This window comes from Castellaniella daejeonensis, assembly GCF_039523555.1.
GTDB classification, from domain to species: domain Bacteria; phylum Pseudomonadota; class Gammaproteobacteria; order Burkholderiales; family Burkholderiaceae_B; genus Castellaniella; species Castellaniella daejeonensis.
Genome location: NZ_BAAAFN010000017.1, coordinates 1 through 57,008, shown reverse-complemented (window position 1 = coordinate 57,008; position 57,008 = coordinate 1). Strand labels below are relative to the sequence as shown.

Annotated in this window: 49 protein-coding genes and 1 pseudogene (1 of these 50 running past the window's edge); 31 read left to right on the top strand and 19 right to left on the bottom strand. The window is 66.3% G+C overall.

The genetic code is table 11. The features are described from left to right. The 3 genes in view from mlaD to ABD022_RS13870 are tightly spaced (at most 39 nt apart) and all read right to left on the bottom strand, a layout consistent with a single transcriptional unit that may run on beyond the window. Positions 1–326, bottom strand: partial view of an outer membrane lipid asymmetry maintenance protein MlaD gene (gene mlaD, locus ABD022_RS13880; protein ID WP_325125348.1) — the 5' portion only. The gene continues 187 nt to the left of window position 1, outside the view; only the first 326 of its 513 coding nucleotides appear in the window; the start codon lies at positions 324–326; its stop codon lies off the left edge, out of view. A gap of 39 nt (positions 327–365) precedes the next feature. Next, on the bottom strand, positions 366–1,154 hold the full coding sequence (gene mlaE, locus ABD022_RS13875) for a lipid asymmetry maintenance ABC transporter permease subunit MlaE (protein WP_325125350.1): 789 nt from the start codon (positions 1,152–1,154) through the stop codon (positions 366–368). Continuing rightward, positions 1,151–1,969, bottom strand: coding sequence for an ABC transporter ATP-binding protein (locus ABD022_RS13870; protein WP_325125351.1), 819 nt, complete (start codon positions 1,967–1,969; stop codon positions 1,151–1,153). The genes mlaE and ABD022_RS13870 overlap by 4 nt, the downstream gene beginning before the upstream one ends. Before the next feature lie 153 nt (positions 1,970–2,122). On the opposite strand from ABD022_RS13870, the gene ABD022_RS13865 reads away from it, so the two are divergent. From ABD022_RS13865 to ABD022_RS13850, 4 genes are all read left to right on the top strand, one after another. Then, positions 2,123–2,671 carry an RNA polymerase sigma factor gene (locus tag ABD022_RS13865; protein WP_325125353.1) on the top strand — a complete coding sequence of 183 codons (549 nt, stop codon included), beginning with the start codon at positions 2,123–2,125 and terminating at the stop codon, positions 2,669–2,671. Positions 2,672–2,685: 14 nt separating this feature from the next. Further along, positions 2,686–3,141 (top strand): anti-sigma factor family protein, encoded by a 456-nt coding sequence (locus ABD022_RS13860; RefSeq protein WP_325125355.1) that lies wholly within the window; start codon positions 2,686–2,688, stop codon positions 3,139–3,141. Then, positions 3,138–3,608 (top strand): Spy/CpxP family protein refolding chaperone, encoded by a 471-nt coding sequence (locus ABD022_RS13855; RefSeq protein WP_343821939.1) that lies wholly within the window; start codon positions 3,138–3,140, stop codon positions 3,606–3,608. The genes ABD022_RS13860 and ABD022_RS13855 overlap by 4 nt, the downstream gene beginning before the upstream one ends. Before the next feature lie 114 nt (positions 3,609–3,722). Continuing rightward, entirely contained in the window at positions 3,723–4,229 is a 507-nt protein-coding gene (locus ABD022_RS13850) for a hypothetical protein (RefSeq protein ID WP_325125359.1), read from the top strand. Positions 4,230–4,280: 51 nt separating this feature from the next. On the opposite strand, the gene ABD022_RS13845 is transcribed toward ABD022_RS13850, so the two are convergent. The 14 genes from ABD022_RS13845 to ABD022_RS13780 all read right to left on the bottom strand — a co-directional run bounded on the left by ABD022_RS13845 (position 4,281) and on the right by ABD022_RS13780 (position 25,436). After that, complete coding sequence (locus ABD022_RS13845) at positions 4,281–5,744, bottom strand: glutamate synthase subunit beta (protein ID WP_343821936.1); 1,464 nt, start codon at positions 5,742–5,744, stop codon at positions 4,281–4,283. A gap of 14 nt (positions 5,745–5,758) precedes the next feature. Beyond that, the gene (locus ABD022_RS13840) at positions 5,759–10,453 is read right to left on the bottom strand and encodes a glutamate synthase-related protein (RefSeq protein WP_325125363.1); all 4,695 of its coding nucleotides are present in this window, start codon (positions 10,451–10,453) and stop codon (positions 5,759–5,761) included. Positions 10,454–10,737: 284 nt separating this feature from the next. Then, the gene (locus tag ABD022_RS13835) at positions 10,738–11,574 is read right to left on the bottom strand and encodes a 2,3-dihydro-2,3-dihydroxybenzoate dehydrogenase (protein WP_343821933.1); all 837 of its coding nucleotides are present in this window, start codon (positions 11,572–11,574) and stop codon (positions 10,738–10,740) included. After that, a complete protein-coding gene (locus tag ABD022_RS13830) occupies positions 11,571–12,245 on the bottom strand; it encodes an isochorismatase family protein (RefSeq protein WP_325125367.1) in 675 nt (224 codons plus the stop codon). The genes ABD022_RS13835 and ABD022_RS13830 overlap by 4 nt, the downstream gene beginning before the upstream one ends. Positions 12,246–12,306: 61 nt before the next feature. Beyond that, positions 12,307–13,503: an isochorismate synthase gene (locus tag ABD022_RS13825; RefSeq protein WP_325125370.1), complete on the bottom strand. Its 1,197-nt coding sequence runs from the start codon at positions 13,501–13,503 to the stop codon at positions 12,307–12,309. A 2-nt stretch (positions 13,504–13,505) separates the two neighbouring features. Then, complete coding sequence (locus ABD022_RS13820) at positions 13,506–14,633, bottom strand: YncE family protein (RefSeq protein WP_343821929.1); 1,128 nt, start codon at positions 14,631–14,633, stop codon at positions 13,506–13,508. Then, complete coding sequence (locus tag ABD022_RS13815; RefSeq protein ID WP_343821926.1) at positions 14,630–18,673, bottom strand: amino acid adenylation domain-containing protein; 4,044 nt, start codon at positions 18,671–18,673, stop codon at positions 14,630–14,632. Before ABD022_RS13815 ends, ABD022_RS13820 begins: the two co-directional genes overlap by 4 nt. After that, positions 18,670–18,912, bottom strand: coding sequence for a phosphopantetheine-binding protein (locus tag ABD022_RS13810; RefSeq protein ID WP_325125376.1), 243 nt, complete (start codon positions 18,910–18,912; stop codon positions 18,670–18,672). Before ABD022_RS13810 ends, ABD022_RS13815 begins: the two co-directional genes overlap by 4 nt. Before the next feature lie 38 nt (positions 18,913–18,950). Continuing rightward, complete coding sequence (locus ABD022_RS13805; RefSeq protein ID WP_343821922.1) at positions 18,951–20,657, bottom strand: (2,3-dihydroxybenzoyl)adenylate synthase; 1,707 nt, start codon at positions 20,655–20,657, stop codon at positions 18,951–18,953. 88 nt (positions 20,658–20,745) lie between these two features. Next, on the bottom strand, positions 20,746–21,528 hold the full coding sequence (locus tag ABD022_RS13800; protein WP_343821920.1) for a 4'-phosphopantetheinyl transferase family protein: 783 nt from the start codon (positions 21,526–21,528) through the stop codon (positions 20,746–20,748). 28 nt (positions 21,529–21,556) lie between these two features. Next, entirely contained in the window at positions 21,557–22,435 is an 879-nt protein-coding gene (locus ABD022_RS13795; RefSeq protein WP_343821917.1) for an alpha/beta hydrolase, read from the bottom strand. Continuing rightward, on the bottom strand, positions 22,432–23,577 hold the full coding sequence (locus ABD022_RS13790) for an ABC transporter substrate-binding protein (RefSeq protein WP_343821914.1): 1,146 nt from the start codon (positions 23,575–23,577) through the stop codon (positions 22,432–22,434). The genes ABD022_RS13795 and ABD022_RS13790 overlap by 4 nt, the downstream gene beginning before the upstream one ends. A gap of 15 nt (positions 23,578–23,592) precedes the next feature. Further along, positions 23,593–24,378, bottom strand: a complete 786-nt coding sequence (locus ABD022_RS13785) for an ABC transporter ATP-binding protein (protein ID WP_343821911.1) — start codon at positions 24,376–24,378, stop codon at positions 23,593–23,595. A gap of 2 nt (positions 24,379–24,380) precedes the next feature. Next, complete coding sequence (locus ABD022_RS13780; protein WP_325125388.1) at positions 24,381–25,436, bottom strand: FecCD family ABC transporter permease; 1,056 nt, start codon at positions 25,434–25,436, stop codon at positions 24,381–24,383. A gap of 103 nt (positions 25,437–25,539) precedes the next feature. Here ABD022_RS13780 and ABD022_RS13775 point away from each other — a divergent pair, with 103 nt between their 5' ends. From ABD022_RS13775 to ABD022_RS13750, 6 genes are all read left to right on the top strand, one after another. Next, positions 25,540–26,355, top strand: coding sequence for an alpha/beta hydrolase (locus ABD022_RS13775; RefSeq protein WP_343821909.1), 816 nt, complete (start codon positions 25,540–25,542; stop codon positions 26,353–26,355). 125 nt (positions 26,356–26,480) lie between these two features. Continuing rightward, on the top strand, positions 26,481–28,772 hold the full coding sequence (locus ABD022_RS13770; RefSeq protein WP_343821907.1) for a TonB-dependent siderophore receptor: 2,292 nt from the start codon (positions 26,481–26,483) through the stop codon (positions 28,770–28,772). A gap of 170 nt (positions 28,773–28,942) precedes the next feature. Then, complete coding sequence (locus ABD022_RS13765) at positions 28,943–29,167, top strand: antitoxin MazE family protein (protein ID WP_343821904.1); 225 nt, start codon at positions 28,943–28,945, stop codon at positions 29,165–29,167. Beyond that, positions 29,164–29,508 carry a type II toxin-antitoxin system PemK/MazF family toxin gene (locus ABD022_RS13760; protein WP_343821901.1) on the top strand — a complete coding sequence of 115 codons (345 nt, stop codon included), beginning with the start codon at positions 29,164–29,166 and terminating at the stop codon, positions 29,506–29,508. Before ABD022_RS13765 ends, ABD022_RS13760 begins: the two co-directional genes overlap by 4 nt. Before the next feature lie 215 nt (positions 29,509–29,723). After that, positions 29,724–29,978, top strand: coding sequence for an addiction module antitoxin (locus ABD022_RS13755; protein WP_343821898.1), 255 nt, complete (start codon positions 29,724–29,726; stop codon positions 29,976–29,978). Then, positions 29,965–30,291, top strand: coding sequence for a type II toxin-antitoxin system PemK/MazF family toxin (locus ABD022_RS13750; RefSeq protein WP_343821895.1), 327 nt, complete (start codon positions 29,965–29,967; stop codon positions 30,289–30,291). Before ABD022_RS13755 ends, ABD022_RS13750 begins: the two co-directional genes overlap by 14 nt. A gap of 41 nt (positions 30,292–30,332) precedes the next feature. Here ABD022_RS13750 and ABD022_RS13745 read toward each other — a convergent pair whose 3' ends face one another. Further along, complete coding sequence (locus ABD022_RS13745; protein ID WP_343821892.1) at positions 30,333–31,058, bottom strand: hypothetical protein; 726 nt, start codon at positions 31,056–31,058, stop codon at positions 30,333–30,335. Between the two features lie 107 nt (positions 31,059–31,165). On the opposite strand from ABD022_RS13745, the gene ABD022_RS13740 reads away from it, so the two are divergent. The 9 genes from ABD022_RS13740 (at position 31,166) to ABD022_RS13700 (ending at position 41,466) form a co-directional block, all read left to right on the top strand. After that, a complete protein-coding gene (locus tag ABD022_RS13740) occupies positions 31,166–33,589 on the top strand; it encodes a 3-hydroxyacyl-CoA dehydrogenase/enoyl-CoA hydratase family protein (RefSeq protein ID WP_343821889.1) in 2,424 nt (807 codons plus the stop codon). 61 nt (positions 33,590–33,650) lie between these two features. Next, entirely contained in the window at positions 33,651–34,847 is a 1,197-nt protein-coding gene (locus ABD022_RS13735; protein ID WP_325125496.1) for an acetyl-CoA C-acyltransferase, read from the top strand. A gap of 227 nt (positions 34,848–35,074) precedes the next feature. After that, positions 35,075–36,676: a glucose-6-phosphate isomerase gene (gene pgi, locus ABD022_RS13730; RefSeq protein WP_343821886.1), complete on the top strand. Its 1,602-nt coding sequence runs from the start codon at positions 35,075–35,077 to the stop codon at positions 36,674–36,676. A 302-nt stretch (positions 36,677–36,978) separates the two neighbouring features. Beyond that, positions 36,979–38,463 (top strand): nucleobase:cation symporter-2 family protein, encoded by a 1,485-nt coding sequence (locus ABD022_RS13725; RefSeq protein WP_343821884.1) that lies wholly within the window; start codon positions 36,979–36,981, stop codon positions 38,461–38,463. Between the two features lie 240 nt (positions 38,464–38,703). Then, positions 38,704–38,922, top strand: coding sequence for a ribbon-helix-helix domain-containing protein (locus ABD022_RS13720; protein WP_320347699.1), 219 nt, complete (start codon positions 38,704–38,706; stop codon positions 38,920–38,922). Next, the gene (locus ABD022_RS13715; protein WP_343821880.1) at positions 38,916–39,275 is read left to right on the top strand and encodes a type II toxin-antitoxin system VapC family toxin; all 360 of its coding nucleotides are present in this window, start codon (positions 38,916–38,918) and stop codon (positions 39,273–39,275) included. Before ABD022_RS13720 ends, ABD022_RS13715 begins: the two co-directional genes overlap by 7 nt. A 2-nt stretch (positions 39,276–39,277) precedes the next feature. Further along, complete coding sequence (gene nusG, locus ABD022_RS13710) at positions 39,278–39,805, top strand: transcription termination/antitermination protein NusG (protein ID WP_343821878.1); 528 nt, start codon at positions 39,278–39,280, stop codon at positions 39,803–39,805. A gap of 91 nt (positions 39,806–39,896) precedes the next feature. Continuing rightward, a complete protein-coding gene (locus ABD022_RS13705) occupies positions 39,897–40,190 on the top strand; it encodes a helix-turn-helix domain-containing protein (protein WP_343821875.1) in 294 nt (97 codons plus the stop codon). Continuing rightward, the gene (locus ABD022_RS13700) at positions 40,162–41,466 is read left to right on the top strand and encodes a type II toxin-antitoxin system HipA family toxin (RefSeq protein ID WP_343821873.1); all 1,305 of its coding nucleotides are present in this window, start codon (positions 40,162–40,164) and stop codon (positions 41,464–41,466) included. Before ABD022_RS13705 ends, ABD022_RS13700 begins: the two co-directional genes overlap by 29 nt. Here ABD022_RS13700 and ABD022_RS13695 read toward each other — a convergent pair. Then, positions 41,463–42,788, bottom strand: a complete 1,326-nt coding sequence (locus ABD022_RS13695; protein WP_343821871.1) for an O-antigen ligase family protein — start codon at positions 42,786–42,788, stop codon at positions 41,463–41,465. The two genes, ABD022_RS13700 and ABD022_RS13695, sit on opposite strands and share 4 nt — an antisense overlap. A gap of 161 nt (positions 42,789–42,949) precedes the next feature. Between ABD022_RS13695 and galE the strand changes: the two genes are divergently transcribed. The 12 genes and pseudogenes from galE to ABD022_RS13635 all read left to right on the top strand — a co-directional run. Then, complete coding sequence (gene galE, locus ABD022_RS13690) at positions 42,950–43,957, top strand: UDP-glucose 4-epimerase GalE (RefSeq protein WP_343821868.1); 1,008 nt, start codon at positions 42,950–42,952, stop codon at positions 43,955–43,957. Between the two features lie 35 nt (positions 43,958–43,992). Continuing rightward, entirely contained in the window at positions 43,993–46,404 is a 2,412-nt protein-coding gene (locus ABD022_RS13685; protein ID WP_343821865.1) for a sulfatase-like hydrolase/transferase, read from the top strand. Positions 46,405–46,507: 103 nt separating this feature from the next. Beyond that, a complete protein-coding gene (locus tag ABD022_RS13680; RefSeq protein ID WP_343821863.1) occupies positions 46,508–48,616 on the top strand; it encodes an autotransporter outer membrane beta-barrel domain-containing protein in 2,109 nt (702 codons plus the stop codon). 61 nt (positions 48,617–48,677) lie between these two features. Then, positions 48,678–49,094, top strand: coding sequence for a MarR family EPS-associated transcriptional regulator (locus ABD022_RS13675; RefSeq protein ID WP_343821861.1), 417 nt, complete (start codon positions 48,678–48,680; stop codon positions 49,092–49,094). Continuing rightward, positions 49,091–50,878: an ABC transporter ATP-binding protein gene (locus tag ABD022_RS13670; RefSeq protein ID WP_343821858.1), complete on the top strand. Its 1,788-nt coding sequence runs from the start codon at positions 49,091–49,093 to the stop codon at positions 50,876–50,878. Before ABD022_RS13675 ends, ABD022_RS13670 begins: the two co-directional genes overlap by 4 nt. A gap of 18 nt (positions 50,879–50,896) precedes the next feature. After that, positions 50,897–51,895: a UDP-N-acetylglucosamine 4,6-dehydratase (inverting) gene (pseB, locus tag ABD022_RS13665; protein ID WP_343821856.1), complete on the top strand. Its 999-nt coding sequence runs from the start codon at positions 50,897–50,899 to the stop codon at positions 51,893–51,895. 2 nt (positions 51,896–51,897) lie between these two features. Then, positions 51,898–53,058: a UDP-4-amino-4,6-dideoxy-N-acetyl-beta-L-altrosamine transaminase gene (gene pseC, locus ABD022_RS13660; RefSeq protein WP_343821853.1), complete on the top strand. Its 1,161-nt coding sequence runs from the start codon at positions 51,898–51,900 to the stop codon at positions 53,056–53,058. Beyond that, entirely contained in the window at positions 53,055–53,753 is a 699-nt protein-coding gene (pseF, locus tag ABD022_RS13655; protein WP_343821850.1) for a pseudaminic acid cytidylyltransferase, read from the top strand. The genes pseC and pseF overlap by 4 nt, the downstream gene beginning before the upstream one ends. Then, positions 53,750–54,865, top strand: coding sequence for a UDP-2,4-diacetamido-2,4,6-trideoxy-beta-L-altropyranose hydrolase (gene pseG, locus ABD022_RS13650; protein ID WP_343821848.1), 1,116 nt, complete (start codon positions 53,750–53,752; stop codon positions 54,863–54,865). Before pseF ends, pseG begins: the two co-directional genes overlap by 4 nt. A gap of 3 nt (positions 54,866–54,868) precedes the next feature. Then, positions 54,869–55,399, top strand: a complete 531-nt coding sequence (gene pseH, locus ABD022_RS13645; RefSeq protein WP_343821845.1) for a UDP-4-amino-4,6-dideoxy-N-acetyl-beta-L-altrosamine N-acetyltransferase — start codon at positions 54,869–54,871, stop codon at positions 55,397–55,399. Beyond that, positions 55,366–56,454, top strand: coding sequence for a pseudaminic acid synthase (gene pseI / locus ABD022_RS13640; protein ID WP_343821842.1), 1,089 nt, complete (start codon positions 55,366–55,368; stop codon positions 56,452–56,454). The genes pseH and pseI overlap by 34 nt, the downstream gene beginning before the upstream one ends. 58 nt (positions 56,455–56,512) lie before the next feature. Next, a pseudogene (locus ABD022_RS13635) lies at positions 56,513–56,929 on the top strand (transposase); the annotation flags it as partial. Between the last annotated feature and the right edge of the window lie 79 nt (positions 56,930–57,008).

Below are 57,008 nucleotides of genomic sequence, written 5' to 3'. Positions count from 1 at the left end.
TGCTCGCCCAGCAGCCCCGAGGTCAGGATCGAGGCCGAGGAGTCTTTCGGGAAGGCATAGGCCTGTTCCAGGGACAGCGTGACCTTGGCCTGGAACCGCTGATTGTCGAAGCCGATCTCGGCGACCCGGCCGACCACCACGCCGCTGCTTTTCACCGGCGCGCGGACCTTCAATCCGCCGACGTTGTCGAAATAGGCGTGCACCTGGTAGGTGGGTGCAAAGGAAAACGAGCTCATGTTGCCGGCGCGCAGCGCCAGGAACGCCAGGGCGATCAGACCCAGCAGGATGAACAGGCCTACCCAGAAATCGGTTCTTTCGCGTGTCATGGATTTGTTCCGCAGAATTCGGTTGGCGAAAAGTCGGGGTCAGTGGGCGAACATCAGCGCCGTCAGCAGGAAGTCCAGCCCCAGCACCGCCAGGGCGCCGCTGACCACGGTGCGCGTGGTGGCGCGGGATACGCCTTCGGGGGTGGGGCGCGCCGTCCAGCCCTGGTAGAGAGCGATCAGGGTGACGACGATGCCGAAGACCAGGCTCTTGATGACGCCGTTGAGCACGTCGTCGATCACGTCCACCCCGCCCTGCATCTGCGACCAGAAGGCGCCGGGGTCGATGCCGATCAGGATCACGCCGACGAACCAGCCGCCCAGGATGCCGACCATGGAAAAGACCGCCGCCAGGATCGGCATGGCGATCACGCCGCCCCAGAAGCGCGGCGCCAGGACGCGGCGCAGGGGATCCACGGCCATGACTTCCATGGCGGCGATCTGCTCGCCGGCCTTCATCAGGCCGATCTCGGCCGTCAGCGAGGTGCCGGCCCGGCCGGCGAAAAGCAGCGCGGTGACCACCGGCCCGAGTTCCCGGGTGAGCGACAGGGCCACCAGCAGGCCCAGGGCCTCTTCCGACCCGTAGCGGTTCAGCGTGTAGTAGCCCTGCAGGCCCAGCACGAAGCCCACGAACAGGCCCGAGACCCCGATGATCAGCAGGGAATGGTTGCCGATGAAGTGGACCTGCTGGGATACCAGGCCCGGGCGGCGCAGCACGACGCTGCTGCGCGCCAGGATGGCGGAGAACAGGCGGGCGAATGCGCCCAGCCCGGTGATCCAGGATGCGAAGCCGTGACCCAGTGCCGCGATGCGATTTGCGAGCCTGCTCATGCTGCCCTCCGGGAGGCCAGCCAGCGCTCGAAGGCCGGCGTCAGGGGGTAGTGGAAGCCGATCGGGCCATCGGGCCGCCCCTGGAGGAATTGCTGCAGGTAGTCGTCCTGCGAGGCAGAGAGCTCGGCTGGCGTGCCCTGGGCGATCAGCCGGCCCTGGCCGATCAGGTAGACCCGGTCCACGATCGCGAAGGATTCCGCGACGTCGTGCGTGATCAGGATCGAGGCGCAACCCAGCTGGTCCGTCAGCGTGCGGATCAGCTGGGCCGTGATCCCCAGGGAAATCGGGTCCAGGCCCGCGAAAGGCTCGTCGTAGAGGATGAGTTCGGGTTCGAGCACGATGGCGCGCGCCAGTGCCACGCGGCGCGCCATGCCGCCGGAGATTTCCGATATCCGCAGGTGGGCTGCGTGCCGCAGGCCCACGGCCTGGAGCTTGTCCAGCACGCGTTCCAGGATCTGCTGTTCGGAGATATGGGTGTGCTCGCGCAGCGGGAAGGCTACGTTCTCGAAGACGTTCAGGTCGGTGAACAGGGCGCCGCTCTGGAACAGCACGCCCATGCGCTGGCGCACGGCGCGCAGCGGCTCGCCGTCCAGCTTGGCCATGTCCTGGCCGAACACGTGGATCTTCCCGGCCTGCGCCCGCAGCTGGCCGGTCATGGCGCGCAGCAGTGTCGTCTTGCCCGAGCCCGAGCCGCCCATCATGGCCACCACCTGGCCCGGCATGGCCCGCAGGTCGATGCCGCTCAGCACGGTGAAATCACCGTAGCCGAGTGAAACGCCATCGAAAGTGACAAGAGGGGCGGGAGAAGAATTCATTCGGATCGGATCGCCGCGTCGGACTAACATCGATTGTACCTGTACCCGCCGGATCGGCTGGCACGGCCTCGTTCCGGGGTCTGTCCGCCGCCGGGCGGCGGGCTTTTCCGCCCCGGCAGGGAACTTTTTGCGCCTTCTTTCGTTGGAACGGGTGTGGATGCCGAAGCCGAACTCGAAGACGACCGCCAGGCGGTGCGCGCCAGCGCCGGGGATGCGCGCGCCTATGCCTGGCTGGTGGCCCGCCACCAGGGCGCGGTCTACCGCTATCTCGTGCGGCTGACCCAGGCGCCGGAAATCGCCCGCGAGCTGACCCAGGATACTTTTCTGCGCGCCTACCAGGCCATCCGGACCTGGCGGCCGGAGGCCAGGTTCAGGACCTGGCTGTTTCGCATCGCGCACAACCTGGCGCTGGATCATCTGCGCCGCGCGGGACGGGTTCGCATGGAACCCCTGGAATCGGGCATGGACGTGCCCGATCCGGCGCCCGGCCCCGACGGACGGCTTGAAACCGCACAGAAGGTGCGCCAGCTGGAGCAGGCCCTGGCCGCCATCGCGCCGGCGCATCGCGAGATCCTGCTGCTGCGCGAGATCGAGGACATGTCCTACGAGGACATCGCCCGTACCCTGAACCTGAACCTGGGCACCGTGCGTTCGCGCATTGCCCGCGCCCGGGCGGCCCTGTTGGCCGTGCTGCGGGCCTGACCAAGGAGAAGCCGATGCCTTGCCCCCGAACCGTACTGCTCTGCGCCAGCCTGGATCCGGAATGGACGGGGCGCAGGCGCGAGCTGATCCAGGCACACGTCGCAGCCTGTCCGGTCTGCGCCGCCGAACTGCGGGCGATCCGTGCCATGACCGCCGGCCTGAAGGCCTTGCCGGACCCGGGCGGGTCGCCGGATGTGTCCCGTGCCTGGCATCCTGCGCCCGCCGGGCGGCGCAAAGCGCCCGCGTCCTTCGGGGATGCCGTGCGGTCCTGGCTGGGCTGGCTGCCGGCCGCAATGGCCGTCACCGCTTCCCTGGCGGCCGGCATCGGGCTGGCGGACTGGTCCTGGCCAGGGGGCCCCCCCGTGCGGCCCGAAGCCCCGATGGCGCGGCTGGATGCCTTCGGTCCGGTGCCGCCGGGCGGGCTGTGCGCTGCGGCCGGACTGTGCGGAACCCCCAAGGAGAACACATGAATCCACGCTCCCGGAATATCCTGCTGGCGGTCTCGCTGGCCCTGAATGTCGGCTTCGTCGCCACCGCCATCCAGCGGCATTGGGCGGGTGGCGGCGAGCCGGCCGCGGAACCCCTGGCGCAGCGTCTCGGGTTGTCGGACAGCCAGCAGGCCGCCTGGACCCGGCTGGAAGGCCCGTTCCTGGCGGACCTGGCGCGCAACTGGGAAGACATCCGCGCGCAACGCCAGGCCCTGCTCGACGAACTTTTCGCCGCGCAGCCGGACACGGCCCGGCTGGCCGGGATCCAGGCCGGGATCGCCGCCTTGCAGGACCAGCAGCAGAAGCGCGTGATCCGTCAGCTGCTGGCGGAACGGGACGTGCTCGACGACCGTCAGCGGGCCTTGCTCAAGGATCTGCTGATGCAGGAATTCGCCGTGCAGGCGACGCAGGCCGAGCAACTGCACCGGCAGGTGCCCGCCGTCCGCTGAATGCGCGTGGCGGTCGATCCGTGCGCGGTGGCCGATCCGTGGGGGAACATTTCCATGCGTGGCGCGTTAGAGGAGATGTCGGAATGACATTGACACTCTTTCAGGAGCCGCATCATGAAAACCCACACTCCCCGCTTCTTGTTCGCCCTGGGGCTTGCCCTGCCGCTGGCATTGGCGACAGGCCCTTTGCAGGCTGCGGAAACGCACGGACATGGACACGAGCACGAACCGCCGGCGGCGCTGACGCTGAACCATGGCCAGAAATGGGCCACCGATGAGCCGTTGCGCCAGGCCATGGGGGATCTGCGCCAGGCCGTGGCGCAGGCATTGCCCGAGGCGCATGCCGGCTCGCTGCCCGAAGCGGGCTACGACGCGCTGGGCAAGCAGGCCAATCGCGAATTGGCCCATATCGTGGAAAACTGCAAGCTCGAACCGCAGGCCGATGCCGCACTGCATGTGATCCTGGCCGACGTGGTCGCCGGCGCGGACATTGCGGGCGGCCGGGAGGCCGGGCAGCCCAGGGCCGCGGGGGTCGTGCGCCTGGCCGAGGCGCTGAACCGCTACGGCGCCTATTTCGACCATCCGGGCTGGCAGGACATCCCGGTTCCCCACGAGTCCTGATCGGTGGAGGGCGCCCCCGCCGGTGTGGCGGGGGGGCCGCAGGCCGGCGCTTCAGCGCGGCAGGACCGACGAACCCATCAGGTATTCGTCCACCGACCGGGCGCACTGCCGTCCTTCGCGGATCGCCCACACCACCAGCGATTGCCCGCGCCGCATGTCTCCCGCGGCGAAGACCTTCGTCCGGGAACTGCAGTAGTCGTCCGTGTTCGCCCGCGCGTTGCCGCGTCCGTCCACTTCGACGCCGAATGCATCCAGCACCGCGCGCACCGGCGACACGAAGCCCATCGCCAGCAGCACCAGGTCGGCCTGGATCTCGAAGCGCGAATCCTTCACCTCGCGCATCTTCATCTGGCCCGTGGCCTTGTCCTTCAGCCACTCCAGCCGCGTCGCGACCAGCTTTTCGACCTTGCCGCCCTTGCCTTCGAAAGCCTGGGTGCCCACTGCCCAGTCGCGCTGGCAGCCTTCTTCGTGCGAAGACGATGTGCGCAGCCGGATCGGCCAGTAGGGCCACGTCAGCAGCTTGTCTTCTTCTTCCGGCGGGCGGAACATCAGCTCGAACTGCGTCACCGACGCCGCACCCTGGCGGTTGCTCGTCCCCACGCAGTCCGACCCCGTATCGCCGCCGCCGATCACCACCACGTGCTTGCCTTTTGCGTTGATCGGCTTGGCGATGCGGTCGCCGTGGTTGATCTTGTTCTGCTGGCGCAGGAAATCCATGGCGAAATGCACGCCGCGCAGTTCACGGCCGGGCACCGGCAGGTCGCGCGGCTGCTCGGAACCGCCCGCCAGCACCACGGCGTCGTGCTGCGCCAGCAGCTCTTCGGGCGTGATCACCGTCAGGCCGTCTTCCGCGTTTTCCGTGCGGCCCACGTAGGTCGAGGGAAAGAATTCGACCCCTTCGGCTTCCATCTGGGCCAGGCGCCGGTCGATGTGCGATTTTTCCAGCTTGAAGTCCGGGATCCCGTAGCGCAGCAGGCCGCCGATGCGGTTGCTCTTTTCATAGACCGACACGCTGTGGCCGACGCGCGCCAGTTGCTGCGCACAGGCCAGGCCGGCCGGCCCCGAACCCACGATGGCGACCCGCTTGCCCGTCTTGCGCGCGGGCGGCTGGGGCACGACCCAGCCTTCCTTCCAGCCGCGCTCGATGATCGTGTGCTCGATCGACTTGATGCCGACCGCCTCGTCATTCAGGTTCAGCGTGCAGGCGGCCTCGCAGGGTGCGGGGCAGATGCGGCCGGTGAACTCGGGGAAATTGTTGGTCGACAGCAGCACGTCGAGTGCGCGCTTCCAGTCCTGCTTGTAGACCAGGTCGTTCCAGTCGGGGATGATGTTGTTGACCGGGCAGCCGTGCGTACAGAACGGCACGCCGCAGTCCATGCAGCGCGCACCCTGGATGCGGGCCTGCTCGTCGGTCAGCGGCGAGACGAATTCCTTCCAGTGGCGCAGGCGGGATTCCGGCGCCTCGTAGGCCGGCTTGACCCGCGCGAATTCCATGAAGCCAGTGATTTTTCCCATGATGCGATGTTCCTTCAGGCGGCCTGGGCCTGGGTCTGGGTTGCCTGCCACAGTTCACCCAGGGCGCGGCGGTATTCGAGCGGAGTGACCTTGATGAAGGCGCGGCGCGCCTGGTTCCAGTCCTCCAGGATTTCACGAGCGCGGAAGCTGCCGGTATAGCGGAAATGGTTTTCCACCAGGCGGCGCACGATCGCCTCGTCGGTCTCGCGCACGCCGTTGCGTGCCAGGCTGTGCCAGAACTGCTGCTCGCCGGCCTGGCGCTGGACCTCGTCGGTCTCCATCGGGTCCAGGCGCACCATGCTGGTGTTGCACCGGCGCGCGAAGGCCTGCTCGGGATCCCACACGTAGGCGATGCCGCCGGACATGCCGGCCGCGAAATTGCGGCCCGTCTCGCCCAGCACCACCACGGTGCCGCCCGTCATGTATTCGCAGCCGTGATCGCCCGTGCCTTCCACCACGGCCGAGGCGCCCGAGTTGCGCACCGCGAAGCGTTCGCCGGCCACGCCGTTGAAATAGGCCTCGCCGTCGGTGGCGCCGTACAGCACCGTATTGCCGGCGATGATGTGGTCGGGGCCGAAGCCGCGGAAATCGTTGGGCGAGCGCAGGATCAGGCGGCCGCCCGACAGGCCCTTGCCGACGTAGTCGTTGGCCTCGCCCACCAGGTCCAGGGTCACGCCATGGGCCAGGAATGCGCCGAAGCTCTGGCCCGCCGCGCCGTTGCACTGGATGTGGATGGTGTCGTCGGGCAGTCCTTCGTGGCCGTAGCGCCGGGCCACCTCGCCGGACAGCATGGCGCCGATGGTGCGGTTGCGGTTGCGCACCGGCGTGATGAAGGACACCTTTTCGCCGCGTTCCAGCGCGGCCTTGCTGCGCTCGATCAGCTGGTGGTCCAGCGCATGCGACAGGCCGTGATCCTGGGACCGGGCATGGCGCACCGGCTCATCGGTGGCCACCTGATGGAAGATGCGGCTGAAGTCCAGCCCGCGCGCCTTCCAGTGCTCGATGCCCTTGCGCATGTCGAGCAGGTCGACGCGGCCGATCAGCTCGTCGAATGTGCGGATGCCCAGCTGCGCCATGATCTCGCGCACTTCCTCGGCCACGAAGAAGAAGTAATTGACGACGTATTCGGGCTTGCCGTTGAATTTCTTGCGCAGTTCCGGATCCTGGGTGGCGACCCCGGTGGGGCAGGTGTTCAGGTGGCACTTGCGCATCATGACGCAGCCTTCGACGATCAGCGGCGCCGTGGCGAAACCGACCTCGTCGGCCCCCAGCATGGCGGCGATGGCCACGTCGCGGCCGGTCTTCATCTGGCCGTCGGCCTGCACGCGGATGCGGCTGCGCAGGCGATTCAGCACCAGGGTCTGCTGCGTTTCGGCCAGGCCCAGTTCCCAGGGGATGCCGGCATGCTTGATCGAGGACACGGGCGAAGCGCCGGTGCCGCCGTCGTGGCCCGCGATGACCACGTGGTCGGCCTTGGCCTTGGCCACGCCGGTGGCCACGGTGCCCACGCCGACTTCCGCCACCAGCTTCACCGAGATCGAGGCGCGCTCGTTGACGTTCTTCAGGTCGTGGATCAGCTGCGCCAGGTCCTCGATCGAGTAGATGTCGTGGTGCGGCGGGGGCGAGATCAGGCCCACGCCCGGCACCGAATAACGCAGCTGGGCGATGTAGTCGGTCACCTTGTGGCCCGGCAGCTGCCCGCCTTCGCCGGGCTTGGCGCCCTGGGCCATCTTGATCTGGATCTGGTCGGCGCTGCACAGGTATTCGGCGGTGACGCCGAAGCGGCCCGAGGCCACCTGCTTGATGCGCGAGCGCAGCGAATCGCCGGCAGCCAGCGGCACGTCGGCGGCGATGCGGTCGGCCCCCAGGACGGATGCCAGGGTGTCGCCCTTGCGAACCGTCGGCTTGCCCGTACGCATTTCGGCGCGGTAGCGCAGCGCGTCCTCGCCGCCCTCGCCGGTGTTCGATTTGCCGCCGATCCGGTTCATGGCCACGGCCAGGGTCGCGTGCGCTTCGGTGGAGATCGAACCCAGCGACATGGCGCCGGTGGCGAAACGCTTGACGATTTCCTTGGCCGGTTCCACTTCCGACAGGGGGATGGCCTTGGCCGGATCGACGCGAAACTCGAACAGGCCGCGCAGCGTCATGTGGCGGCGCGACTGGTCGTTGATGAGCTGGGCGTATTCCTTGAAGGTCGAATAATTGTTGGCGCGCGTGGCGTGCTGCAGCTTGGCGATCGAATCCGGCGTCCACAGGTGCTGTTCGCCGCGGATGCGGAAGGCGTATTCGCCGCCTTCGTCCAGCGCGCCGGCCAGCACCGGGTCGGCGCTGAAGGCTGCCTGGTGGGTGCGCAGGGCTTCCTCGGCCACCTGGAAGATGTCGATGCCCTCGATGTTGCTGGGCGTACCGGTGAAGTATTTCTTCACCAGGCTGCTGTGCAGCCCCACCGCTTCGAAGATCTGCGCGCCGGTGTAGGACATGTAGGTGGAAATGCCCATCTTGGACATGACCTTCTTCAGCCCCTTGCCGATCGCCTTGATGTAGTTTTCGGTGGCCTTGGCGGGATCGGGCAGCTGGGCCAGCGATTCCAGCGCCAGCCACGGATGCACGGCCTCGGCGCCGTAGCCGCCCAGCAGCGCGAAATGGTGCGTTTCGCGCGCCGAGCCGGTTTCCACGATCAGGCCGGTGCGGGTGCGCAGGCCGGTGCGGATCAGGTGCTGGTGGATGGCCGACGTCGCCAGCAGCGCGGGGATCGCGACGTGCTCGGCGTCCACGCGGCGGTCGCTCAGCAGCAGGATGTTGTCGCCGCTCAGCACGGCGTCGGCCGCGGTCGCGCACAGCGAGGCCAGGCAGGCCTCGATGCCCTCGGGGCCCCAGGCCACCGGGTAGACGATGTCCAGTTCGCAGCAGCGGAATTTGTCGCCGGTCTGGCGGCTGATGTGACGCAGCTGGGCCATGGCGGCCTGGTCCAGCACCGGCTGGCTGATTTCCAGGCGCAGCGGCGGGTTGACGTTGTTGATGTCCAGCAGGTTGGGCTTGGGCCCGATGAAGGACACCAGCGACATGACCATCTGTTCGCGGATCGGGTCGATCGGCGGGTTGGTCACCTGGGCGAACATCTGGCGGAAGTAGTTGTAGAAAGGCTTGGGCCGGTCCGACAACACGGTCAGCGGCGCATCGTTGCCCATGGAGCCGATGGCTTCCTCGCCGTTGCGGGCCATCGGTTCCAGGATGAACTTGAAGTCCTCCTGCGTCCAGCCGAAGGCCTGCTGGCGGTCCAGCAGGCTCGCGGACGGCTCGGGCAGGTCTTCGGCCTTCAGGGATGGCAGGTCGTCCAGCTTCAGGCGCAGGCGCTCGATCCACTGCGGGTAGGGATGTGCGTTGGCCAGCTGGGACTTGATCTCTTCGTCCTCGATGATGCGACCCTGCTGCAGGTCGATCAGCAGCATGCGGCCGGGCTGCAGGCGCCATTTCTTGACGATGCGGTGTTCGGGGATCTGCAGCGTGCCGGCCTCGGACGCCAGGATCACCATATTGTCGTCGGTGATCACGTAGCGCGCCGGGCGCAGGCCATTGCGGTCCAGCGTGGCGCCGATCTGGCGCCCGTCGGTGAAGGCGACCGCGGCCGGGCCGTCCCATGGCTCCATCAGGGCGGCGTGGTATTCGTAGAAGGCGCGCCGCGACTCGTCCATGTCGGTGTGCTGCTCCCACGCCTCGGGGATCATGATCATCATGGCGTGGGCCAGGGAATAGCCGGACATGACCAGCAGTTCCAGGCAGTTGTCGAAGGTGGCGGTGTCGGACTGGCCTTCGTAGACGATGGGGTAGAGCTTGCTCAGGTCCTCGCCCAGCACGGCCGAGCTCATCGCCCCTTCGCGGGCGCGCAGCCAGTTGAAGTTGCCCTTCACGGTGTTGATCTCGCCATTGTGCGCGATCATGCGGTAGGGGTGCGCCAGCGGCCAGGCCGGGAAGGTGTTGGTGGAGAAGCGCTGGTGCACCAGCGCCAGGGCCGATGCGGCGCGGGTGTCGGCCAGGTCGCGGTAGTACAGGCCCACCTGGTTGGCCAGCAGCAGGCCCTTGTAGACCACGGTGCGCACCGAGATCGACGGCACGAAGTATTCCTGGCCGTGCGCGAGCTGCATGCGCTGGATGGCGTGGCTCGCGGTCTTGCGGATGACGTAGAGCTTGCGCTCCAGGGCATCGGGCACCATGATGTCGTGGCCGCGGCCGATGAAGAGCTGGCGGATCACGGGTTCGCAGGCCCGCACGGCGGGCGACATCTTCATGTCGTGATCCACGGGCACGTCGCGCCAGCCGAGCACGACCTGTCCCTCGTCGCGCACGGCGCGCTCGAGTTCGCGCTCGCAGGCCAGCCGCGAGGCGGTTTCCTTGGGCAGGAAGACCATGGCGACGCCGTAGTCGTCGGGCGGCGGCAGGGTCACGCCCTGGGCTGCCATTTCCTCGCGGTAGAGCTGGTCGGGGATCTGGATCAGGATGCCCGCACCGTCGCCCATCAGCTCGTCGGCGCCGACGGCGCCCCGGTGGTCCAGGTTTTCCAGGATCTTCAGGGCCTGCTGGATGATGGAATGGCTCTTGTGGCCCTTGATGTGGGCGACGAAGCCGACGCCGCAGGCGTCGTGCTCCAGTTCGGGGTGGTATAGACCCTGGGCGGCCGGCAGGCCGGTGGGACAGGAAACGGGGTGGGTCATGGCTGGACTCGCGTGGCGGAATACAAGTGCCGTTCTGGGCGGCAGAAGGGGGAAGTTACAGCCCCAAGTCCTTGGTGACAATAGGATTTCCGCCTGATGTGTCCCCATTTATGAAGCGCATGGATTCTATGCTTTATATATAGGGACGCATCAAAGCAGATGAAATGAAAGACCATGCACTGGCGGCTGGCATTCAGGATATCAGGGAAAGCCCCGATGGAAGGATAGCGGATTTTTTTGATCGGCCGTGGGCGGCGCCGGACGCCGGCGGGCGTGCCGGCGCGCTACTGGTCCAGCGTGGCGCCGCCGTCCACGCGCAGGTCATGCAGGGTGATGTGGCTGGCCTGGTCGGAAAGCAGGAACAGGACCGCCTGGGCGATTTCGTCGGGGGCGGCGATCTTGGCCAGGGGGATGCCCAGGCGCCAGCGGGCCGGGTCCCCGGCGATGACACCTTCGCGCGAGCTGCCCAGCGCCCACATGGCCTGCTGCATGGCCGTGTCGGTGGAGCCGGGCGAGACGATGTTGACACGGATGCCGTGCGCCGAAAGCTCCAGGCCCAGGCAGCGGGCGAACTGGGTGGCAGCGGCCTTGGACGCGGCATAGGCGGCCATGCCGGCGCGCGGGGTGGCTGCGGCGTTGGAACTGACCACGACGATGGAACCGGCGCGGCGTTCCCGCAGGCGGCGGGCGGCGGCGCGGCATACGTGGAAGACGCCGGTGGCATTCACATCGAAGCAATGCGCCCACCGGGCGTCGTCCAGATCGGTGACTTCGCCCATTTCGAGCACGCCGGCGACGCTGGCCAGGCCGTGCAGCGGCCCCAGGGCGGCTTCGGCTTGCGCAACCGTGTCTTCCACCTGGGCGCTGTCGCGCACGTCCAGGGGGGCGGTCCACAGGCGGGCGGACGGTCCGGCATCGCCGGCGGCGTCCGCCGCATGCGTGCGCAGGCGCTGCAGGCCGGCTTCGTCCAGGTCGACGGCCGATACGCGGGCGCCCAGGGCGAGCAGCTGGCGGGCGACGGCGGCACCGATGCCGCTGGCGGCGCCGGTCACGAAGATGTGGCGGTTCGGGAAATCGGCCTGGCGGTGCGCGGCCGGGCGGGTGTCGGGCAGGGCGTTCATGCGGGGATCTCGCGGGCGGTAGGGGCGGCGGCGCCCTGCGCCAGGGCGTCGAGGATCTGGTCCGAAGTCAGGCTCGCGCCGCAGCGGCGCGCCACGTGGCGGACGGCCATGCGGTGTTCTTCCAGGCTGAAATCCGCGCAGGCATCGATGGCCAGGAAGGGCTGGATGTCCAGCATGAAGGCTTCCAGCGCGGTGGTCATGCAGCCGATGTGGGCATAGACGCCGGTGATGATGAGCTGATCGCGGCCCAGGGCGCGCAGCCGTTCCCGCAGATCGGACCGCTGAAAGGCACTATAGCGCCATTTGGTCAGCACGGTATCTTCCGGGTGCGGGCTCAGGGCCGGGACGATGCGCGCGCCTGCCCGGTGCTCCGGCGCGGTCAGGCCCGGCCCCCAGAAGTCATTCAGCAGGGCCCGGTCGGCCTCGGGCTGCACGGGCGGCTGCGCCGTGTAGAACACGGGGATTCCCCGCGCGCGGCACTGGTCGCGCAGCCGGGCGATGGCGGCGATCAGGTCGGGAATCGGCTCCTGCCCCACGTCGTACTTGCCCAGGAAATAGTCCTGCATATCGTGGATCAGCAGGGCGGCACGGCCCGCTTCCGGACGCCAGTCCACGCGGTTGGGCACCGGGTCGCGGGGCATGGGGTAGGACGGCAGGGATGGGATGCTCATGAAACGAAACTCCGAAAAGGGCGGGCCGGAAACCGCGGCCGCATGCGGCCCGGCGTGCTGTTCACAGGAGCCCCAGCGCGTCCAGGACGGTGCGCAGCTTGTTGCCGGTTTCCTGGTACTCGAGCTCGGGAACCGAGCCGGGAACGATGCCGGCGCCGGCCGACAGCGTGACCCGGCGGCCGCAGGCGTGGGCGCAGCGGATGGAGACCGCCCAGGCGCCGTCGCCGGCGGTGTCGCACCAGCCGACGGCTCCGGCGAAGTAGCCGCGCTCGAAAGGTTCCAGTCCGGCGATGGCGCGCCGCGCGTCCGCCGTGGGCAGGCCGCAGACGGCCGGGGTGGGATGCAGGGCGATGGCCAGGTCCAGGGCGCTGATGGCCGGGTCGGCCAGTTCCCCTTCGATCAGGGAGCCCAGGTGCCAGAGCCGGGCGGTCGAAGTCAGGCCCGGCCGCGTGGGCACGTCCAGCGTGCGGCACAGCGGCCGCAGCGCGGCCTCGATCGCCTCGACCACGACGGCATGTTCCAGCCGGTCCTTGGGCGAATCCAGCAGCGCGCGGGCGATGCGGGCGTCCTCGGCGGCGTCGGGGTGGCGGGCGGCCGTACCGGCCAGGGGATGCACGCGCACCCGGCGGCCTTCCCTGCGCACCAGCAATTCCGGGCTGGCACCCAGGAAATAATCCTGTCCGGTGTCGGATACGGGCAGGGCGTAGGTGTGGCCCTGCGGGCTGGCCCGCCACAGGCGTGCCAGGACTTCGGGCAGATCCAGGGGACGGTCCAGCTCCAGTTCCAGCGTGCGGGACAGCACCAGCTTGCGCAAGCCGCCGTCCCGGTTCATCTGCGCCAGCGCCGCGCGCACGCCCTGCTCGTATCCGGACCGGTCGGGGTGCTCCCGGCGGCCCAGGATGGCGCCGCCCCGGGCGGGGGGCAGGCCGCCGGGCGCGGCGATGCGCCTCAGTGTCCGGGGAACGCGCAACAGGGCCGGTGCCGGGCCGGCCGCATCGTAGGGCAGCAGGCCCAGCAGCAGGAGAGGCGCACCGCCTTCATCCGCCGGGCCTGCTGCGTCCGGCCCGGCCCGCAGTTCGGCCGCCTGGGCCAGCAGGCGGGCGGCGCAGGCGCCGACGTCTTCGCGGGGGGCGGCCTGCAGCAGGCAGCCCCGGCCATGGAGTCCCAGGCCCTGGGTGGTGAACAGACTGTCGCCCGGCTGGAATCCGGCCAGGTCGCCGGTGCACGGATCCGGGGGCGTGCGGGCAAGCATGTCCATGATCAGCGGTGGGCCTCGATGCGCACCAGGCGGTCGCCACGCGGATCGTTCTTGCTCTTCTTCACCAGCACCCAGGCATTGCCCTGCGGGTCCAGCGTGATGTGGTTCGGCGCGGAGCCAGTGTCCACCTGGGCCTGGATCGCGCCGTGTTCGTCCACGACGGTCACGGTGCCCGCGCCGCGGTTGGCGACGTAGGCCAGGCGATGGACCGGATCGAAGGCGACGTTCAGGGCGCCGGCGCCGGTGGGCAGTTGCTGCAGGACGCGGCCGTCCCGGGCGTCCAGCACCGTCAGGTTGCCGGATTTCTGGGCAGTCACGTAGATCCGCTGCGCCTGGACGTCCACGGCAATCCCGGAAGCGCCCTGCGCCCCGGGGACGGTATGGCGGGCGATCTGGCGGCCGGTGGCCGTGTCGATGACGAAGACCTCGGCCGTGTTCAGGCTGACGGCATACAGACGCTGGTGGCCGGCGTCCAGCGCCAGGCTCATCGGCTTGGGCGCTTCACCGGCGCCGGTCAGCGTGATGCCGGGCAGCGGCTGCAGCGTGGCGCTGTCGAACACGTGGATGACGTTGGACGCGGGCGAAGAGACGTAGGCGCGGTCGTGTCCGGCATCGACCAGCACGTCGCGCGCGTGCGGCGTCACGTCGTCGGGGAATTGCTTGACCAGGGACAAGTCCGATTGCCGGTAGACGGCGACCGAGCCGCTGCGGGTGTTCGTGGTCCAGATCTGGCTGCGGGCATCGTCCACCGTCAGGCCGTAGACGGCCTGTACCTGGCCGTCCGTGCGGCTGGCCTGCGGGGCGGGGACGATGGAGCCGACCACGCGCGGACCGGCCGGATCGATGGCGAGCAGGCGCGATTCCTTCACTGGCGGGCGTCCGGTGGCCGATGCCACGTACAGGCGCTGGGAACGGGCGCTGTAGGCGCCTTGGTAGACGCCCGCAGGCAGGTCCACGGCTTGCGCCGTGACGGACCAGGCCGGTGCGGCCGCGGCCGCGGCCGCGGGTGCGGGTTGCCGCGTGGCCGGCCCCGTGGCCGCGCAGCCGGCGGCCAGGGCCAGGGCGGTGCAGGCCAGCAGCGTGCGGGCGCCGCGCCGGAGCGCCAGATGGTGGTTGATGTGCGTGTTCATGCGGGTTCCTCGTGCGAACGATGGGGCTGAAGGAGGGATCGGGCGCAAGCGCCTGCCGCGCTGTCGGCCGCCAGCAGGCTGGCGTCCAGCACGGGGGCGATGCGCGCAGTGGCGGCGGCGCCCGGCAGGCCGGCGTGGGTGCTGTCCACCGCGTGGCAGGCCAGCGTGCCGACATGCGGCTGCCACATGCGCGGGTCCAGCCCTGAATCGGCATGATCCAGGGCTGCCTGGAAGTGCAGCGCGGCGCCTTCGTAGCGCGCGTGCCGGTGGCCACGCACCAGGCGGTTGGTGTGGCCGACGGTCTGGAAGACCGCGTCCAGCCGCGCGTCGGACAGCTCGCCCAGCGGATGGCCCTGGGCGCGCAGGAATTCGATGACGCCGTGCCGGTTCAGGCGCTCCGGCGGCAGGGCGTCCGGATCGGCGCCGGCGATGTGCAGCAGTGCCTTGTGCAGGTCCTGGGGCGCGGGCTCGGGGCGGTCGCGCCACGCCTCGCTGGGGTAGGCGTCCAGCAGGGCCACGATGCCCACGGTCCGGCCGCGTGCCTGGAGCACGGCGGCCACGGCCTGCGCCAGGATGCCGCCCACGGACCATCCGGCCAGGTGGTACGGGCCGCCGGCCTGCAGCGCCAGCACCTGGTCGGCGTAGGCCTGTGCCAGGGCATCCAGGCTGGCGGCAGGCGCCCGACCTTCCAGTGCCAGGGCGGGCGCCTGCAGGCCGTGCACCGTGCGCGGCGTGGGCAGGGCGCGGGCCAGCGTGCCGTAGCACCAGGACAGGCCGCCGGCGGGATGGATGCAGAACAGCGCCGGGCGCCCGGCAGCTTCGCGCAGGGTCACCACCGGGCCGAAACCGGCCTGGGCGCCGTCCGCGACGCGTCCGCCCCCGCCTTCCAGGTGGGCGGCCAGGCGCGCCACCGTGGGGTATTGGAAGATCGCGCCCAGCGACAGCTCGCGGCCGCCGCGCAGCGCCAGGGCCAGGCGCGCCGCCAGCAGCGAATGCCCGCCCAGGGCGAAGAAATCGTCGTCCGCGCCCGGCAGGCCGCTCAATCCCAGCACGGCGCGGAAAGCCTCGGCCACCCGGCGCTCGGCGGCACCGCGCAGGGGCCGCGCCGCATCATGGCCCGCCAGGTCGGGCGCAGGCAGGGCCTTGCGGTCGAGCTTGCCGTTGGCCGTCACAGGCAGCGCCGCCATCGGCACCCAGGCGGCAGGCACCATGTAGTCCGGCAGGCGGCCGGCCATGTGGGTCGCCAGCGCGTCGCGGTCGAACGCGCGGCCGGGTTCGGGCACCACATAGGCGGCCAGCAGCGCCTGTCCGGGCCGGTCTTCGCGGGCCAGGACAGCCGCCTGGGCAACGTCCGGATGAGCGGCCAGCACGGCTTCGATCTCGCCCAGCTCGATGCGCTGGCCGCGCAGCTTGACCTGGTGGTCCAGGCGGCCCAGGTAGACCACGGCGCCATCCTCGCGCCGCGTGGCCAGGTCGCCGGTGGCATACAGGCGTTCGTCGGGCAGGCCGGCCGGAGCCGGGATGAAGCGTTCGGCCGTCAGGTCGGGGCGGCCCAGGTAGCCGCATGCCAGCTGGCGCCCGCCCAGGTACAGCTGGCCGGGCGTTCCGGGCGGCACGGGGCGCAGGCGTTCGTCGAGCACGTGCAGGCGGGTGTTCCAGACCGGCCAGCCGATGGGGACGGGCTGGCTGTCGTCACGGGCATCGGCCGGCCAGTAGGACACGTCCACGGCGGCCTCGGTGGGGCCGTACAGATTGTGCAGTTCCGCCCGGATCGTGCGGTGGAAGCGATCGCGCAGGGCGGCGGGCAGGGCCTCGCCGCTGCAGAACACCAGGCGGGCCGCCAGGCCGCGGGCGGCCGGCTCGTCCAGCACGGCGGCCAGCATGGACGGCACGAAATGCATCACGGTGATGTGCCGTTCGCGCACCAGGCGGCACAGCCAGGCGGGGTCGCGGTGCGCATCGGGCGGGGCCACCACCAGGCAGGCGCCGCTCAGGAAAGGCAGGAACAATTCCCAGACGGACACATCGAAGGTTGCCGGTGTCTTCTGCAGGATGCGGTCCCGCGGCCCGATGGCGTAGTGCGCGCGCATCCATTCCAGCCGGTTGACGATGGCCGCGTGGGGCACGATCACGCCCTTGGGCGCGCCGGTGGAGCCCGATGTGTAGATCACGTAGGCCGGGTCCTCGGGGCCGGCATCGGCTGCCGCTGCGGGTGCGGTTTCGGCGAGGTGGGGTGGGGCATGCGTTTCATCCGGCTCGCCCAACGTGCCGGCCGCCAGCGGCCGGGTGTCCACGCCGTCGCACAGTGCGGCCGGGCCGATCAGGATGCGGGCGCGGGCATCGGCCAGGATGCCGCGCAGGCGCGCGGCCGGCTGGCGCGGGTCCAGGGGCAGGTAGGCCGCGCCGCTGCGCAGGATCGCCAGCATGCACAGCACGCGCCGGGCCGAGCGCGGCAGGGCCACGGCCACCAGGGCGCCGGGGCCCGCGCCCCGGGCGCGCAGGCGCCGCGCCGCGCATGCCGTCCAGGCATCGATGTCGGCGTAGGTCCAGGTGCCGTCATCGTCTTCCAGGCCGACGCGCCCGGGCTCGGCGCGCAGGCGGTCGCGGATGCGCGTCCAGAGCGTGCCGGCGGGCACCGGATGGCTTGTGCGGTTGGGCGCCAGCGCCCAGCGTTCGTGCTCGTCCGCCGTCAGGGTGGGTACATCGGCCAGGCGCGGGGCGGCCAGGGCGGCGCCCAGGAAGGCCGTCAGGCGTTGCAGGTGGGCCCGGACCCGGTCCGGGGCGTACAGGGCGGGGTTGGCTTCCAGCTCGATGCGCAGGCCGCCGGCGTCGGGCGCCGCCCGGAAGCTGATGGTCAGGTCCTCGACCGGGCCGGTGCACAGCACGGTCTGCGACGCGTCCAGCCCCGCTGCTGCGTAGGGGGCGTCGAAGGGCAGGACGTTCAGGATCGGGCCGTGCAGCCGCGGCAGGCCGCCCGGCAGGGCCAGATCGCGGCGCAGGTGTTCGGCGCGATAGCGGCCATGGCGCCGCAGGCCGCGCAGCGACCGTGCGGCATCCAGCAGCGTTTCGGCCAGCGGGGCGTCCTCGTCCGGGCGCCAGGCCCAGGGCAGCACGTTCATCACGGTCGCCACGGCCCGGGCGCTCTTGCTGCCCAGGCGGCCCATGGCGGGCACGCCCGTCACGCATTCGGATGGCCCCAGGTGGCGCGCCACATAGGCGGCGCCCAGGGCGGTGAGCATGTCGGGCCAGCCGATCTCGGTGGCTGCCTCCAGGGCGCGCAGCGAGGCCACCAGTCCGGCGGGCGCCTCGTGCTCCATGCGCAGGCAGTCGTGGGCGCTGAGCGCCGATCCGGCGGCCAGGCTGGCGGCGGGGACGTGGCCCGCGCAGCGCGCCATCCAGAATTCCCGCGCCTGCGTCCGCCTGGGGTCCGCGCGCCAGGCGCGGTCTTCGTCCCAGACCGGGGCCAGCGGCGCCAGTGCCGGTTCGCCGCGGGCGTTGCCTTCGCCCAGCGCCCGGTAGAGGCGGATGGCGCGGCTTTCGATCAGGGCCATGCCGTAACCGTCGGCAGCCAGGTGATGCACGCGCTGGTACCACAGCGCCAGGGTCGGGCCGCACAGGAACAGGACCTGGCGCGACAAGGGATCGCGGACTGGATCCACGGGGCGCCGCAGGTCGCCACGAATCCAGTCGTCGGCCTGCGCCCGTGCCTGGGGCAGGTGGCGCAGGTCGCGGATTTCCAGGCGCGGCGCGCGCGCCGGGTCGATGCACTGCACCGGGCCGTCGGGGCGGTCCTCGAAACGCAGCGCCAGGGCCTCGGCTTCGGCCAGCGCCTGGTTCACGGCCCGCTCGAAGCGCGGCACGTCCAGTGGGCTGCGCAGCGTAGTGCAGTGCGCCGGGTTGAAGATCGGATTGGACGGGTCCAGGCGCTGGGCGTACCACAGGCCTTCCTGGGCCTCGGTCAGCGGCGTCCAGGCCGGGCCGGCGGCGCAGGCCGCCTGCTCCATGCCGCCGGGCGTCATCCGATCGGACGGCTGGCTCATGCCTCGCGTGCCTGGCCGCGCGCCACGATCGACCACCAGTGCGCCAGGGTGGCGTCGGTGGCCAGGTCGGCGAATTCCAGCCGTGCGCCGGCCTCGCGCCATTGCGAGGCGAGCTTCATCAGGCGCATGGAATCCAGGCCCAGGTCCATCAGGTTGTCGTCGTCCCGGATGTCGTCGGGCGATTCGTGCAGCATGCGCGCGATGTCGGCGCGCATCGATTCGAGGCTGAGGGCGGTCATGTCGGTGTTGCGTGTCGATGAATGATGGGGCGGCGCGCTCACTGCGCGGCGCGGTCCCGTTGTTCCTGTTCCAGCAGTTGCGCGCGCAGCTGGGCGCGCAGGGCCTTGCGGCTGATCTTCAGGGCGGCGGTGGACGCGAACCGTTCCACGAACACGACCTGGTCCGGCACCTTGAAGTCGGCGATGCCGCGCGCGCGGATCCAGCGCTTCAGGTCTGCCGGGCGCGGGCGTTCGCCCTTGGGGATGACAAAGGCGCAGCTGCGCTCGCCCAGGTATTCGTCCGGCACGGACACGACCGCGGCGTCGAAGACCTGCGGGTGCGACAGCAGGTGATCCTCGATTTCCTCGGCGGAGATCTTTTCGCCCGCGCGGTTGATGTGATCGCCCGCGCGGCCCTGGACTTCCAGGTAGCCCTCGGGCGTCATGCGCACCACGTCGCCGGTGCGGTAGTAGCCGTCCTCGGTGAAGGATCGCGCATTGGCCGACGGATTGTCGTGATAGGCGCGGATCGTGTAGGGGCCGCGCGTCAGCAGATGGCCCGCCTGGCCCGGTTCCACGGGGCGGCCCTCGTCGTCAAGGATCAGGATCTCGTCGTCCGGGCTGATGGGGCGGCCCTGGGTGTGGATGATGAGCGCGTCCGGGTCGTCCAGGCGGGTGTAGTTCACCAGGCCTTCGGCCATGCCGAAGACCTGCTGCAGCGTGGCGCCCAGGACCGGGCGCACCCGGCGGGCGATTTCGGCCGACAGCTTGGCGCCGCCCACCTGGATGACGCGCAGGCTGCCCAGGTCGCGGCCCGAGGCGGGCGCGCGGTCCAGCCATTGCAGCAGCAGCGGCGGCACCAGGCTGGTGACCGTGACACGCTCGCGTTCGACCAGCTCGAACGCCGATTCGGGATCGGGCGAAGGGCAGAGCACCACGCGGCCGCCTGCGTACAGCGTGCCCAGGAAGCCGGGCGAGCTCATGGGGAAGTTGTGCGCGATCGGCAGCGCCCCCAGGAAAACGGCGTGCTCGTCCAGCCCGCAGATGCGGGCCGATTCGCGCAGGGTGTAGATGTAGTCGTCGTGCGTGCGCGGGATCAGCTTGGACAGCCCCGTGCTGCCGCCGGAAATCTGCAGAAAGGCGACGTCCCGGCCTTGCGAGACGCTGGCGGGCACATCGGCGCTTGCAGTGGCGTAGAGATCGTCCAGGCACGGGAACGGGCCGGCCGGACTTTGGACGGTTGCGTCGCGTGCGGCGATCCAGACGTGCGCCACACGCGGCAGGCGGCCCTGCAGTTCCAGGGCCAGCGCGGCGTAGTCGAAACCGGCGTGCGTGGCGGCTGCGATGTAGGCGCGTGCGCCCGAGCCGCGCGCGAAGTGCTCGATCTCGGTGATGCGGTGCGCGGGCAGGGCATAGACCGGAATCAGCCCGGCGCGGAACAGCCCCATCACCACGGCGATGAAATCGGGAATGTTGGGCAAGTGCACCAGCACGCGGTCGCCCTGGCGAAGACCGGCGCCCAGGAATCCCGCTGCCAGGGCGCTGGCGCGCCGGTCCAGCTCGGCGTAGGTCCAGCGTTGGCTGCCGCCGACCACGGCCAGGCGGTCCGGGTGGGCCGTGGCGCGTTCGCGCAGCCAGGCGCCGAAGGTCTCGTTACGCCAATATCCGGCCGCCCGGTAGCGGGCGGCGAATGCGTCGGGCCAGACCTGGACGGGGCGGGGTGGTTCGGCGGAGGCGGGAGCGGTGGAAGTGGGTGCCGTCGTCATGGTTCAGGCGTCAACAATCTGAGCATGATAATGAGAATGATTATAGTCTATGAAAATGTGAGGTCCAGCCCGTCGATTCAGCTTGCGGTCAGCTTTCCAGGACGGTTTCCCGGTCCGATCCGCCGATCCAGTCGGACAGCGCCAGCGTCTTCAGCGGCCAGTCTTCCGGGCGCGGCGCCGTTTCCGGCAGGCACAGGGCGGCGCAGTGCGCCGGGGACGCCCACAGCAGGCGCACCCACAGGCCTTCGACCTCGGGTCTGCCCGAAACCGGCGTCCAGCCCTCGTCTCCGGCGCCCGTCAGCCGCAGCGTCCCGGGCTCGGCCGCCAGTCCCAGGCCGCAGGCCTTGAGGACGGCCTCGCGGCGGACCCACTGGGCGCAGAATGCCCTGGGATCGGGCGCGGCTTCGGACCCGCCCGGGGCCGGGGCAGGAAGCGGCAGGCCGGTGACTTGCCGCCACAGGTCCGCATCCACCCGCTCCGGGCAATGTTCCACGTCCACGCCCAGCGGCCCGGGACCGACGCCGACCAGGACGAGGTCGCCGCTGTGCGCGATGTTGAAGTGCCAGGCGCGCGCGCCGGCGTCCGGGCCGGCCGGCTCGCCCGGACGGCCGCCGGCCAGCATCGGCTTGCCGCGCGGTCCCGCGCTCAGGGACACGTCTTCGGGCGCCAGGTCCAGGCGCCGGCCCAGCAGCCGGCGGGCCAGGGCGCGGCCGACCAGGCTGCGCAGGCGGTCGTCGGGTCGCCGCAGGCGGGCGATCCAGCGCCATTCGGCCTCGGGCAGGTCCCGGCGCAGGCGCGCGGCCCCGTCGTCGTCCGGCAGCCCCCGGGACAGGATCAGCCGGTACGGGGTGGCGGCGTTCGGGGCGGACATGGCGTGGGCGAGGCCGGTTGGCGGGCCTTCAGGCGGCGGCGAGCGCCACCGCGCGCCGCGCGCCGGCCCGCAGCGCGTCGCCGTGCTGGATGCCGTCCAGGCATTCCAGTTCGCAGTCCAGCCAGGGAATGTCCGACAGCCGGCGGCGCAGCGCCTCCAGCCGGGGCAGGGTCGGGATGCCGTCGGCCGGGCGGCGCGGGTTCGCTGGGTTGGGGGGCTCTGGATACCAGCGCTCGTCCGTGCCGGCCATGAGCGTCAGCCGGACCCGGGATGCCGGCGCGGACGCGTGGAGCGCGGGGGCGCCCGGACCGGACGGCAGCGCGCGCGGCAGCCCGTCGAGCAGTGTTCCGATCCTGCCGTCGCGCCACCAGAGCGAGGGGCTGGCGCAGATCGTGCGGGCGAATCGTCCGGGGTGGCGGACCAGTGCGTAGAGCGCGCACAGGCCGCCGTAGGAATGGCCATACAGGTTCAGGCGGGCCGGGTCCAGGGGCGCCTGGGCGGACGCCCAGGCCAGCATGGGGCCCAGCAGCGCGTCCAGGAACGCGTCCGCGCCGCCGCACTGCCATTCGGGACGGCGCGGATCGGGCCAGTGGCCGCCGTCCGGCGCCGGCGGCGTGAAGTCCAGCGCGCGCCGCGCCAGGGCCTGGGTCCGGGGGCCGGACGGCGCCGATACGCCCTGCCCGGCGAACCGGGGCAGGACGGGTCCGCGCATGCCGCCGTGGCCCGGGATCAGCACGGCGCTGGACGCGCCGCCTTCGGGCGGCGGGTCCAGGGGCCAGACCCAGTCTCCGTCCAGCAGGACCAGCAGCGGCCAGCCGTCCCGGGGCGGCGCGCCGTCCGGGACGTGCAGGCGCAGGCGGCGCGCATCGGGCGTGCCGACCGCCAGCGTGGTTTCCCGCAGGCTCATCGGGCGGGTCCGGCCCCGGGTTTCAGGTTCACCAGATAGGTGCCTTCCAGGGGGACGGCCATGAACCGCTCGTTGATCTCGCGCAGCGTCGCGGCAGGGTCCACGTCGGCGAACCGGTCCGGGTGGATCCAGTGGGCCAGGGCCTCGATGAACACCACGTGCAGCGGCGAATCGTTGAAGGCATGCCAGATGCCGTGGCTGTTGCCCGAGCGCACCGCCGGCAGCGCGCCCAGGCGGTTGGACTCGATCAGGCGTTCCAGGCTGGCGCGGGCGTCGGCTTCGCTCACGCCGGCGCCGATCGCCAGGCCCGTGCCCTTCTGCGAACCGGTGCCCGTGGCGACATAGGCCTGGGGCGCGCGCGCGTTGATGTATTCGAAGTTCAGCTTGCCCGTGGCGCTTTTCAGCACGTCGGCGCCGATGTTGTGGCCGCCCGCGTACGAGATCATTTCGTTGAAGGTGCCCGTGCCCGGCGAGCTGCAGCAATCCATGGCGCCCGCGTGCGCGTGGACGAAGACCGGCGGCCGCCGGTCGGCGGGCAGGTCCGCCAGCCGCTCGGCGACGGCGCGCATGTGGCGCTGGTAGAAATCGATGAAGGCCTCGGTCCGCTCCGGCTGGCCGATGGCCAGGCCCAGGGCGCGCAGGCTGGGCACGGTGTTTTCCATCGGCCGCAGGAAGAAGTCGATCACGATCACCGGCACGCCGGCGGCTTCCAGGCGGCCGATCAGCGGCGATTCGCCGGCCTTCTGGCCGGGCGCCAGGCCGGCGAAGGACGCGGTCATGACCACCAGGTCCGGACGCAGGGCCAGCGTGCGTTCCACCGAGAACGAATCCGGCGTGTGGCGGCCCACGACCGGCACTTGCGCCAGGCTGGGGAAGCGCTTCAGGGCGACCTGGTAGTCCGGCGCGAACGAGGTCCGCAGTTCGTCGGACCAGCCCGCCAGCAGGGCGGCCGGGTCCGGCGTCAGCAGGGACAGCACCTGGAAATGCCGCGCCTGCGCCAGCACGATGCGGTGCGCGGGTTCGGGCAAGGTCACCTGGCGGCCCAGGACGTCGGTGACCTGGATGGGGGCGGCTCCCGCCGCGCCGGCCAGGCAGGCCAGGCCCAGCAGCAGCGAACGCAGGGTATTCAGCAGATCAGGCATGGTTGCTCGTCTCAGTCAGGAAGCCGGGGTGCACAGCCCGTCGATCAGCACGTGGGGCAACCCGCGCGAGCAGGTTTCGACCCGGGCGTCCACGTGGTAGACCTCGGCCAGGGACTCGGCCGTCACGACCTGGTCCGGCCGGCCGTGGCCGACGAGCTCGCCCGCGCGGATCAGCAGGGCCTCGTCGCTGCGCTGCAGGGCGATGTTCAGGTCGTGCAGCACGATCAGCGTGGTCAGGCCATGCTCGCGGGTTTCCTGGGCCAGCAGGTCCATCACATGGCACTGGTAGTTCAGGTCCAGGGCCGACAAGGGCTCGTCCAGCAGCAGCAGGCGCGGCGTGCGGATCAGCGCCTGGGCCAGCCCCACCAGCTGCTTCTGGCCGCCGGACAACTGGTCCAGGTAATGCATGGCCAGGTGCTCTATCCCCAGGCGCCCGAGCACGTCCAGGATGCGTTGCGGGCTGGCGTCCTGGGCGTGCGGGTCCAGGTCCGAGGCGCGCGCGGCCACCATCACGGACTCGAAGACCCGCAGGTGCACGGCCGCCGGCAGGGATTGCGGCAGGTAGACCACGCGCTGCGCGCGTCGTTCGAACGACAGCTTGGTCAGGTCCTGCCCATCGAGCATCACCTGGCCGTGCGCGACCTTGAGCAATCCGGCCAGCGCCTTGAGCAGCGTGGATTTGCCGCTGCCGTTGGGGCCCAGCAGGGACACCACCCGCCCGGGCAGCAGGGGGCCCGCGGACAGGTCGTGGATGATGGGGCGGCGGCCGTAGGCGACCGACAGGTTCTGGATCTGCAGCATGGCTATTTCATTTGGCGGCGCAGCACGACCGCCAGGAAGAACGGCACCCCGACCAGCGAGGTGACGATGCCTACCGGCACGATGATGCCCGGCACGATGTTCTTGGAGGCGATCGAGGCCAGCGACAGGATCGTCCCCCCCACCAGGGCGCTGCCCGGCAGGTAGAAGCGGTGGTCTTCGCCGAACAGGCGGCGCGCGATGTGCGGGGCGATCAGCCCCACGAAGCCGATGGTGCCGACGAAGGACACGGCCAGCGCGGCCAGCACGCTGATGCGCACCAGCGCCGTCAGCCGCAGGCGCGGCACGTCGATGCCGAAGCTCGCGGCGCGGTCCTCGCCCAGGCGCAGCGCGGTCAGCTTCCAGGTGTCGCGCAGCGACAGCGGCAGCAGCACGGCGAAGACCAGCAGCAGGATGCCGACTTTCGGCCATGAAGAACGTGCCAGGCTGCCCATCGTCCAGAACACCAGGCCCTGCAGGGCTTCGGCGCTGGCCACGAACTGCACCAGGGACACCGCCGCATTGAAAGAAAACACCAGCGCGATGCCGAACAGCACCAGTCCGGACGTGCTCATCGAGCCCCAGCGCGCCACCGCATCCAGCAGCAGCGCCGAAACCAGCGCGAACACGAAAGCATTGGCGGCGATCGTCCAGGACTGGGGTACGCCCGGCAGCGACAGGCCCAGCACAATGGCCAGCGACGCCCCGAATGCGGCCGCCGAAGAAATTCCCAGCGTGAAGGGGCTGGCCAGCGGGTTGTTCAGGATGGTCTGCATTTCGCCGCCCGCCAGGCCCAGGGCCAGCCCCACCGCCACCGCCATCAGGGCATAGGGCAGGCGGATGTCCCAGACGATCACGCGGGTGGTCGGATCGGCCAGGTCCGGGTGGAACAGCGCATGGCTCAGGTCGGCCCAGCCCAGGCCCGACGGCCCCAGCATGAAGTCCGCCAGGATCGACGCCATGATGACGACCGACAGCAGCGCGACCAGCAGCCAGCGGCGGCGCAGCATGCGCCGGTAGTCCATCAGAACCGGGGCGGGGGTCGTCTGCGATGCGTCCATGCGTGAGAGTCGGCGGTTCGCCGCGCGTGGCGGCGGGCGTGGGCCCGGAGTGGGCAAATGTATAGAATGAGAACCGTTTACGGCCCCGCCAGTATAGTGGAACATGACCCTGCCTGCCTTTGATCTGCCTCTAGATGACGGCCGCGCCTGCATCGTGCGCGTTGCCGTGCCCCCCGGCCTGATGCCGGCGGACGGCTGGCCGGTGGCCTACGTGCTGGACATCGGGCAGTTCGAGTCGATGCGCGCCGATCCGGCAGGCCTGCCCGGCCTGCTGGTGGGCCTGGGACCGGGCGTGCCCGAAGATCGCCGCCGGGATTATGTGCCGGCGGGTTGGGGCGCGCGGGGCACGGCCGACGGCAGTGCGGCTGCCACGGAAACGCAGCCCGGCATGCGATCGGGCGCCGCCCGCTGGCTGCGTGTCCTGGATTGCGTGCGCGCGCGGGTCGCTGGCGACTGGCGCCTGGACCCGCGCCGCCAGGTCCTGTGCGGCCATTCGCTGGGCGCCCTGTTCGCCCTGTACGTCCTGGCCCACCGGCCGCGCGCCTTCGACGGCTACGTGCTGTCCAGCCCTTCCGTCTGGTGGGGCGGCCGCTACGCCGCCCGCCTGTTGCGCCGCCGCCGTGCATGGCTGTGCGCCGCAGGCCTGCCGCGGCTCGGTGTCCGGCTGACCGTGGGAGAGCACGAGCAGGGCCTGGCGCCCGAAGAGCGCGGCGCCGGTCTTCCTGCGGAAGAGCAGGCCCGGCGCCTGGCCATGCGTCGGGCGCGCGCCATGGTGGACGGCATGCGGACCCTGGCCGAAGCACTGGACCTGTGCCCCGGCCTGCGTCTGGATGCCGCCGTGTTGCCGGGCCATACCCACCGGACCGCGCCGCAGGATGCGCTGATGCCAGGCTGGCGCTGGCTGCTGGCGGCAGCGTAAGCGCCGCCACAGCGGTCATGGGGTGTCTTGCTGATGTGGATCAATCAATTCGTATGTGAATAGAAACGATTATCGTTTATATTTACGTCAGTTTTTTGACACACTGCAGCAAGCGAAGGAATCACATGTCTGCTACCAAGGTCCAGGGCCGCGCCCTGCCGCCGATCGGCCTGTTCATTGCCCTGGGGCTGGCCGCCGCGCCCGCGGGCGCGCAATCGTCCGACGGCGTTTCACAGCTCGACCGCGTCATCGTCAAGGCCGAACAGGAACTGAAACAGACCCCGGGCGCATCCACCATCACGTCCGAAGACATCCAGAAATCGCCCCCGGCCACCGACGTATCGGAAATCATCCGCACCATGCCGGGCGTGAACCTGACCGGCAATTCCTCCAGCGGCCAGCGCGGCAACAACCGCCAGATCGACATCCGCGGCATGGGGCCGGAAAACACGCTGATCCTGATCGATGGCAAGCCCGTGTCTTCGCGCGGGTCGGTGCGCTTCGGCTGGCGCGGCGAGCGCGACACGCGCGGCGATACCAACTGGGTGCCGCCCGAGCAGATCGAGCGCATCGAAGTCCTGCGGGGCCCGTCGGCCGCGCGCTATGGCAACGGCGCAGCCGGCGGCGTGGTGAACATCATCACCAAGCCCGCATCGGACACGCTGAGCGGTTCGGTCTCGGTCTATGCAAACGCACCCGAGCACAGCGACGAGGGCTCGACCACCCGCACCACCTTCAGCCTGGCCGGTCCGATCTCCGACCGCCTGGATTTCCGCCTGACCGGCAGCGCGGCGAATTTCCAGGGGGACGCGTGGGATATCAATGAAGGGCATCAGTCGGCGCGCGGAGGGCAGCACAAGGACACCTTCCCCGCCGGGCGCGAAGGCTTCAAGAACCGCGATGTGAATGGCGTGCTGAGCTGGAAACCCGCTGCCGGCCACAAGATCGATTTCGAGGCCGGCTACGGGCGCCAGGGCAACATCTACGTGGGCGACACGCAGAACACGAACACCAACGACATGGTGAAGCGCGAGCTGGGCGGCGAGACCAACCGCATCTACCGGCAGGCCTATTCCATCACCCACAACGGGGATTGGAATGCCGGCACCCACACCCTCAGCTACCTGCAGTACGAACAGACGCGCAATACACGTCTGCTGGAAGGTCTGGCGGGGGGCACCGAGGGCGCATTCAATGATCCCGCCAATCCCAAGGTCAATGACGGCGGCTATGGCGACATCAACCTGCGCACGCTGACGGCCCACACCGAACTGAGCCGCCGCCTGAACTGGGGCGGCGTCGATCAGATGGGCACGTTCGGCCTGGAATGGGTGCGCCAGGATCTGGAGGACTATTCGTCCGATCTGAAGAAGCGCAACCCTCAGGCGCAGGTTCCCACGCCCCAGGTGGCCTACCAGCCCAGGACGCATGCGAACATCTACTCGGTGTTCGCCGAGGACAACCTGTACATCGGCGATCACTGGACCGTGACGCCGGGCCTGCGCTTCGATCATCACAGCATCCAGGGCAACAACTGGAGCCCCGCGTTGAACCTGTCCTACATGGTCAACGACCAATGGACGGTGAAGGCTGGCATCGCCCGCGCCTACAAGGCGCCCAACCTGTACCAGAGCAATTCCGGCTACGCGCTCTACAGCGCGGGCAACGGCTGCTGGGGCAATCCTGCGGGTGGCGGCAACGGCTGCTTCCTGATGGGCAACCCGGACCTGAAGGCCGAAACCAGCATCAACAAGGAACTGGGGATCGAATTCCGCAGTCCGGACGGTCTGGGCGCCAGCCTGACCTATTTCCACAACGACTACCGCGACAAGATCGAGGCCGGGCGCTCGCCCGTGTCGTCCTTCGTGGCAGGGGGCAAGACCCAGAACGTTTTCCAATGGGAAAACATCCCCCGCGCCGTCGTCCAGGGCATCGAAGGCAACCTGACCTGGCCGTTTGCCCAGGATTGGCTGTGGTCGACCAATTTCACCTACATGATCGAATCGGAGAACAAGGACACTGGCGAACACCTGTCCACCATTCCCGAATACACGATCAACAGCACCTTGGATTGGCAGGTGACGCCGGCCTGGTCGCTGCGCGCCAAGGCCACCGTCTATGGCGAGCAGGAAGGACCGAAGTACGACTACTACGGCCAGCCACTGACGGGCAGCGCCACCGACAAGATCCCGCCCTACGCCCTGTTCGGCCTGAGCACGCAATACAAGGTCAACAAGCACTTCCGCGTGACGGCCGGCGTGGACAATGTATTCGACAAGCGCATCTTCCGCGCGGGCAACGCCATCGGCGTGAACCTCACGGGTCCGCAGGCGGCCAACTACATCTACGGCGCCGGCGCCTACACCTACAACCAGCCCGGCCGCACCTTCTTCATGGAAGTGACCAGCTCGTTCTGATCGATCCGTCGCTGCGACAAACCGGTCCCGCGCCCCCTTTCCCAGGGATCGCGGGACTTTTACCATGGGGTGTCGGGCCTGGCAGGAAAGCTGCGGTGGCCTATTTTGTTGCATGTAACGAGATGGGCTTGTATCATGTTTCATGTAACGCGCATATCAGGAGAATGAAAATGGCGACAACCCATGTGAATGCGCGGGTTCAGAAGCATCGCACCGCGTTGCGGATGGCGGGATTGCGGCCGGTGCAGATCTGGGTGCCGGATACGAGGCGCCCCGGGTTCGAGGAGGAATGCCGCCGGCAGAGCCTGCTGGTGTCCCGGGCGGATCATGCCGATGCGGATCTGCAGGCATTCATGGATGAGGCCCTGGCCGATGTGGATGGCTGGACGGAATGACGTCGCAGCCCAGGGCCAGGCGCGGCGATCTGGTGACGGTGGTTGTGCAGGGCGATTTCGGCAAGCCCAGACCCGCGTTGGTGCTGCAGGCGGATCAGTTCATGGGACACGCCAGTGTCACCGTACTGCCGGTGTCCGGTACGCTGGTGGCGGCTCCCCTGCTGCGCATCACCTTGGATCCCAGCCCGGAAAACGGCCTGCGCAAGCCATCTCAGGTGATGATCGACAAGAGCATGACCATCAAACGCAGCAAGATCGGGCGGATCATCGGCCACGTCGGTGCCGACACCCTGGTGGAAGTCGAACGCTGCCTGGCCGTCTTCCTGGGGATCGCGAAATGAGGCTGAAGACACATCGCGCTTCTTAGCGCCCGGGGCGTGACAAAAACGCCCAGTCACTCTGTCCGTCGTCGGGTCTGGGCATTATCCTGTGTGCGATACGCAAGGTTGTCCTCCAAAAAAAGCAGGGTACCTTTTTTGCCGTCTGATAGACCCATTCCAGGATCTATAGTACGTTATACGTATAACGTATTTAGAGGTGAGTCATGCACAAGCGAATGACCATCACGCTGGATGAGGATGTCTACGACGGCCTGTACCGGACCGTGGGGAAGCGGCATATGAGTCAATTCATCGAAGACCTGCTCAGGCCGCATGTCCTGGGCGATTCGCTGGATGGCGGCTATCAGGCCATGGCGGCGGACGCCGCGCGCGAGCACGAGGCTCAGGCATGGTGCAATGGTCTGGCGAGCGATCTGGCGGATGACCCTTCTCCTCAGCCGGGGAAAAAGGGCGATCATGAAGCGCGGTGAGGTCTGGTGGGTCGAATTCGATCCTGTAGTAGGTAGTGAAATCCGCAAGACCCGACCCGCTGTGGTCGTCAGCAACGATGCCGCCAATCGGCATCTCGTGCGTGTGGTCGTCGTGCCGTTGACCCGCAGTGTGGCTCGTCAGTATCCGGGCGAAGCCCTGGTGACAGTGAATGGGCAAGCCAGCAAGGCCATGGCGGACCAGATCATGGCGGCCGACAAGTCGCGTCTAAAGGAACGGCTGGGCTGCCTGGGCAAACCGGACATGCTGGCACTTGAAGATGCGATCAAGGTGCATCTGGCCCTGCCGCGCTGACATCCGATGAAAGCGGGCATCCGCTCGACGCTGCGCAAGGACTACTCCGCCGCCTTCCTCGGCCGCCCGCGCGGCGCCGGGCTGACGCGCCGGGACGCCAGGCGCCCCAGGTGCGTCAGGAAAATCCTTTCTCCCAGCGCCCATTGGCCGGATAGCGCCGCCTCGATCTGGCGGCCTTGCAGTTCACCCAGCCCGGCGGCCAGCCGGCCGCGCCAGGCGGCCTGGCGGGCAAAGGGCGTGTCGCCTTCGCGCCAGTAATCGGGGTGATCCGTCAGTGCCGGGCGCTTGCCCGGCGTATCGGCCGCGCCGCCCAGCCCGGCGTGGTCCGCCGCCGACGACCAGGGCCATTGCGCAGGCGAGCCCACCTGGCCGGTCGAGACCGGCAGCGATTCCAGCCAGACCATGGCCGGCAGCACCCAGCGGCCCGGCTCCAGCAGGGCGTTGCGGTAGCGGCCCGCGTACACCCGCGTGCGCATCAGCCCCGAGCCCATGCGCCGTCCCAGCGCCTGCATCAGGCGCGACAGCGCGGCCTCGTCGCCCGGCGTGGCCAGCAGGGTGATCCGGTCCGGCAGGATGGTCCAGGCGTGCAGGGCCACGGCGCCGGCCTCGCCCGCCGCCGCGCGGCCGATCTCCTCCGCCAGCCAGCCGCGGATCCGGTCCAGCGCCGCCGCGGGAGCGGGCGCGTCCGCCGGCGCCAGCGGACGCGCGAAGCGCGCCTCGACCAATTGGGGAATGCGAGGAGCGTAGAGACGGGGCAATCGAGCCATGGTGAAAGGGACGTTTTCGAATTCAAACGATCGTTTGAATTTTCGGCACAAATCAGCGACAATCGAAAAATCGGGCAACTCATTAAAACCAGCGAGGACACAATATCATGCAAACCAGCCAGTCCGCCCCCCTGTTCATCCGCCGCGTGGCGGTGTGCGGCGCCGGGGTCATGGGCGCGCAGATCGCCGCCCACTGCGTCAACGCCGGCGTGCCGGTCGTGCTGTTCGATCTGGCCAAGGACGACGGCCAGGGCGGCAAGAACGGCATCGTTCAGCGCGCCATCGCACAACTGAAGAAACTCAATCCCGCGCCGCTGGGCGTCAATGCCCTGGCCGACCTGATCACGCCGGCCAACTACGACGAAGACCTGGCGCTGCTGGCCGATTGCGATGTCGTCATCGAAGCGATCGCCGAGCGCCTGGACTGGAAGCGCGACCTGTACCACAAGCTGGCGCCGGCCCTGAACCCGCACGCCATCGTTGCCAGCAACACCTCGGGCCTGTCCATCACGTCCCTGTCCGAGGCGCTGCCCGAGACGCTGCGCCACCGCTTCTGCGGCGTGCACTTCTTCAATCCGCCGCGCTACATGCAGCTCGTCGAGCTGATCCCCACCGCCGCCACCGAGCCGGCCCTGCTCGACCATCTGGAAACCTTCCTGGTGTCGCAGCTGGGCAAGGGCGTGGTGCGCGCCAAGGACACCCCCAACTTCATCGGCAACCGCATCGGCGTGTTCGGCATCCTGTCGGTCTTCCATCACACCCAGGCCTTCGGCCTGCCCTACGAACTGGTGGACGACCTGACCGGCACCCGCCTGGGCCGCGCCAAGTCGGGCACCTATCGCACCGCCGACGTGGTCGGCCTGGACACGCTGGCGCACGTCATCGACACGATGAAGAACCAGCTGCCCGATGATCCTTTCCGCGCGCATTTCGGCGTGCCGCCCGTGCTGGCCGCCCTGATCGAAAAGGGCGCCCTGGGCCAGAAGACCAAGGCCGGGTTCTTCAAGAAGGAAGGCAAGCAGATCCTGCGCCTGGACCCCGCCGCCGGGCAGTACGTGCCCTCGGGCGAGAAGGCCGACGACGAGGTCAAGGACATCCTGAAGGAACGCGATCCCGCCAAGCGCCTGAAGGCGCTGCACGATTCCTCGCATCCCCAGGCGCAGTTCGTCTGGGCCGTGCTGCGCGATACCTTCCACTACAGCGCCGTGCACCTGGGCGACATCGCCGACAGCGCGCGCGAACTGGACCAGGCCATGAAGTGGGGCTTCGGCCACAGCTTCGGCCCCTTCGAAATCTGGCAGGCCGCCGGCTGGCGCCAGGTGGCCGACTGGATCAATGAAGACATCGCCGCCGGCAAGGCCCTGTCCGACGCGCCGCTGCCCGCCTGGGTCACCAGCGGCCCGGTCTGGGACAAGCAGGCCGTGCACACGCCGGAAGGCTCCTACAGCCCCGCGTCCAATACCTACGTGCCGCGCAGCGCGCTGCCGGTCTACCGGCGCCAGATCGGCGCCCCGCGCCTGGTCGGCGAAGGCCCGTCCCTGGTGCCGCACGTCGTGCACGAAGACGATGCCGTGTTGTGCTGGACGCTGCCGGCCCCGCATCCCCAGGACGTGCTCCTGGTGTCGTTCAAGACCAAGATGCACACCCTCAGCCCGGATGTGGTGCGCGGCGTGGTCCGCGCCGTGGACCTGGCCGAGCGCAACTACAAGGCGCTGGTCGTCGCCCAGCTGGACGACCCGTTCTCCGCGGGCGCCGATCTGAAGGCCATGCTGCCCGCCTTCATGTCCGGCGGCGTCAAGGCCGTCGAGCCGATCCAGAAGGAAATGCAGGACATGGTCATGCGCCTGCGCTACGCCCAGGTGCCCGTGGTTGCGGCCGTGGCCGGCCTGGCCCTGGGCGGCGGCTGCGAGCTGGCCGTGCATTGCGCCCGCCGCGTCGCCCACCTGGAAAGCTACGTCGGGCTGGTGGAAGTCGGCATCGGCCTGGTGCCGGGCGCGGGCGGCATCACCTTCAGCGCCCGCCGCGCGGCGGAAATCCAGGCCCAGTCGGCCCCGGACGCCCCGCTGCTGGCTTACGTGAAGAACTTCGTGCTGGCCGTGGCCACGGCGCGCGTGTCGAAGTCCGCCCTGGAAGCCCGCGAGATCGGCTTCCTGCGCGAATCCGACCCCATCGTCATGAACCGCCACGAACTGCTGTACGTGGCCGTGCGCGAGGCCGCCAACCTGGCCGAACAGGGCTGGCGTCCGCCGCTGGCCGCGCGCTTCCCCGTGGCCGGCCGCGACGCCATCGCCACCCTGAAGGCGCAGCTGGTGAACATGCGCGTGGGCGGCTACATCTCGGACTACGACTTCCACATTGCCGAACAGGTCGCCACGGCCATCTGCGGCGGCGACGTCGACCCGGGCAGCCTGGTCGACGAAGCCTGGATGCTGCGCCTGGAGCGCGAGGCCTTCCTGGGCCTGCTCGCCAATCCCAAGACACAAGAGCGTATTGCCGGTCTCCTGCAAACCGGCAAGCCCGTCCGCAACTGACGCGTCGAGGACGAAGCCCGGGCCGGCCGCCGGCCCGGATACCCGAACAAGGAGACTTTGAATGACAGCCCTTCAACAAGCCTATATCGTCGCCGCGACGCGCACGCCCATCGGCAAGGCCCCGCGCGGCATGTATTCCCACACCCGTCCCGACGATCTGCTGGCCAAGGCCATCCGGGGCGTGCTGGCCCAGGCGCCCAGCCTGGATCCCGCCGCGATCGAAGACGCCATCGTCGGCTGCGCCATTCCCGAAGGCCCGCAGGGCCTGAATGTCGCCCGCATCGGCGCCCTGCTGGCGGGCCTGCCCCAGTCGGTGGGCGGCGTGACGGTGAACCGGTTCTGCGCGTCCGGACTGACCGCCATTGCCATGGCGGCCGATCGCATCCGCGTGGGCGAGGCCGACGTGATGCTGGCCTGCGGCACCGAATCCATGAGCCTGGTCCCCACCATGGGGATCAACACCTCCTTCAGCCCGGATGTCTACCTGAAGGAAGAAAACATCGGCATCGCCTACGGCATGGGTTCCACCGCCGAGCAGGTCGCCCAGCGCTGGAAGGTGTCCCGCGAGGACCAGGATGCCTTCGCCCTGCGCTCGCACCAGCGCGCCCTGGCCGCGCAGCAATCGGGCGAGTTCGCCGACGAAATGCTGCCGGTGGAAATCGTGAGCCGCACGCCCGACCTGGCCACCGGCCAGATCCGCGAAGACCGCCGCACCGTGACCCTGGACGAGGGCCCGCGCGCCGACACCAGCCTGGAAGCCCTGGCCCGACTGCGTCCCGTCTTTGCCGCCAGGGGCAGCGTCACCGCGGGCAACAGTTCGCAGACTTCGGACGGCGCCGGCGCCCTGCTGGTGGTGTCCGAGCGCGCCCTGAAGGAACACAATCTGACGCCGCTGGCGCGCTTCGTGTCCTTCGCCGTGCGCGGCGTGCCGCCCGACATCATGGGCATCGGCCCCAAGGAAGCCATCCCCGCCGCCCTGAAGAAAGCCGGCCTGACGCTGGACCAGATGGGCTGGATCGAGCTGAACGAAGCCTTTGCCGCGCAGTCCCTGGCCGTGATACGCGACCTGGGCCTGAACGAGGACGTGGTCAACCCCATGGGCGGCGCCATCGCCCTGGGCCACCCCCTGGGCGCCACGGGCGCGATCCGTTCCGCCACCACCATCCACGCCCTGCGCCGCCGCAACCTGCAGTACGGCATGGTCACCATGTGCGTGGGGACGGGCATGGGCGCGGCCGGCATCTTCGAACGCTGCTGAATCCGGCGCCCGGGATGAGATTGGACTGTGAATGATCCCTGCGGACCATTCACAGCCTATCGAATCGGAGCGCCTTGCAAGGCGCGACGTGGGAAGGGGGCTCAATTTGAAAATGGCCCCGTCCCCATCACATGGGAGCGCTCCGGTTATTCTTGGCGGGCCGGAGCGTTTTTGTATGACCGCATGACATAATGACCGGCGATTCCGCCGATCCCGATCACGCCGCCATGTCCGATCGTCTCATGACCGCCGATACGCCCGTACCGCTGACCGAACTTTCCGAATGGAAACGTTTCGCGCTGGCGGCGCAGACCTGCGCGCCGCGCCCCGATGCGCTGGACCTGATCGAGGCGCCCGGCCTGGCCCTGGATTCCAGCGGCCAGCGCCATTCGCCCGAGCTCATGGCCGCGGGCGAAGCCCTGCTGCGCGCGCGGGATTTCGAGACGCAGCGCGAGCGCCTGCTGGCGGGCGATCCCGTCAATGTCACCGAAGGCCGCGCGGCCTGGCATACCGCGCTGCGCGCGCCGGAGGCGCCGGCCCAGGTACGGGCGGAACGCGAGCGCATGGACGCCTGGGTGCGGCGCGCCGATGCGGAACGGCGCTGGCGCCACGTCGTGCACGTGGGCATCGGCGGCTCCGACTGGGGCGTGCGCCTGGCGGTCACGGCGTTCGGCTACGCCGGCACCTGGCGCGACGTGCGCTTCGTCGCCAACATCGACGGCCATGCGATCGAAGGCGGGCTCGCGGGGCTGGATCCGCGCGAAACCCTGGTCGTGCTGGTCTCCAAATCCTTCACCACGGCCGAAACCCTGGAAAACGGCGCCCGCGCCCGCGAATGGCTGGCCGGCGCCGGCCTGGACCCGGCCGCCCACCTGGCTGCCGTCACCGCCCGGCCCGATCGCGCCCGCGCCTGGGGCGTGCCGGACAACCAGATCTTCCATATGTGGGATTGGGTCGGCGGGCGGTTTTCCCTGTGGTCGGCAGTCGGCCTGAGTACGGCGCTGGCCGTGGGCATCGATGTGCTGGAAGGCCTGCGCGCGGGCGCTGCCGCCATGGACGCGCATTTCACCCAGGCGCCCCTGGCCGTGAACGCCCCGGTGCGCATGGCGCTGGCGGGCGTGGTCAATCGCAGCGTGCTGGGGCATGGATCCCTGAACATCGCGCCCTATGATTCGCGCCTGGCCAACCTGGTGCCCTATGTCCAGCAGCTGGACATGGAATCGCTGGGCAAGTCCGTGGACGTTGCCGGGCGGCCCGTGGGCGTGCCCACCGGCCCCGCCGTCTGGGGCATGCCCGGCACCGATGCCCAGCATACTTTCTTCCAGTGGATGCACCAGGGTAGCGACGGCGCGCCGGTGGACTTCATCCTGTGCCGCCAGGCCGATCACCATTGGCCGGCGCACCACCGCCAGCTGCTGGCCAACTGCCTGGCCCAGCGCGAGGCGCTGATGCGCGGCAAAAGCCTGGCCCAGGCGCGTGCCGAATGCCTGGCCGAGGGCATGGACGCCGCCCGCGCCGACTGGCTGGCGCCGCACCGCGTCCATCCGGGCGGGCGTCCCAACCACCTGATCGTCCTGCAGCGCCTGTCGCCGTATTCCCTGGGCGCGTTGCTGGCCCTGTACGAGCACCGCGTCTTCACCCAGGGCGTGATCTGGGGCATCGATCCCTTCGACCAGTGGGGCGTCGAATACGGCAAGGTCCTGGCGCGCGGCATCATCGCCGAACTGGATCCGTCCGGCCAGGCGCGCGCGGCCGCTCCCGCCGCCGATGACTCAGCCGTCCGCCACGACGCATCCACCCGGCACTGGATCGACCGCCTGCGGGGGTGATTCGGATACCAGATCGCCGTGCTGGCAGTCGGGCATCGGTCATATGGAAGATCGGGCAATCTCACGCCCCTAGGGACTTTCCCTGCCATCCCGCACCGATCCGTGGATATCTCCTGAAAATCCCAGGGTTTACCCGGGATTATGCGCCGGGCCGAAAAGACCTTATCGTGCTTTGCGCATGGCGGCCTGAAGGCGCCTCCGGTAGAGTTGCCGGAAGACGCTGCAAAGGCGCATTCGGACTTCCGACCTAAGACATCAGGGGCGCCCCGGCACGGGCGCGCCCCGCCCCTTGGAGACAAGACATGAGCAAAACCGTCGCTCCGGTGGACGAGATCCTGCCGTTGGGCCAGTTGTCGGCCCTAGGGCTGCAGCACGTGCTGGTGATGTACGCCGGCGCCGTGGCCGTCCCCCTGATCATCGGCCGTGCGCTGGGCCTGGATTCGCATGAAGTATCCCTGCTGATCGCCGCCGACCTGTTCGCCTGCGGCATCGCCACCATCATCCAGTCCCTGGGCGCCACCCAGTGGTTCGGCATCAAGCTGCCCGTCATCATGGGCGTCAGTTTCGCCCCGGTCGGGCCCATGATCCACATCGCCCAGTCCAACCCGGGGCACGAAGGCGCCCAGCTACTGTTCGGCACCATCATTGCGGCGGGGATCATCACCATCATCATCGCGCCCTGGATCAGCCGGCTGCTGCGCTTCTTTCCCCCGGTCGTGACGGGCACCATCATCGCCATCATCGGCATCACCCTGATGCGCGTGGGCATCAACTGGATCTTCGGCAACCCCTTCGGCCCCACCGCGCCGTCCCTGGTCGATCCCAACTACGTGGAATGGCTCAACAATATCCGGGCCGCGGCGGGCGCGCCGGGTTCGCCCCTGCCGGCCGTGCCCCAGGGCCTGGCCATCATGCCCACGGTGCCCAATCCCAGATACGCCAACCTCACCGGCGTGGGCATCGCCGCCATCGTGCTGGTGTCGATCCTGCTGATCGCCAAGTTCTGCAAGGGCTTCCTGGCCAACATCGCCGTGCTGCTGGGCATCGTGATCGGCGCCATCATCACGGCGTCGATGGGGATCATGACCTTCGAGAAAGTCGGCAAGGCCGAATGGGTCGATATCGTCCTGCCCTTCCATTTCGGCATGCCGAAATTCGATTTCTGGATGATCCTGACCATGGTCCTGGTCATGATCGTGATCCTGATCGAATCCACCGGCATGTTCCTGGCGCTGGCTGACATGACGGGCAAGAAGATCGGCCAGAAAGACCTGGCGCGCGGCCTGCGCACCGACGGCCTGGGCACCCTGATCGGCGGCATCTTCAATACCTTCCCGTATTCCAGCTTCTCGCAGAACGTCGGCCTGGTCGCCGTCACCGGGGTGCGCAGCCGCTTCGTCTGCGTGACCAGCGGCGTGATCCTGCTGGTCCTGGGCCTGCTGCCCAAGCTGGCGGCGCTGGTCGAATCGCTGCCCACCGTCGTGCTGGGCGGCGCGGGCATCGTGATGTTCGGCATGGTCACCGCCACCGGCATCCGTATCCTGGGCGGCGTGGATTTCGTCAAGAACCGCAACAACGCCATGATCGTCGCCATCTCGATCGGCATGGGCATGATCCCCGTGGTCGCCCCGAACTTCCGTCAGTGGATGCCGCACGCCATCCACCCGCTGATCGAATCGGGCATCCTGCTGACGTCGCTGTCGGCCGTGCTGCTGAACCTGTTCTTCAACGGCGCCCCGCACGACACCGACGCCGCCGTCGAGGCCGCCAAACACGCGGAGGCTTGATCTTCGGGCGATCCGGATGGCTGGCTTGGCCATCCGGTTCCGCTGCCGCGCGTCATGCATCGGGCGCCTTCCTTGAAAGAGGAGGCGCCCGAATTGTTGCTGCGAGGTGATCCGGGCAGGCGACAGGCTTGCGTAGAAGTCGCAGGCTGACAGTGCAGGTCCAGGTGGATATGCTGGATTTCCTTTGGTCATGAATCTGGATGATATACAATGATGATATCTTCTGAGGGCTCAAAAAACATGGCCAGAATCCTCATCGATCTCTCGGAAACGCAGTTGCAGGCCCTTGCCGCAAAAGTGCGCACCGAAGGGCGGTCCCGTGCGGCCATCATCCGTGATGCCATCGATGCCTATCTCGCGCACCATGCGCCGGGTGATGCATCGGCCGTGTTCGGTCTCTGGCGGGATCGCTCGATCGACGGGCTCGAATACCAGGAGGCGCAAAGAGCAGAATGGTAAGAGCGCTGATCGATACCAACGTGCTCATCGATTTCCTCAGCGGGCACGAAAAGGCACATACCGAACTCGACCGCTATGCGCGGCCGGCCATCAGCATCATTACCTGGATGGAGGTGCTGGTGGGTGCCGTGCCGCACGAGGAATCCGCGATCCGTCGCTGGCTGGATTCCTTCGAGCGGATCGGAGTGGATGACCAGGTGGCGGGTCGTGCCGTCGTCATCCGCAGGGAACGGCGCATCCGGCTACCCGATGCCATCATCTGGGCTTCCGCCCAGGTCCATGGGATGTTGCTGGTGTCGCGCAATCACCGGGATTTTCCCGTGGATGCCCCGGATGTGCGGGTGCCATATTGAATATGCCTGATCTCCCCGCCGCCTGGTACGTCGCCCACACCAAGCCCCGCCAGGAACGCACTGCCGCCGAACAACTGCGGCGCCAGGATTTCGAGGTCTACCTGCCGCTGTTCAAGGTCTTCCGGGAACCGGGGCGGCGCCGCTGCACATCCGATCCGGCCCCGACCGCGCACGAACCCATGTTCCCCCGCTATCTGTTCCTGCGGCCCACCCGGACCACGCAGTCCCTGTCCGTGGTGCGCTCCACGGTGGGCGTCAGCCGGCTGGTCATGTTCGGCCACCAGCCCGCCACGCTGGCGGACGATGCGGTCCAGGCCATCCGACGTGCGGAGGAATTGCGTGAAACCGCCAGTCCAGCCGACTTGAGCCCCTACCGCCCTGGCATGGCCGTGCGCCTGCGGGATCCCGTGCTGGGCGGCGTCCAGGCGCTGGTCCAGTCGGTCTCGGCCGATCGCGTCACCCTGTTGCTGGAGATCCTGGGCCGCCCGCAGACCGTGCAGGTGGAATTCGGACGGATCGCGCCGCTGTAGCCGGACGCCCTGCCACCGGATGTATTAAATAATTGACTTTTCTATTTTTATACGGCATAAAGTCTATTATTTAATACAAATCTACCGCGTCATGGATATCAAACAGGTCGGTCTCCTGATCCGGCAAAAGCGCCGGGATGTGATGTTGACCCAGCAACAGCTTGCACAGCAGGCTGGTTTGTCCCGTGCCACAGTGGCATCGCTGGAATCAGGGGCGTTATCCGAGATCGGTTTCACAAAATTGCAGCGGCTGCTGGAAGCCGTGGGTCTGGAATTACGGGTTGCCCAGGCGCCGACTGATCGGCCCACCATGGACGAACTGATGGCGATCAACCAGCAGGAATATGAGCAGTCCCATGCTAGAAAACCGCGATTCCGCACCTGAAGACCTGCTGGACGTGTGGGTCGATGACCGTCACGGCTTGCGCAAGGTCGGGACGCTCGAACGATTCCGGGACCCCGGTTTTGTCTGGCAGGCGCACACCGCGTTCTATTACGATAGCGGGCTGGCGGATCGCGACGCGGTGTCGATCACCATGCCTATCCGGCGTGCGCCTTATGTGCCGCAGGCCGCCGGGCTCGTCGGCAACCTGCCGCCCATTTTCGACCAGAGCCTGCCGGAAGGCGTGCTCAGGGATCATTTGATTGCCCGATATGCCAAGCTCATCGAGCATATGGGCGACTTCGATCTGGCCGCCATCACCGGGGCTTCGGCCATCGGTCGGGTGCTGACCGTGCCTTATGGCCAGCGCCCCCATCGGGAGGGCGGCGACCCGGTTTCTCTCGAGCACATCCTCCGGCATCCCGACAGCGCGGCGCTGATGGAAGAAATGATGAGCAAAGTGGCGTCGCGCAGTGGTGTCAGCGGGGCGCATCCCAAAGTGCTGTATCGACCTTCCGAACCCCCGGTCGCCCCTGTGCGGACGACGCTCGCCACCCGGGAATTCATTCTCAAGACCCCGGGCGAAGACTATCCTTGGCTATCGATCAATGAATACCTGTGCATGAGGGTCAGTGCCCGCAGCGGCCTGTCGACGGCGCATGTTCATTTGACTGAAAGCGGGCACATGCTGGTCATAGAGCGGTTCGATGCGGGCCAGGATGGTGCGCGCCTAGGGTTCGAGGATGGCGCCACGCTGTGCGCCAAGACTGCGCGGCAAAAGTACGAGGGCAGCTACGAGACCCTGTTTCGCAATATGCTGCTCATGCTGAATCCGGCGGACCGTTCCCGGGGGCGGATCGATTTGTTCAAGCGTATCGCGCTGTCTTTCGCACTGGGCGACGGGGACGCGCATCTGAAGAATTTCGGCGTGCTTTACGAGGATCCGACCCATCCCGTCAAGCTGGCGCCCGTCTATGACGTATGCAGCACCTTGCCCTATCTATCACAGGATCAGATCGCCCTGAGCCTGGATGGTCGCCGGGCCTTTCCCTCCGCGGCATCGCTGATGCGCTTTGGACGCGTCACCTGCGGGCTGAACCGCCGCCAGGTCCAGACGGTCTTCCAGGAAATACGCGACGCCATCAGTGCGACATTGCCCGACTTGAAAGACTACTGCGACCTCTATCCCGAATTCGCCGAGGCCCAGGGTTTGAAATTGCGTTCGATCTGGCAGGCACTATCCAGGCAGGTGCTGGGCATCCCCCTGGAGCCGACCTAGGTCCGGTGATTGGCCTTGGCCTGCGCCGCATCCCGTTCCGCCTGCCGCATCGCGGCCCACAGCACCGCCAGGGATACCAGGAAGAACATCACCCCGTTGTTGCGGCCCAGGATCACCTGGGTCAGGCCGTAGGCGGCGAAGGCGGCCGGCAGCGCCGCCCCGCAGCAGGCCAGCACCCGCACCGCCGGGTCGGGCGCGCGCAGGCGGCGGCAGAAATACCAGAAACTGGCGATCAGCAGCGCCAGGAACGCGACCAGTCCCAGGCCGCCCTGGTGCAGCCAGATCTCGACGAACTGATTGTGCGTGTTGGCCAGCGTGCCTACAAAGGGCGCCACGCGCCCGGCTTCGATCAGTTCCTGGAGATGCGCGTCGTACTGCTCGTGGCCCCAGCCCAGCAGGGGGCGTTCCGGGATGCTGATCAGCGCGGCCTTCCAGGCCTCGAGGCGGGATCCCACGTTGTTCGTGGCGTCGCCTTGCTGTGTGTACGCGTGCCATTCGTCCAGCGCGGCAGCGTAGCGGCTTTCGGCAATGTGGCCAATGGGCAGGGTGGACAGCGCGATGGCCGCGGCCGCCGCCAGGATGGCGATGCCCGCCAGCAGGGGGCGCAGGTGCGCGCGGCGCAGCAGCGCGATGGCCGCCAGTACCAACAGGATCGGCAGCGCCACCAGGCTGCCGCGTGTGGCCGCTGCCATCATGGCGTACAGGCCGGCCAGGGATCCAGCCAGCAGCAGGGTGGTCCAGCCCCACCGCCGACCGAACGCCGCCAGGGCGGCGCCCATCAGGCACCAGAAGGCCATGGTCAGCGCCATGTCGGCAAACGGAATGGCGCTGGTGACGAAGCCATCCGCACGGGCCAGCCCGATGCCGATTGTCTGCCACGCAGCGACGCCCGCCGTGGCGAACAGCCCGAGCGCCAGGCCGCACGCCAGCCAATCCAGGCGCAGCCGGATGCGCCGCAGCCCCGCCAGGATAGGCACAGCCAGCAGGTAGCGGGTGCCCTGGTCCAGGTACTTGCCCGAGTCCCCGTGCCACAGCACGGCCAGGGCGTTGACGGCGAATATCGCCAGCAGCAGCACGCATAGCGTGCGGTCTTCGGCCGTCCATGGTGCGGGCGCCTGCGCGCCCGGCGTGTGCTCGGCGCCCGGGTGCTGGCACCCCGGCCGGCGGCTGGTCCACCAGACCGCCAACCCGCCCAGCAGCAGCACGCCGCCGCCCACGGAATAGCCCGACGGGACCGAGAGCATCAGCAGGAAGAACAGCGCGGCGCCGGCCGACATCCAGGTCGACAGCCAGGCAGGGGGAGCGGCCGGAGTGGGGGGCATGACGGAGTCAGTAAGAAACAAGGGATGGTGAATTGTAGCGGGTGGCCGCGCGCAGACTTCGGGCAAGGGCGCCGGCAACCCTTGGTCACGACATAGGGCATGGGATGAACGCATAGGCTGTACCATTCCATGAATTCTGCCATCCACTAACCGCATACCCCATGAACATCCTGCTTACCGGCGGCACGGGCTACATCGGCAGCCACACCGCAACCGTCCTGGCGCAACAAGGCCACCGCGTCGTATTGCTCGACAACCTGTCCAACAGCAGCGAGACCGTCGTCGGCCAGCTGGCGCGCATCCTGGGCGCGGCACCGGCCTTTGTGCAGGGCGACGTGCGCGATGCGGCCTTGCTGGAACGCGTCCTGCGCGACCACGCCATCCAGGCCGTGATCCATTTTGCCGGCCTGAAGGCGGTGGGCGAATCCGTGGAAAAGCCGCTGGAATACTTTTCCAACAACGTCCAGGGCACGGTATGCCTGCTGCAGGCCATGCGCGCCGCCGGCGTGCGCACGCTGGTCTTCAGCAGCAGCGCCACCGTCTATGGCGAGCCGCAGTACCTGCCCCTGGATGAAAACCACCCGACCGGCGCCACCAACCCCTACGGCCGCAGCAAGCTGCACATCGAGGAAATCCTGGGCGATCTGGCGGCATCCGACCCGGCCTGGCGCATCGCCTGCCTGCGGTATTTCAATCCGGTGGGGGCGCACGAAAGCGGCCTGATCGGCGAGAACCCCCGGGGTGTGCCGAACAATCTGATGCCTTATGTTGCCCAGGTTGCCAAGGGCATGCGCGCCGAGCTGAACGTCTTTGGAAACGACTACCCCACGACCGATGGCACCGGCGTACGCGACTACATCCACGTCATGGACCTGGCCGAAGGCCACGCCGCGGCGCTAGGCTTCCTGGCTGCCCACACCGGCTGGCATGCCATCAACCTGGGTACCGGCCAGGGCTACAGCGTGCTGGAAGTCGTTCGTGCATTTGAACAGGCGTCCGGGCACACGGTGCCCTACCGGATCCAGCCCAGGCGCCCTGGCGACGTTGCCACCTGTTTTGCGGATCCCGCCAAGGCCCGCCAGCACCTGGGCTGGGCGGCCACCCGCACGCTGGCGGACATGTGCGCCAGCGCGTGGAAATACCAGCAGGGGACGGGCCAACCCGCATGAGCACAGCCCTGCGGGCGTGACTGCGGGGGCAAAGCTTGTCTCGCCCGATGGGGCTGTTGGGTTCTTTTTGTTACATTGATACAATTACGGGGTTTTTGTCACGCTTAGACATTAGAAAACCCTCGATGCGCCCGTTGTTCCTGGCTGGTTTCTTTTTATTGGCATTTGCGGCCATACAGCGGCGGCATTACATCCGGGGAGCCCTTTGCGGCCTGCTCGGCCTGTATATCAGCCTGTACTTGAAGTCCTGTCGGCATTGGCTGGACGGCCTGGGCTCCGATTCGTTCAGCGAAGCGCAGAACTTCGCCTGGAAAGAAGCCCTGTTCTTTCTGGAAACTATTTCGTCCATCCTGCAGCCGCTGGCCTGGAACCAGTTGCTCGAAACAGCCGGCATTGCCCTTTTGATCACCGCGCTGATCATCGTCGCGCTGCGCCGCGCCGACCGGTGGGTGCCTTCCGTTGCTGCCAGCCACCGTATCGTCTTGCTGCTGGGCGCAGTGTGCCTGGCGATCCCCATGGGATCATTGGTCCGCCACGCCTATGCGCGGTTCCAATCCAATAGCGCCATTTTCGAGTCCATCCAGCGGAATTTCACCCATCCCGACCTGAAGCTCGTCATCCGGGAAACCGGCGAACACCGTATGCGGCTGCTGGTGTACATCGGCGAGTCGACCACCTCGCTGCATTGGTCGCTGTATGGCTATCCGCGCAACACCACGCCCAGGCTGGATGCCTTCCGCGAACGCGAACCTGGCTTCCTGGTGTTCCGCGATGTGATTTCGACCCAGGTCATGACATCGCCCAGTTTGCTGGAAGCGCTCAGTTTCCAATGGGCACCCGGCCAGGCCTACCTGCCGATCAACGAGCGGCAGCGGGTGTCGTTGGTCGATGTGCTGCGTCGTTTATCGATTCCTACCCGGCTGTTCAGCAACCAGGCGGCCAGCGGCACCTACAGCCTGGCGGGGCCGATCATCTTCCGGCACGCCACGCACGTCGATTATTCACGCAAGCATGCGGCCGTCATGGGCGACCTGGCGTCCAAACTTGGCGCCTTGCCGGATGATCGCTATTTCCTGGCGCACGCGCCCTGGTTCGATTCGGCGCCGGGCCTGCCTGCCGTGACCTTCCTGCATTCCTATGCAGGCCATGGCGACTATCTGGGCAATATCCCGCCAGACGCCCGGTCGCCTGTCGATACGCGGCTACAGGGGGTCAGCCCGGCCAGGGTTTTTGGCGAGGCGCTGGACGACAACAGGCTCATGGCACGCAATGCCGAAGGCTATGACAGCGCCATGCGCTATGTGGATCGCAGCATCCACAGCGTGCTGGAACAGGTGCGGGCCTTCGATCAGCCCACGGTCTTCCTGTACTTTGCCGATCATGGCGAATCCCCCTATACCAACGTCGGGCACGATTCCGCGCGCTTTCATCACGAGATGTTCCGTGTGCCGTTCCTGATGTATTTCAACGACGCTGCCCAGCAGGCCGCCCCCGAATTGTTCACGCTATTCAGCCAGGCAAGCCGGCAGGCGCGCCCCAGCACCCTGGCCCAGGTGCCAGCCACCATCCTGCGTCTTCTGGGCTACAGGCTTGAAGGCATCCCGCACCCCTACCAGGGCATCGGGCTGGACGACCCCGCATCGCTTGCACCCGTGGTGGTGCGTCGCCTGGGAGACACCTTCAGCTATGTGCGCGGCCACGGAACAAGCGCGGCACCCCCACCGCAAGCACGGGACGATACAGACCGCGCCACCAGGATCTGGTTGCACCGTCGCGGCAGCATCGGCAATACGGCGCGCCCCACCCTGTGTTATGGGGGCACCAATACCTGGGCCAAGGCAGTCCGGGGGGGCGGCCGTGGCCGACTGCCTGTCCGTGCCTGTGGTGCTGCTGGATGGGAAACTGGCCGCTGCCCCGGTCTCGGACGATGCCGTGTGGGCCCTGGATGCCGTTGCCCGGATCGCCGCAGCCCGCCGCCTGCAGTTGCGGCTGAATGGCCAAGGCATCCAGGCCGACGCGTTGTGCGTGGCCGCTGCGCAGTGGCTGCAGGCTCGAAACGCAACCGGTGCGCGGCATACCGGCATATCCCTGGTCCTGGATGCTCCCGAGCGCCCGATGGATTCATCCCCGGCATGCGAGCGCTTGTCTGGCCTGGGGATCGAGGTGGTGCTGGCTGTGTCGGCCGAAGCACAGCAGGACGCAGCCCGGTTCAAGGCCTGGCAGCACCGTGTGGCCGAGCATCGCTGGCCCAATCGATACCAATTGCCAAGCCCGCCTTCCGCCGAGATCCTGCGGGCCATATCCAGCATGCCCGGGGCGCAATGGCATCTTGCGAAAGTCGATGCGGAGCGCTTGCCATGGAATCCCCCGGTCACGTCGTCCGAAAACCCCATGCCGGCCAGCCTGACGGTCAGCACCAAATGGGATGTGAATTCGGCTCGTCTTGACCTGTCCTAATTCCGCGGCACTCCATTCCCCCGCACCTGGTTGTTTCCTGTAAAACAGACTTGTCACATTCAGTGACATATATCAATCTGACAGGAGACAAAAATGTCCATCTTCAAGACGATCCGGGTGCGCTTCATCCAGGTGCTGTGCTGCCTGAGCCTGCCGCCGCCGGGTCTGGTCCTGGCACTGCCCGAGGCGCCGTGGGATGATTCCCCGGCGCCTTTTGTCATGCATGGCGAATCGATCGCCGTCGCGGAAGACCAGCGCATCGAGCGGGGGCTGCTGCTGGAAAGCGCCAGCGGGTTCCAGGTGGCCGAAGGTCACACACTGCGGTTGTCGGGCCCCATCCTGGGGCACCCGGTCGATTCCTGGCTGCCCATCCCGTTCTGGAAGCTGGGCCGTGGCCACCTGGATCTGGCGGGCGCCAGCTCCACGATCGGCCAGATCGTCCTGGCCGAAGGCAGCCTGGGCCTGGCGCACGACCAGGCCCTGGGCTCGCCGGTCAACAGCCTGGAAATGACGGCAGGCACGCGGCTGGAACTGCATCCCGGCATCCGCATCGAGCAGATCCTGCAAGTGCGTTCCGCCGCGGGGGCACAAACGCTGCCGGTGCACTGGGGCCTGCCGCCCATCGCCGGCCTGGGCACCGACGCCGTGTGGCGCGTTGCATCCGGCGAAGCCACGCTGGCGGGCAATATCCAGGCCGAAGCGCCCATCGTCAAGGATGGTGCCGGCACCCTGCGCCTGGCGGGCGTCGGCTTCAGCCCCGGCCGTGATCTCTTGACCGTGGCGCAGGGCGGCCTGCGGGTCGACCAACTGTGGTGGGGGCCGGTGCTGACGCACCCCGGCACCGTGCTGTCCGGTGCGGGCCTGGTGGATGATGCCCGCGTGGCCGGGCTGCTGCACCCTGGCGCGCCGGGCAGTACAGGCACCCTGCTGATCGGCCAGCGGCTGGCCTTGCTGCCAGGCGCCCAGACCCGCATCCGCATCGATGCCGGCGGCCAGGCCGACCGCATCTGGTCATTTGGTACGGTACGCCTGGGTGGCGGCTTGCTGATCGAGCCGTCGCCTGGCGTATGGACGCCCGATCGCCGCTGGGTCATAGTGCAGGCCGACGGCGGCCTGGAATACGGGCCCGATGGGGGCATGGATCCCGTACCCGGCGATGGACGCCATACCCACGTTGCCAGCACACTGCGCTACCTGGATCCCGTCTTGAGCTATGGCCCCACCACCGTCACCCTGGGCCTGCAGTACAACGCGCGTGGGCTGAACACGGCCGATGCATCCTGGCGCGGGGCCGTGCTGGACGACAGCCGTTTCCTGCGGGAATCCGCGCTGGCATACACGGCCAGCGGCCGGGCCTGGGCACAGGGCTGGGCCGCCAATACGGAACGGCAGGGCGCCCATGGCCTGCCCGCAGACGACCGGGATGCCCGCGGCCTGCAGATCGGTGTCAGCCGCCCAGCGGGATCGGATGGTTTCCTGGCGGCCTTCGTGGGCACGCAGGACACCCGCCTGGCGAGCCTGGGGTCGGCCCGGCCTTCGGCTGCCGCTGGCGGTACATACCATCTGCGGGATCGAGCCATGCACCTGGGCCTGGGCGCCAGCCTGGCGCGCCCAGGCTGGCGTCTGGCCCTGGGAGCGGCGCATTCCTGGCACCGGGCCAAGCTGAGCCGCCAAGCCGATCCAAGCGAGGCCGCGCTGCACAGCCGCCCCGCTGCGCGGCTGGCCCAGGCCTGGGCGCATATGGAGCCGAAGGAGCCATTTGCCCTGAGTTCATGGCAATGGATGCCCTATGCCCAGGCGGCCTGGCTGCGCCTGCATCGCCCCGCCGTGCAGGAAAGCGACGGGCTGGCCGCCGTGACGCTGGATGCCGAGACCGACCGCCGCTGGCTGGGGAAACTGGGGATCAGGGTCGAGCGCCTGTGGCCCACGCCTCATGGCGAAGCCCGGATGACCCTGGATCTGGGCGTGCGCCGCCTGTGGGGCGGATCGGACTTGAGCAGCAGCCAGTCCTATCGGGCCGACCCCGGGCAGCACTTCAAGGCCAAAGGCCTGCCCCTGCCGCGCTACGCCCTGAGCCTGGATCTGGGCGTGCAGGCCCCCGTGGCATGGCGCACACACGCCGTGCTGGCTTACACGGGCCAGCACGGGGGCGGGCAAAGGCAGCATGGGATCTGGCTAGGGGTGTCGGGCAGTTTCCGATAGATCCTGTGGCCATTTCATGGTTTTAGTGCCTGGTCAGGTGATGTATGATCGCGTTCATCCGATGAACATCACCTGGCGCTTGCTGACCGTGTCACAGCACGGCGGTAGCGTGTCTGAAATGTCCGATACTGCCTACGAAGAAAGCCATCTGAAGGTTCTGCGCCTGCTGGAGATCGACCCCAGTCTAAGCCAGCGCGACCTGTCCCAGGCCCTGGGCATCAGCCTGGGCAAGACCAACTACTGCATGCGCGCCCTGCTGGATAAGGGGCTGATCAAAATGCAGAACTTCAGGAATAGCGAGAACAAGCTAGGCTACGCTTATCTGCTGACCCCCGCAGGCTTCGCGGCCAAGGCTGAACTGACGCGGAATTTTCTGAAGATCAAGATGCGAGAATACGAGGCCCTGAAACAGGAGATCGAGCAATTGCAAAGCGAAGCAGACCAGGAGTCTGCGGCCACAAGAGAGCTGCGGTCATGACCATCCAGCAACTGGTGCGGGGATTCTGGGCGCATCTGAGCACGCGCCGCAAACAGCAGCTGGCGATCCTGCTGGTCCTGATGATTCTGGCGTCCTTCGCCGAAGTCCTGAGTCTGGGAGCCGTCCTGCCGTTTCTGGGCGTACTGACCCAGCCGGAAACCGTATTCGCGCATCCCGCCGTCCAGCCGCTGCTGGGATGGCTGCGCATCGGCAGCCCGCAAGCTCTATTGTTGCCAATCACAATCGGTTTCATCGCTGCCGCCCTGCTGGCGGGTGGCATGCGCCTGCTGCTGCTATACGTGCAGACCAAACTGTCTTATGCGATCGGGGCGGATTTCAGCTACCAAATCTACCGGCGGACCCTGTACCAGCCCTATGCTGTGCATGTCTCCCGCAACAGCAGCGAGGTCATCAGCGGGGTCACGACCAAGGTCATGATGATCATCAATTATTTCCTGACCCCCATCCTGACCCTGATCAGCAGCGCCGTGATTCTCGTTGCGATCCTGCTTGCGTTGCTTGCGGTGAATCCGCTGATGTCCCTGGCTGCCTTCCTGGGGTTTGGCGCAATCTACGGGATCGTGATCATGGTGACTCGCAAGCGGCTGGGCGCCTATAGCCTGCGGATATCCCAGGAATCCAACCAAGTGGTCAAGGTATTGCAAGAAGGTCTGGGCGGCATTCGCGACGTGCTGCTGGATGGGTCCCAGGAAACCTATTGCCGGCAATACCGGCTGGCGGACATTCCATTGCGGCATGCCCAGGCCAGCAGCACCATCATTGGCGGGTCACCTCGATTTGCGGCCGAGGCCCTAGGTATGGCGTTCATCGCCATCCTGGCGTATGCCATGGCCCGCCAAGATGGCGGTATCACCGGGACGATCACCTTATTGGGCGTTTTGGCCGTGGGTGCCCAGCGGCTATTGCCGGTGCTGCAGCAGGGGTATCTGTCCATCGTCCAACTGCGCAGTGGCCGCCATTCCTTGCAGGATGCCTTGGCTCTGTTGAGCCAACCAATCGATACGCAGGTCCATGGTCAGGAAAAATTGGACCTGCCGTTCGAAAAGGGCATCCGGCTGGAAAACATAGGGTTCCGCTACAGCCCGCAATCCCCTCAGGTCTTGCATGGTCTGAACCTGACAATCCCGCGCGGCAGCCGGATTGGTTTCATCGGCACCACCGGCAGCGGCAAGAGCACGCTGCTGGACATCATCATGGGGCTGCTCAGCCCTACGGCTGGGTATTTGTGGATTGATGATGTTCAACTGGGGCCTGCCACGCAGCGCGCCTGGCAGCGCCGGATCGCCCATGTGCCGCAGTCCATCTACCTGGCCGATGCAAGTATTGCGGAAAATATCGCCTTTGGCGTGCCACCCGCACATATCAACCGGGAGCGGGTACAGCAGGCTGCACGGCAGGCGCAGATTGCGGGCTATATCGAATCTTTGGCGGATGGTTACGATGCTCGCGTGGGCGAGCGGGGAGTACGATTGTCTGGCGGGCAGCGTCAGCGGATCGGGATTGCGCGAGCGCTGTATAAGCAGGCCGAGGTCATTATCCTGGATGAGGCGACTAGTGCGCTGGATAATGAAACGGAACGGGCAGTGATGGATGCGGTGGGTAGGTTAGAGGCCGACCTGACGGTCTTGATTATTGCCCATCGAGTGACGACCTTGCAGAACTGTGATCAGCTCATTGAGCTACAACAGGGGCAAATAGTACGAGTAGGTACTTATGAAGAAATTGTTTCTTCTGGGTCAATTATGGCTGTAAAAAACAGCTAAAAATCATATAGAAAATCTATGCTGAAAGAAAAATCCATTCTGATTACTGGTGGTACAGGATCATTTGGTCATACATTTGTGCCGATGACGCTTGCCCGTTATAACCCAGCGCGCATCATTATTCTGTCGCGTGATGAGATGAAGCAGTGGGAGATGGCCAAGCTCTATGGTGACAATCCCCGCGTGCGGTTCTTTATCGGTGATGTGCGCGACAAGGATCGCCTGTATCGAGCGCTGGATGGCGTTGATTATGTGGTGCATGCCGCTGCGACCAAGATTGTGCCGACAGCTGAATACAACCCGTTCGAGTGCGTCAAGACCAACATCAATGGCGCCATGAACCTGATTGATGCCTGCATCGATCAAGGGGTCAAGCGGGTCGTGGCTTTGTCTACAGACAAGGCCAGCAGTCCGATCAATCTGTATGGTGCAACCAAGCTAGCGTCAGACAAGCTTTTCGTGGCGGGCAATTCCTATTCGGGCTCGCATGGAACGCGGTTTGCAGTAGTGCGCTATGGCAATGTCATGGGGTCGCGGGGCTCTGTCATTCCGTTCTTCCTGTCAATCCGGGATAGGGGTGAACTGCCTATCACTGATGCGCGTATGACGCGCTTCATGATCTCACTGGAGCAGGGCGTAGAGCTTGTATGGCATGCGTTCAATGATATGGTGGGTGGTGAAATCTACGTCAAGAAAATTCCATCGATGAAGGTCACCGACTTGGCTCGTGTCATCGCCCCGCAAGCGGTACAGAAGATTGTCGGTATTCGGCCGGGGGAGAAACTGCACGAGCAAATGATCGGTGCCGAAGATTCCTACTACACTTACGAATATCCTGAGCACTACAAGATCCTGCCGGCCATCAATGGATGGAGTGATTCGCCTGAGCGCATCAAGGACGGCAAGAAAGTCCCAGAGGGCTTTACCTATGCCAGTGATTCCAATCCAGAATGGATGCCGCCGGAGGTGCTGCAATCCTGGATTGACGCCAATGCCGACAAGATTGGCAGGATCTAAACATGATTCCTTATGGCCGGCAGGATATCACCCAGGCGGATATTGATGCAGTGGTGGAGGTTTTACAATCGGACTTCCTGACTCAGGGGCCGAAGGTTCCTGCATTTGAACAGGCAGTTGCGGAAAAAGTAGGTGCACGACATGCCGTTGCTGTGAATAGCGCGACATCAGCATTGCATATCGCTTGTCTTGCACTGGGACTGGGGGCCGGTGATTGGTTGTGGACCACGCCGGTTACCTTTGTTGCATCAGCCAACTGTGGACTATATTGCGGTGCGCAAGTGGATTTTGTGGATATTGATCCGCGCACTTATAACATGGATCCCTTTGAGCTGGAGCGGAAGCTTATCATTGCCGAGCGCGAGGGTCGCTTGCCAAAAGTCGTTGTTCCCGTACATTTGTGCGGCCAACCCTGTGACATGGCTGCTATTCAAGCGCTGGCGCAGCGTTATGGCTTCAAGGTCATCGAAGATGCCTCACACGCCATTGGGGGCAAATACAGAGGCGAATACATTGGTAGCGGTCGTTATAGCGACATCACGGTGTTTAGCTTCCATCCAGTCAAGATCATTACCACCGCCGAAGGCGGTATGGCCGTCACCAACGATGATACATTAGCTGCGCGTATGATGTTGCTGCGCAGTCATGGCATCACGCGTGATCCGGTGCTTATGACTCATGCGCCCGATGGTCCCTGGTACTACCAGCAGGTGGAACTAGGGTTCAATTATCGTATGACGGAACTGCAGGCTGCACTGGGTATCAGTCAGGCGCATCGTCTGGATGCCTACGTGTCTCGGCGCCATGTTATCGCCCGAGGCTATGATGCAAGGCTGGCGGATCTTCCTGTCACTATTCCCTGGCAGCATCCAGATAGTTATTCTGGCATGCACCTGTATGTCATACGGCTGAAACTAGACCAGATCACCAGGAAGGGGCACCGAGGCATTTTCGAGTCCCTGCGCAAACAGGGAATTGGGGTGAATCTGCACTATATCCCGGTACATACGCAGCCTTACTATCAGGCTATGGGATTCAAGAAAGGTGATTTCCCTCGTGCAGAACAGTATTACCAAGAGGCCATTAGTTTGCCGATGTTTCAGACTCTGGGAGAGGAGCAGCAGAATAAAGTCATCGAGGTGTTGCGCAGGGAGTTGGTATGAGGATTGCCATTATCCCTGCTCGTGGCGGTAGTAAGCGGATACCACGCAAGAATATCCGTCCGTTTTGTGGCGTTCCGATGATCGCCTGGTCTATCGCGGCTGCGCGAGCGAGCAAGTGTTTCGAGCACGTTATCGTTTCTACGGACGATGATGAGATCGCTCAGGTTGCCAGGGAACATGATGCGGAAGTCCCCTTTCTGAGGCCTAAGCACCTTGCAGATGATCATACTGGTACTATCGCCGTCATTGCGCATGCCATCCAGGAGCTGAGGCAACGGGGCATGGATGTGAGGGAAACGTGCTGCATCTACGCTACTGCACCATTTATCCAGGCGGCTGATATTCAGCGTGGTTTCTCATGTCTATGCGACACACAGGCGGACTTTGCGTTCTCAGTCACTAGCTATGCTTTTCCCATTCAGCGTGCGATGCGCATGAATAGTAATGGGCGTGTGGAGATGTTTTACCCTGAACATTTCAATACCCGGTCTCAGGATCTGGAAGAGGCGTGGCATGACGCTGGTCAGTTCTATTGGGGACGAGTTGATGCCTGGCTGAATGGGCAATCAGTGTTTGGCGAAAAATCCGTGCCTGTTATTCTCCCCCGCCATCGTGTGCAGGATATCGATACGCAGGAAGACTGGGTACGTGCAGAATGGATGTTCCGTGCCATGCGGGCTGATGGCCAACCATGAAACTGAAAGTTATATTCCGCACAGATGCGTCACTGAACATAGGAACGGGTCATGTCATGCGTTGCTTGACTTTGGCCGATGCATTGCGGAATCAAGGTGTGGAGTGTCACTTCATCTGTCGTGAGCACCCAGGTCATCTGATGAACCAGATACGAGTTGCGGGGCATGAGGTCCATTCATTGCCGCCACATCAGAGGTGGCAGCCCGTTGTTGGCGCGTCGGACGTTACCATGCCGGCGCATGCGGAGTGGTTGGGCGCCAGTCAGGAGCAGGATGCTATGGCTTGTGCCTCCATCCTGAGGGCATTACATCCAGATTGGCTGGTTGTGGATCACTATGCACTTGATATCCGTTGGGAAACTGTGCAGCGTCCTTATTGTCGCAAGCTTGTGATAATTGATGATCTCGCTGATCGCAGGCATGACTGCGATTTCTTGCTGGATCAAACCTTTGGTCGGCGGGAGGAGGATTATCAGCACCTTGTGCCTCAGAAAAGTGTGCTTTTGTGCGGATCACGGTATGCGCTCCTGCGGCCGGAGTTCGCGCAGTGGCGGCCCTATAGTCTGGCACGCCGGAAGCTCCCACAATTGGAGCATCTGCTAATCGCTTTGGGTGGTGTGGACCGGATTAACGCGACGGGGCAGATTTTGGATGCGCTTATTGCGGGATGTCTGCCTGATAAATGCCGCATTTCCGTTGTGATGGGGGAAACCGCGCCATGGCTGAGTCAGATCCAGCACAAGGCAGCGCAGTTGTCATGGTCCACCAGTGTTCTCATTGGTGTCACAGATATGGCGCGTCTGATGGCAGACAGTGATCTTGCAATTGGAGCCGGAGGGGCGACGTCGTGGGAGCGTTGCTGTCTAGGGTTGCCGACATTGTTGGTAGTGGTGGCAGACAATCAGCTAGCAGTTGCGCGTAACCTTGAACAGTTTGGTGCTGCACGCATCATGAGTTATGGAGCATTAGACGACGGCAACTTCGTCACGCAGCACCTTCGTGATCTGCAAGGAAACCCTCAAGCCATGGCATCAATGACCCATGCTGCCGCAAGTGCGGTTGATGGAAAAGGCGTTGAGCGGGTTATGCATGTACTGTGTCAGGGGCAATAGATTATGTCGCAGTTATCTGGTTGCGCTCTTCGGCCAATGAGTTCCACCGATCTCCCTCTAGTCTTAAGCTGGAGAAATCACCCGGATATTAGGTGCTGGATGTATACGGGTCGCGAGATTTCTCCACAAGAGCATGCGCAGTGGTATGAGCGTGTCTCTCGGGATAATATGCGCTCTCTGCTCATTTTTGAATGCGATAAGGAGGCTCGGGGGTTTGTAAACATCCATCGAGTGGCCGACTGGGGGTTGGCAGAATGGGGTTTTTATGCTGCACCCAGTGCAATGAAGGGAACTGGTCGTGCTTTAGGCGTAATTGCCCTCGATTACGTTTTTAACACGCTAAAGCTGCATAAGCTCTGTGGGGAAGTTATTTCTAATAACACTCGTTCTCTGCGGCTTCATGAATTCTTAGGTTTCAAGAGGGAAGGTGTTCTGCGCGAACAGCACTTTGATGGGGAAAGGTATTGGGATGTTTACCGTTTCGGTCTGCTGGCTAGCGAGTGGCGTTCTATCTGCACAGGGAAAAATCTATGACATATAGGCCGAGCATATCTATTGAGGGGCGTCGTATTGCCGAGGACTCCCCTCCCTATATAATCGCTGAACTTTCTGCTAATCACAATGGCAGCTTGGCCGCTGCGTTCAGAATTATTATAGAAGCAAAAAAAGCAGGGGTGGATGCGATTAAGCTACAGACTTATACCGCAGATACTATTACCCTGAATTGTGATAGCGAGGACTTCAGGATTCATGGTGGCCTTTGGGATGGCAAGACCCTTTATCAGCTGTATCAGGAAGCGCATACGCCTTGGGAGTGGCATAAACCCCTATTCGAGCACGCGCATGATCTAGGGATCACTATTTTCAGTTCACCATTTGATACTACAGCGGTAGATCTGCTGGAGGATCTGAACGCGCCTGCGTACAAGATAGCTTCTTTTGAGGCGATAGATCTACCACTGATTAAATATGTGGCTGGTACGGGTAAGCCTATGATCATATCCACAGGTATGGCCAATGCTGAGGAGATTCAGGAGGCAATTGACGCAGCTATTGATGGGGGATGTAAAGAGCTTGCTATCCTGCACTGTGTTAGCGGCTATCCTGCTGCTGCGGAAGATTACAACTTGCGCACTATCTTGGATATGAAAGGGCGCTACGGATTGGTCATAGGCCTATCGGACCACACTTTGGATAATACTACTGCTATTGCGAGCGTGGCGCTTGGCGCGTCTTTGATAGAGAAGCACTTTACACTGAATCGTAAGGGTGGTGGGCCGGATGATAGTTTCTCGTTGGAGCCTGTGGAAATGGCGGCACTTTGTCGAGATAGCAAGACAGCGTGGGCTGCATTGGGGCGTGTGAATTATGAACGTCAAGAAAGTGAAAAAGGAAACGTTAAATTTCGGCGGTCTCTGTACTTTGTAAAGAATCTATCGGCAGGCTCCGTGATTGGTCCTAATGATGTTCGAAGTATTAGGCCTGGTATGGGAATGGCGCCGAAATATCTCCCAAATATTATTGGCCGTCGTGTAAAGAAAGATGTTAAGTGTGGATCGCCTGTTGTTTCGTCTCTGGTGGAGTGGTGATCTCCCATTAAAGCGGTGCAGTCAGAAGTAGAATTTTCTCATTGAGGAGTTCTACAGCATGAAGAAGTCACGATTCACAGACAGCCAGATCCTGGAAGCGATCAAACGGGTGGAGGTCGGCATCACGGTGCCAGAGATGTGCCGTGAGCTGGGCATCAGCTCCGCGACGTTCTACAAGTGGCGCGCCAAATACGGCGGCATGGATGTGCCGATGATGTCGCGAATGAAGGTGCTGGAGGCGGAGAATGCCCGACTGCACAGGATGTACGTCGAGGAGAAGCTCAAGGCCGAGAACGACGAGATCGCCGACTGGTTGCTTCGCCTGACGGACAACCTCCGAAACTGGGGATTTGGACTGTGCTACCTGTATCTGCGCAACGTGAAGGGATTCGGCTGGAACCACAAACGGATCTACCGCATCTATCGGGAGCTGGAGTTGAACCTGCGGATTAAACCGCGCAAACGCTTGGTGCGTCAGGTGTCTGCGTAAGCTCCCCCTCAGAGTAGACATCAGCCAGTAGAATTTCGGAGCCTCCTTTCAATCGGAGACTCCC

Coding starts and splice junctions, on each gene's coding strand:
- mlaE (WP_325125350.1), bottom strand. CDS start 1,154: ATGAGCAGGCTCGCAAATCGCATCGCGGCACTGGGTCACGGCTTCGCA.
- ABD022_RS13870 (WP_325125351.1), bottom strand. CDS start 1,969: ATGAATTCTTCTCCCGCCCCTCTTGTCACTTTCGATGGCGTTTCACTC.
- ABD022_RS13860 (WP_325125355.1), top strand. CDS start 2,686: ATGCCTTGCCCCCGAACCGTACTGCTCTGCGCCAGCCTGGATCCGGAA.
- ABD022_RS13855 (WP_343821939.1), top strand. CDS start 3,138: ATGAATCCACGCTCCCGGAATATCCTGCTGGCGGTCTCGCTGGCCCTG.
- ABD022_RS13850 (WP_325125359.1), top strand. CDS start 3,723: ATGAAAACCCACACTCCCCGCTTCTTGTTCGCCCTGGGGCTTGCCCTG.
- ABD022_RS13845 (WP_343821936.1), bottom strand. CDS start 5,744: ATGGGAAAAATCACTGGCTTCATGGAATTCGCGCGGGTCAAGCCGGCC.
- ABD022_RS13840 (WP_325125363.1), bottom strand. CDS start 10,453: ATGACCCACCCCGTTTCCTGTCCCACCGGCCTGCCGGCCGCCCAGGGT.
- ABD022_RS13835 (WP_343821933.1), bottom strand. CDS start 11,574: ATGAACGCCCTGCCCGACACCCGCCCGGCCGCGCACCGCCAGGCCGAT.
- ABD022_RS13830 (WP_325125367.1), bottom strand. CDS start 12,245: ATGAGCATCCCATCCCTGCCGTCCTACCCCATGCCCCGCGACCCGGTG.
- ABD022_RS13825 (WP_325125370.1), bottom strand. CDS start 13,503: ATGGACATGCTTGCCCGCACGCCCCCGGATCCGTGCACCGGCGACCTG.
- ABD022_RS13820 (WP_343821929.1), bottom strand. CDS start 14,633: ATGAACACGCACATCAACCACCATCTGGCGCTCCGGCGCGGCGCCCGC.
- ABD022_RS13815 (WP_343821926.1), bottom strand. CDS start 18,673: ATGAGCCAGCCGTCCGATCGGATGACGCCCGGCGGCATGGAGCAGGCG.
- ABD022_RS13810 (WP_325125376.1), bottom strand. CDS start 18,912: ATGACCGCCCTCAGCCTCGAATCGATGCGCGCCGACATCGCGCGCATG.
- ABD022_RS13805 (WP_343821922.1), bottom strand. CDS start 20,657: ATGACGACGGCACCCACTTCCACCGCTCCCGCCTCCGCCGAACCACCC.
- ABD022_RS13800 (WP_343821920.1), bottom strand. CDS start 21,528: ATGTCCGCCCCGAACGCCGCCACCCCGTACCGGCTGATCCTGTCCCGG.
- ABD022_RS13795 (WP_343821917.1), bottom strand. CDS start 22,435: ATGAGCCTGCGGGAAACCACGCTGGCGGTCGGCACGCCCGATGCGCGC.
- ABD022_RS13790 (WP_343821914.1), bottom strand. CDS start 23,577: ATGCCTGATCTGCTGAATACCCTGCGTTCGCTGCTGCTGGGCCTGGCC.
- ABD022_RS13785 (WP_343821911.1), bottom strand. CDS start 24,378: ATGCTGCAGATCCAGAACCTGTCGGTCGCCTACGGCCGCCGCCCCATC.
- ABD022_RS13780 (WP_325125388.1), bottom strand. CDS start 25,436: ATGGACGCATCGCAGACGACCCCCGCCCCGGTTCTGATGGACTACCGG.
- ABD022_RS13775 (WP_343821909.1), top strand. CDS start 25,540: ATGACCCTGCCTGCCTTTGATCTGCCTCTAGATGACGGCCGCGCCTGC.
- ABD022_RS13770 (WP_343821907.1), top strand. CDS start 26,481: ATGTCTGCTACCAAGGTCCAGGGCCGCGCCCTGCCGCCGATCGGCCTG.
- ABD022_RS13765 (WP_343821904.1), top strand. CDS start 28,943: ATGGCGACAACCCATGTGAATGCGCGGGTTCAGAAGCATCGCACCGCG.
- ABD022_RS13760 (WP_343821901.1), top strand. CDS start 29,164: ATGACGTCGCAGCCCAGGGCCAGGCGCGGCGATCTGGTGACGGTGGTT.
- ABD022_RS13755 (WP_343821898.1), top strand. CDS start 29,724: ATGACCATCACGCTGGATGAGGATGTCTACGACGGCCTGTACCGGACC.
- ABD022_RS13750 (WP_343821895.1), top strand. CDS start 29,965: ATGAAGCGCGGTGAGGTCTGGTGGGTCGAATTCGATCCTGTAGTAGGT.
- ABD022_RS13745 (WP_343821892.1), bottom strand. CDS start 31,058: ATGGCTCGATTGCCCCGTCTCTACGCTCCTCGCATTCCCCAATTGGTC.
- ABD022_RS13740 (WP_343821889.1), top strand. CDS start 31,166: ATGCAAACCAGCCAGTCCGCCCCCCTGTTCATCCGCCGCGTGGCGGTG.
- ABD022_RS13735 (WP_325125496.1), top strand. CDS start 33,651: ATGACAGCCCTTCAACAAGCCTATATCGTCGCCGCGACGCGCACGCCC.
- pgi (WP_343821886.1), top strand. CDS start 35,075: ATGTCCGATCGTCTCATGACCGCCGATACGCCCGTACCGCTGACCGAA.
- ABD022_RS13725 (WP_343821884.1), top strand. CDS start 36,979: ATGAGCAAAACCGTCGCTCCGGTGGACGAGATCCTGCCGTTGGGCCAG.
- ABD022_RS13720 (WP_320347699.1), top strand. CDS start 38,704: ATGGCCAGAATCCTCATCGATCTCTCGGAAACGCAGTTGCAGGCCCTT.
- ABD022_RS13715 (WP_343821880.1), top strand. CDS start 38,916: ATGGTAAGAGCGCTGATCGATACCAACGTGCTCATCGATTTCCTCAGC.
- nusG (WP_343821878.1), top strand. CDS start 39,278: ATGCCTGATCTCCCCGCCGCCTGGTACGTCGCCCACACCAAGCCCCGC.
- ABD022_RS13705 (WP_343821875.1), top strand. CDS start 39,897: ATGGATATCAAACAGGTCGGTCTCCTGATCCGGCAAAAGCGCCGGGAT.
- ABD022_RS13700 (WP_343821873.1), top strand. CDS start 40,162: ATGCTAGAAAACCGCGATTCCGCACCTGAAGACCTGCTGGACGTGTGG.
- ABD022_RS13695 (WP_343821871.1), bottom strand. CDS start 42,788: ATGCCCCCCACTCCGGCCGCTCCCCCTGCCTGGCTGTCGACCTGGATG.
- galE (WP_343821868.1), top strand. CDS start 42,950: ATGAACATCCTGCTTACCGGCGGCACGGGCTACATCGGCAGCCACACC.
- ABD022_RS13680 (WP_343821863.1), top strand. CDS start 46,508: ATGTCCATCTTCAAGACGATCCGGGTGCGCTTCATCCAGGTGCTGTGC.
- ABD022_RS13675 (WP_343821861.1), top strand. CDS start 48,678: ATGAACATCACCTGGCGCTTGCTGACCGTGTCACAGCACGGCGGTAGC.
- ABD022_RS13670 (WP_343821858.1), top strand. CDS start 49,091: ATGACCATCCAGCAACTGGTGCGGGGATTCTGGGCGCATCTGAGCACG.
- pseB (WP_343821856.1), top strand. CDS start 50,897: ATGCTGAAAGAAAAATCCATTCTGATTACTGGTGGTACAGGATCATTT.
- pseC (WP_343821853.1), top strand. CDS start 51,898: ATGATTCCTTATGGCCGGCAGGATATCACCCAGGCGGATATTGATGCA.
- pseF (WP_343821850.1), top strand. CDS start 53,055: ATGAGGATTGCCATTATCCCTGCTCGTGGCGGTAGTAAGCGGATACCA.
- pseG (WP_343821848.1), top strand. CDS start 53,750: ATGAAACTGAAAGTTATATTCCGCACAGATGCGTCACTGAACATAGGA.
- pseH (WP_343821845.1), top strand. CDS start 54,869: ATGTCGCAGTTATCTGGTTGCGCTCTTCGGCCAATGAGTTCCACCGAT.